General features: G+C 31.9%; 38 protein-coding genes. 19 read left to right on the forward strand and 19 right to left on the reverse strand.

The features are described 5' to 3' along the window. The first annotated feature begins 144 nt into the window (after positions 1-144). From ACEW8E_RS00790 to ACEW8E_RS00805, 4 genes are all read left to right on the forward strand, one after another. Positions 145-1,158, forward strand: coding sequence for a DUF3352 domain-containing protein (locus ACEW8E_RS00790; RefSeq protein ID WP_373478470.1), 1,014 nt, complete (start codon positions 145-147; stop codon positions 1,156-1,158). Positions 1,159-1,475: 317 nt separating this feature from the next. After that, positions 1,476-3,500, forward strand: coding sequence for an NAD-dependent DNA ligase LigA (ligA, locus tag ACEW8E_RS00795; protein WP_373478437.1), 2,025 nt, complete (start codon positions 1,476-1,478; stop codon positions 3,498-3,500). Positions 3,501-3,867: 367 nt separating this feature from the next. Next, positions 3,868-4,728: a phycobilisome rod-core linker polypeptide gene (locus ACEW8E_RS00800; protein ID WP_373478438.1), complete on the forward strand. Its 861-nt coding sequence runs from the start codon at positions 3,868-3,870 to the stop codon at positions 4,726-4,728. Between the two features lie 438 nt (positions 4,729-5,166). After that, a complete protein-coding gene (locus tag ACEW8E_RS00805) occupies positions 5,167-5,496 on the forward strand; it encodes a CpeR family transcriptional regulator (protein WP_373478439.1) in 330 nt (109 codons plus the stop codon). 16 nt (positions 5,497-5,512) lie between these two features. Here ACEW8E_RS00805 and ACEW8E_RS00810 read toward each other — a convergent pair whose 3' ends face one another. Continuing rightward, positions 5,513-5,737 (reverse strand): hypothetical protein, encoded by a 225-nt coding sequence (locus ACEW8E_RS00810; RefSeq protein ID WP_373478440.1) that lies wholly within the window; start codon positions 5,735-5,737, stop codon positions 5,513-5,515. A gap of 259 nt (positions 5,738-5,996) precedes the next feature. On the opposite strand from ACEW8E_RS00810, the gene gyrB reads away from it, so the two are divergent. From gyrB to ACEW8E_RS00825, 3 genes are all read left to right on the forward strand, one after another. After that, entirely contained in the window at positions 5,997-7,934 is a 1,938-nt protein-coding gene (gyrB, locus tag ACEW8E_RS00815) for a DNA topoisomerase (ATP-hydrolyzing) subunit B (protein WP_373478441.1), read from the forward strand. A gap of 258 nt (positions 7,935-8,192) precedes the next feature. After that, complete coding sequence (locus tag ACEW8E_RS00820; protein WP_373478442.1) at positions 8,193-9,026, forward strand: carbohydrate ABC transporter permease; 834 nt, start codon at positions 8,193-8,195, stop codon at positions 9,024-9,026. Positions 9,027-9,150: 124 nt separating this feature from the next. Next, the gene (locus tag ACEW8E_RS00825) at positions 9,151-10,278 is read left to right on the forward strand and encodes a fatty acid desaturase (protein ID WP_373478443.1); all 1,128 of its coding nucleotides are present in this window, start codon (positions 9,151-9,153) and stop codon (positions 10,276-10,278) included. On the opposite strand, the gene ACEW8E_RS00830 is transcribed toward ACEW8E_RS00825, so the two are convergent. Beyond that, positions 10,270-10,599, reverse strand: coding sequence for a DUF3082 domain-containing protein (locus ACEW8E_RS00830; RefSeq protein WP_373478444.1), 330 nt, complete (start codon positions 10,597-10,599; stop codon positions 10,270-10,272). The two genes, ACEW8E_RS00825 and ACEW8E_RS00830, sit on opposite strands and share 9 nt — an antisense overlap. A gap of 131 nt (positions 10,600-10,730) precedes the next feature. On the opposite strand from ACEW8E_RS00830, the gene ACEW8E_RS00835 reads away from it, so the two are divergent. Then, complete coding sequence (locus ACEW8E_RS00835; protein ID WP_373478445.1) at positions 10,731-11,090, forward strand: hypothetical protein; 360 nt, start codon at positions 10,731-10,733, stop codon at positions 11,088-11,090. A gap of 277 nt (positions 11,091-11,367) precedes the next feature. Here the strand turns inward: ACEW8E_RS00835 and chlP are convergent, their stop codons facing one another. After that, on the reverse strand, positions 11,368-12,591 hold the full coding sequence (chlP, locus tag ACEW8E_RS00840; RefSeq protein WP_373478446.1) for a geranylgeranyl reductase: 1,224 nt from the start codon (positions 12,589-12,591) through the stop codon (positions 11,368-11,370). A 353-nt stretch (positions 12,592-12,944) separates the two neighbouring features. Here chlP and ACEW8E_RS00845 point away from each other — a divergent pair, with 353 nt between their 5' ends. Beyond that, the gene (locus ACEW8E_RS00845; protein ID WP_373478447.1) at positions 12,945-14,390 is read left to right on the forward strand and encodes a GAF domain-containing protein; all 1,446 of its coding nucleotides are present in this window, start codon (positions 12,945-12,947) and stop codon (positions 14,388-14,390) included. Here ACEW8E_RS00845 and ACEW8E_RS00850 read toward each other — a convergent pair. After that, positions 14,368-15,864: an alpha-amylase gene (locus ACEW8E_RS00850; RefSeq protein ID WP_373478448.1), complete on the reverse strand. Its 1,497-nt coding sequence runs from the start codon at positions 15,862-15,864 to the stop codon at positions 14,368-14,370. The genes ACEW8E_RS00845 and ACEW8E_RS00850 overlap by 23 nt on opposite strands. A 405-nt stretch (positions 15,865-16,269) precedes the next feature. On the opposite strand from ACEW8E_RS00850, the gene ACEW8E_RS00855 reads away from it, so the two are divergent. Both ACEW8E_RS00855 and ACEW8E_RS00860 read left to right on the forward strand, forming a co-directional pair. Further along, complete coding sequence (locus ACEW8E_RS00855) at positions 16,270-17,736, forward strand: M16 family metallopeptidase (RefSeq protein WP_373478449.1); 1,467 nt, start codon at positions 16,270-16,272, stop codon at positions 17,734-17,736. A 92-nt stretch (positions 17,737-17,828) separates the two neighbouring features. Then, complete coding sequence (locus ACEW8E_RS00860; protein WP_373478450.1) at positions 17,829-18,371, forward strand: DUF2854 domain-containing protein; 543 nt, start codon at positions 17,829-17,831, stop codon at positions 18,369-18,371. A gap of 74 nt (positions 18,372-18,445) precedes the next feature. On the opposite strand, the gene pstB is transcribed toward ACEW8E_RS00860, so the two are convergent. The 3 genes from pstB to lnt all read right to left on the reverse strand — a co-directional run bounded on the left by pstB (position 18,446) and on the right by lnt (position 22,204). Then, the gene (pstB, locus tag ACEW8E_RS00865) at positions 18,446-19,255 is read right to left on the reverse strand and encodes a phosphate ABC transporter ATP-binding protein PstB (RefSeq protein ID WP_373478451.1); all 810 of its coding nucleotides are present in this window, start codon (positions 19,253-19,255) and stop codon (positions 18,446-18,448) included. A 179-nt stretch (positions 19,256-19,434) separates the two neighbouring features. Then, positions 19,435-20,607, reverse strand: a complete 1,173-nt coding sequence (locus ACEW8E_RS00870) for an ATP-dependent 6-phosphofructokinase (RefSeq protein ID WP_373478471.1) — start codon at positions 20,605-20,607, stop codon at positions 19,435-19,437. A gap of 79 nt (positions 20,608-20,686) precedes the next feature. Beyond that, entirely contained in the window at positions 20,687-22,204 is a 1,518-nt protein-coding gene (gene lnt, locus ACEW8E_RS00875) for an apolipoprotein N-acyltransferase (protein ID WP_373478472.1), read from the reverse strand. A 400-nt stretch (positions 22,205-22,604) separates the two neighbouring features. Here lnt and pap point away from each other — a divergent pair, with 400 nt between their 5' ends. Together pap and thiS are read left to right on the forward strand one after the other, a co-directional pair. Further along, positions 22,605-24,089: a polyphosphate:AMP phosphotransferase gene (gene pap / locus ACEW8E_RS00880; protein ID WP_373478452.1), complete on the forward strand. Its 1,485-nt coding sequence runs from the start codon at positions 22,605-22,607 to the stop codon at positions 24,087-24,089. Positions 24,090-24,103: 14 nt separating this feature from the next. Next, positions 24,104-24,319 carry a sulfur carrier protein ThiS gene (gene thiS / locus ACEW8E_RS00885; protein WP_373478453.1) on the forward strand — a complete coding sequence of 72 codons (216 nt, stop codon included), beginning with the start codon at positions 24,104-24,106 and terminating at the stop codon, positions 24,317-24,319. A 17-nt stretch (positions 24,320-24,336) separates the two neighbouring features. On the opposite strand, the gene ACEW8E_RS00890 is transcribed toward thiS, so the two are convergent. The 7 genes from ACEW8E_RS00890 to acs all read right to left on the reverse strand — a co-directional run bounded on the left by ACEW8E_RS00890 (position 24,337) and on the right by acs (position 30,203). After that, the gene (locus ACEW8E_RS00890; protein ID WP_373478454.1) at positions 24,337-24,717 is read right to left on the reverse strand and encodes a hypothetical protein; all 381 of its coding nucleotides are present in this window, start codon (positions 24,715-24,717) and stop codon (positions 24,337-24,339) included. An 862-nt stretch (positions 24,718-25,579) separates the two neighbouring features. Beyond that, positions 25,580-26,857 (reverse strand): protein kinase, encoded by a 1,278-nt coding sequence (locus ACEW8E_RS00895; RefSeq protein ID WP_373478455.1) that lies wholly within the window; start codon positions 26,855-26,857, stop codon positions 25,580-25,582. Between the two features lie 108 nt (positions 26,858-26,965). Continuing rightward, the gene (locus ACEW8E_RS00900) at positions 26,966-27,172 is read right to left on the reverse strand and encodes a type II toxin-antitoxin system HicB family antitoxin (protein ID WP_373478456.1); all 207 of its coding nucleotides are present in this window, start codon (positions 27,170-27,172) and stop codon (positions 26,966-26,968) included. Between the two features lie 73 nt (positions 27,173-27,245). After that, positions 27,246-27,431: a type II toxin-antitoxin system HicA family toxin gene (locus ACEW8E_RS00905; RefSeq protein ID WP_373478457.1), complete on the reverse strand. Its 186-nt coding sequence runs from the start codon at positions 27,429-27,431 to the stop codon at positions 27,246-27,248. A 135-nt stretch (positions 27,432-27,566) separates the two neighbouring features. Next, the gene (locus ACEW8E_RS00910) at positions 27,567-27,707 is read right to left on the reverse strand and encodes a type II toxin-antitoxin system RelE/ParE family toxin (RefSeq protein ID WP_373478473.1); all 141 of its coding nucleotides are present in this window, start codon (positions 27,705-27,707) and stop codon (positions 27,567-27,569) included. Positions 27,708-27,878: 171 nt separating this feature from the next. Next, on the reverse strand, positions 27,879-28,136 hold the full coding sequence (locus tag ACEW8E_RS00915) for a type II toxin-antitoxin system ParD family antitoxin (RefSeq protein ID WP_373478458.1): 258 nt from the start codon (positions 28,134-28,136) through the stop codon (positions 27,879-27,881). Positions 28,137-28,229: 93 nt separating this feature from the next. Continuing rightward, positions 28,230-30,203, reverse strand: coding sequence for an acetate--CoA ligase (gene acs / locus ACEW8E_RS00920; RefSeq protein WP_373478459.1), 1,974 nt, complete (start codon positions 30,201-30,203; stop codon positions 28,230-28,232). A 199-nt stretch (positions 30,204-30,402) separates the two neighbouring features. Here acs and ACEW8E_RS00925 point away from each other — a divergent pair, with 199 nt between their 5' ends. Continuing rightward, a complete protein-coding gene (locus tag ACEW8E_RS00925; protein WP_373478460.1) occupies positions 30,403-31,197 on the forward strand; it encodes a hypothetical protein in 795 nt (264 codons plus the stop codon). A gap of 55 nt (positions 31,198-31,252) precedes the next feature. Here the strand turns inward: ACEW8E_RS00925 and ACEW8E_RS00930 are convergent, their stop codons facing one another. Beyond that, positions 31,253-31,810, reverse strand: coding sequence for a Uma2 family endonuclease (locus ACEW8E_RS00930; RefSeq protein WP_373478461.1), 558 nt, complete (start codon positions 31,808-31,810; stop codon positions 31,253-31,255). Positions 31,811-32,148: 338 nt separating this feature from the next. Between ACEW8E_RS00930 and ACEW8E_RS00935 the strand changes: the two genes are divergently transcribed. From ACEW8E_RS00935 to ACEW8E_RS00945, 3 genes are all read left to right on the forward strand, one after another. Further along, positions 32,149-33,315, forward strand: a complete 1,167-nt coding sequence (locus ACEW8E_RS00935) for a glycosyltransferase family 4 protein (protein WP_373478462.1) — start codon at positions 32,149-32,151, stop codon at positions 33,313-33,315. Between the two features lie 13 nt (positions 33,316-33,328). After that, positions 33,329-33,745: a GtrA family protein gene (locus ACEW8E_RS00940; protein ID WP_373478463.1), complete on the forward strand. Its 417-nt coding sequence runs from the start codon at positions 33,329-33,331 to the stop codon at positions 33,743-33,745. A gap of 245 nt (positions 33,746-33,990) precedes the next feature. Then, a complete protein-coding gene (locus tag ACEW8E_RS00945) occupies positions 33,991-34,755 on the forward strand; it encodes an SDR family oxidoreductase (protein ID WP_373478474.1) in 765 nt (254 codons plus the stop codon). Between the two features lie 361 nt (positions 34,756-35,116). On the opposite strand, the gene ACEW8E_RS00950 is transcribed toward ACEW8E_RS00945, so the two are convergent. Continuing rightward, positions 35,117-36,577, reverse strand: coding sequence for a TolC family protein (locus ACEW8E_RS00950; RefSeq protein ID WP_373478464.1), 1,461 nt, complete (start codon positions 36,575-36,577; stop codon positions 35,117-35,119). A gap of 246 nt (positions 36,578-36,823) precedes the next feature. Between ACEW8E_RS00950 and ACEW8E_RS00955 the strand changes: the two genes are divergently transcribed. Both ACEW8E_RS00955 and ACEW8E_RS00960 read left to right on the forward strand, forming a co-directional pair. Next, complete coding sequence (locus ACEW8E_RS00955) at positions 36,824-38,413, forward strand: glycoside hydrolase family 57 protein (RefSeq protein ID WP_373478465.1); 1,590 nt, start codon at positions 36,824-36,826, stop codon at positions 38,411-38,413. 59 nt (positions 38,414-38,472) lie between these two features. Beyond that, positions 38,473-38,925 carry a DUF2996 domain-containing protein gene (locus ACEW8E_RS00960; RefSeq protein WP_373478466.1) on the forward strand — a complete coding sequence of 151 codons (453 nt, stop codon included), beginning with the start codon at positions 38,473-38,475 and terminating at the stop codon, positions 38,923-38,925. Positions 38,926-39,008: 83 nt separating this feature from the next. Here ACEW8E_RS00960 and ACEW8E_RS00965 read toward each other — a convergent pair whose 3' ends face one another. From ACEW8E_RS00965 to ACEW8E_RS00975, 3 genes are all read right to left on the reverse strand, one after another. Next, positions 39,009-39,653 (reverse strand): PEP-CTERM sorting domain-containing protein, encoded by a 645-nt coding sequence (locus ACEW8E_RS00965; RefSeq protein WP_373478467.1) that lies wholly within the window; start codon positions 39,651-39,653, stop codon positions 39,009-39,011. 181 nt (positions 39,654-39,834) lie between these two features. Then, positions 39,835-40,488: a PEP-CTERM sorting domain-containing protein gene (locus ACEW8E_RS00970; protein ID WP_373478468.1), complete on the reverse strand. Its 654-nt coding sequence runs from the start codon at positions 40,486-40,488 to the stop codon at positions 39,835-39,837. A gap of 250 nt (positions 40,489-40,738) precedes the next feature. Continuing rightward, positions 40,739-41,083 (reverse strand): hypothetical protein, encoded by a 345-nt coding sequence (locus ACEW8E_RS00975; RefSeq protein ID WP_373478469.1) that lies wholly within the window; start codon positions 41,081-41,083, stop codon positions 40,739-40,741. Positions 41,084-41,435 lie beyond the last annotated feature (352 nt).

A 41,435-nucleotide genomic window follows, 5' to 3' on the forward strand; every position in this document is an offset into this window, starting at 1 on the left:
AGATGATTTTGCTTTCCTTTTTTAATTCCATTTTTGTGAATATGTTTAGACCCGCACTCTGGACATTGTATCATTTTTTTATTTTTGATAATTTGACCCCTTTATCTAAAAATCATACCTTAATTCAGCAACGCCAAAAAAGTAATTGATACTTATAAAGGAGGAGAATCTTTAGCTAATATATCATCCCAAGATTTTACTGTTAATGATGCCCTTATTCAAGTTTATTTACCTAATTATGGTAAAGAGTTTTTAAATCTATTCAATGAAGTTGAAATTAATCAACAAACCCAAAAAGAATTAGAAAAAATTACATCTATTGCGATGAATTTAAGTGTCGAAAATCATGGAATAAAAATTAGTAGTTTAGTTAATTATTCTCAACCTTTTAATTTTTATAAAAATAGAAAACCAGTCTCGACAAAATTATTAGAAAGAATACCAGATAACGCTATTTGTATGATAAGTGGTGGTGGAATTAATCAATTATGGCAAGAGTTAAATGAAGAAAAACAAAATATTCCTGAGTTGAATGAATTAATTAATCAAGCAAAAATAGCCACTATGGAATCATTAAAATTAGATTTAGATACCGATGTTTTTAGTTGGCTTGATGGAGAATTTGCTTTAGCCTTACTTCCTCCTAATAATAATTCTCTACAAGGTTTATTATTGTTAGAAAGTAGTAATAAAATTCAAGGAGAAAAAACCTTTACTACCCTAGAAAATACCTTTAAATTTTTACCTTTTCTTCAAGTAAAACAAAATAATATAGAAGGTATTAATATCACTCAATGGAATACTTTACAACAAAATCTTGTTACCTATGGATGGTTAGATAATAATAACTTTTTAATGACTTTTTTGGGTGACTTTCAAACTATCAAAAATACTAATTCTTCTAATGCTTTAGTTAATAACGATACCTTTAAACTTACAACGGAATCTTTGCCTAAAAATAATAATGGTTACGTTTATTGTGATATTGAAAAAGCGACAACTTTGACACAAACAGTTAATCCTAATTTATCTAATTCTTTAACTCCTGAAATAAAAGCCTTTTCTGATTCTGTAAAAGCAATTGCCTTAACTAATTCATCACCTAATCCTAATAGTAATCAATCAGAGTTAAATATTTCTTTAAATAAAATAAAATAAAATAAAATAAGTTTATCTATAACAATAATTATATTTTAATGGTGAAAAATAACATCATATAAAAATATTAATTATCGGTAAATATTCTATATTTTAATACTACTTAACCAACAATAATTATCAGAATTTTTGAATAAAAACTTAAGCATTTAGGGATTGTATAGGATTCCTAAATTATTTGTGAGAATTTTAGCTACTTTTCATAGCTGACTACTGACTACTTAATAGACATTCAACGGGAATTAAAATAAATTTAGGGTAAAATAAGGATTAAATTTAGTAAATAATTATTACTTAGTTATTATTTTTTTAACGAAATGTCAAAAATACCAAATAATATTATAGAAAGAGTTACTCATTTAAAATCTAAATTACAAGAAGCTAGTTATGCTTATTATATTTTAGATAATCCTATTATGGAAGATGCTATTTATGATCAACTTTATCGAGAATTACAAAACTTAGAAAATCAATATCCTAGTTTAATTACATCAGATAGTATCACTCAAAGAGTAGGAGATAAACTTGATAAAAAATTTGATTCTGTCAATCATAATATTCCTCTTTATAGTTTAGAAAATGCTTTCAATTTTGAGGAGTTAAAACAATGGGAAAATCGTTGGCAAAGACAAATAGAAAATATCCCAAAATATAATTATATCTGTGAATTAAAAATAGATGGTGCAGCCATTGCATTAACTTATGAAAATGGTATTTTTACCAGAGGTTTAACTAGAGGAGATGGCATCACAGGAGAAGATATAACTAATAATTTACGCACCATTCACTCAATTCCTTTAAAATTAAATATTGATAATCCTCCCTCTATTTTAGAAGTAAGAGGAGAGGCTTTTTTACCTTTAAAAGAATTTAATCGCATTAATCAAGAAAGAGAAAAAAATAAAGAAAGTTTATTCGCTAATCCTCGTAACGCTACATCTGGAACTTTAAGACAACTAAATCCTAATATTGTTAGTCAAAGAAAGTTACAATTTTTTGCTTATAATCTTTATATATCCCCTGAAAATAAAGATATTAATACTCAAGAAAAAGCCTTACTATTTTTACAACAAAGTGGATTTTTAATCAACTCTAATTATCAAACTTGTCAAGATTTAAACCAAGTAAAAAAATATTTAGATTATTGGGAAATAGAAAGAAAAAATTTACCTTATATGACTGATGGGGTAGTGGTAAAAATTAATCAATTTACCTTACAAAATACCTTAGATTTTACTCAAAAATTTCCCCGTTGGGCTATAGCAGTAAAATATCCTGCGGAAGAAGTAACTACCATAGTCAAAAACATTACCGTCAATGTCGGGCGCACAGGGGCTGTAACTCCTATGGCTATCATGAAACCTGTACAGTTAGCTGGGACAATTGTTCAAAGAGCCACTTTACATAATAGTGATCATGTGCAAGAATTAGACATTAGGATAGGGGATACTGTAATTATTCGCAAAGCTGGAGAAATTATCCCCGAAGTTGTGGAAGTAATCAAAGATTTACGCCCTTCTGATACTAAACCTTACCAGATGCCCAGTAATTGCCCTGAATGTAATTCAGAGTTAATACGTTTCGACAATGAAGCTGTTACTCGCTGCGTTAATGTTTCATGTCCCGCCATTTTACGAGGTAGTTTGATTCATTGGGCATCTAAAGAAGCTATGGATATTAAAGGTTTAGGAGAAAAAGTCGTCATTTTATTGATGAAATCTAAACTGATTAAATCTATCGGGGATATATATAAATTAAAAGTGTTTGAAATTGCTGATTTAGAAAGAATGGGAGAGAAATCTGCACAAAAATTAATCACAACTATTGAAAATAGTAAAAAACAACCTTTTCACCGAGTTTTATATGGTTTAGGTATTCGTTATGTTGGAGCAGTTAATGCTCAATTACTAGCAGAAAATTTTACTAATATTGATAACTTAATTAACGCACAAAAAGAAGATTTATTATCGGTTTACGGTATCGGCATTGAAATCGCTTCTTCTGTTGTTGATTGGTTTAAACTACGAGCAAATATGGTATTAATTGAAGAATTAAAAAGTTTAAATATTAACTTAGCTACTAACAATGAAAATAAAAATACTGGTAAATTAACTAATAAAATATTTGTATTAACTGGCACATTACCTACTTTAAAACGTAATGATGCAAAAAAATTAATTGAGTCTGCTGGAGGAAAAGTAAACGCTAGTATTAGTGCGAAAGTTAATTATTTAGTAGCAGGAGATGATGCTGGTTCAAAGTTAGAAAAAGCACAAAAATTAAACATAAAAATTATCACGGAATCAGAATTATTATCTTTCATAGAAAATGCTATGAGTTAATAAATGTTGCTCAAGTATTCTGTTAAAACATAAAGACTTATTAAACAAACTAGAAAAAATCAATTTTAAATAAATTTGTTACAAATCTTGATAATAAATGCACTCTTCTCATTGTATAAATAGATCTGACTAGGGTTAAATATCCCTACATTTAAAATTAACTTTAAATTAACTCATCAATTACTACTAAATAATCGGTTTAAATCCTTATTTAGTAAAGTTTTGAGAAGTTAATAAGTACAAATACTTAAAAGCTAAAAAATCTTTGATTCAACTTTTTTATCTTAGTTAATCATGGTTAATCTTGTTAAGTTTTGTTAAGAAAATTAAAACCAAAAATAACACATTCATAAAAGGAGACTAACAAATGTCTTTACAACAGGGCGCAAATTTAGGTATTAGCCTATTTGAGGATGCTGACATTCTTGAAAGAAAACCCCATGATTCTGATGAGAGAATTTCACAGATTATCAATGCTGTTTATCGTCAAGTACTTGGTAATTCTTATGTAATGAAAAGCGAAAGACTTGTTAATGCTGAATCTCGTTTCAGAAATGGACAGTTAACTGTACGGGATTTTGTCCGTGCGATCGCCAATTCCGACTTATACCGTCAACGCTTTTTTGAGCCTTCTCCTCGTTATCGGTTTACAGAACTTAATTTTAAACACTTATTAGGTCGTACTCCCGAAAATCAAGATGAAATGAGATACCATAGCGATGTCTTAGATACTCTTGGTTATGAAGCCGATATTAACGTTTATGTTGATAGTGACGAATATACCGAAGCCTATGGAGATAATATTGTACCTTACTATCGTGGTTATAAAACCGATAATAACCGTACCATGGTAGAATTTACCCATCTATTTGCCATGCTCCGAGGTGCAGCCAGTAGCGACTCTAATAGCTCTCCAGTAATTCATAAAAGCATCTTAACTCAAACTCCTTTAGCCATCATACCTCCTTCAGGTGGATCGGCTGGTAGTGGTTGGGCATTCCAAGATACTCCTTTAATGGCGGCTACTCGTCAAGGAGTTGGTGCTGGTGATGATGGTAAAATTTATAAAGTCGAAGTTACTGGCTATCGTGCAAAAGTATATAATGCTTTTCCAAAATATCGTCGTCCTAATAAAGTTTATATGATTCCTTATAACCAATTATCTGAACTTTATCAAACCATCCACAAACAAGGTGCTAGTATCGCTAGTATAACCCCTGTTAACTAAAGAAAAAACCTAAAAGGGATAGTTGAGTTATTAGTAAAAAGAAGGATCAACAAATCATAATTTTTATGACTATTCATTGATTTTAAAAATCTTTAAACTAACTCAAAAATACTCACTATCTCTATTAATAAGCTCAGTTAGATTTGTGTTAAAAAAAATTATTATGTAAAAATTTAAACCTTCATTAATAATTATCGATTAGGTTAGATTTTACCTTAAATATTCAATTTAAACAAAAACAAATATAATAACTTCCAGTAGTTTTAAGTTGAATAAACCACCAAAATTAAATTTTTCAATGTAAGATAATTTAACAATTTTTCGGTGTGTTTTACCAATTTTAAAACCACCTAATTTAGATTCTCAAAATAAATAACTCAACATTGATTTTTATTGTCAATTTACAGTAAAACCAAAGAATTATCATCTTTTATCAACATGAGTAATCGTATCTTAACGGTGAAAATTACCCCTATTTTAGCTACCAAAAAATTACAAATTTGGATTAAAAGTCACCATTTAATTTGTCAAGGGCATTTTTTTATTTTAGAAACCGTAGAATATTCTATGATTGAACGTTTTGAAGAATATATCTCTATCTTAGGAGGTAGTTTAATCTGTGTAGAATCACCTAAAAAAGTTTCTATGGGGAATCATCGTCAAGTTATTCTCTACCAAGCCAAAGCTAGTTTACACACTCCTCATCAACTTAAAGAATATTGGCAAAAATACGGCGCTATTCGTACTAAATTTGATCAAAGATATTAACTTTTTTTCTTTACTATCAATCAGCAGATTCTAATATTTCCCATAATGTTTCTATTCTTTGATAGGCTTGTTGTGTCGATAATTTACCATTATTATGTAAACCTGCAATATAACTCACTTGAGAAGTAAACTGCTGTAACTGGCGATTAGGAATTAAACCTTTAAAATAGTCTTTACCGTGATAAGGATGAATGGGATAGAGAAAATTTTGTTTAACGTCTTGAACAATAACATTGCTCATTGCTTTCTAACCTCCATACTATAGTATATTTAGACCTACTTTTATCTTAACCTAATCTTAACCTAACCTTTAAAACTGTCAAGAATAATTAACAAAAGGAATCAAAGACGACTTTTGCGATACCTTATTGCGAATTAAAAATATTCCTTGAGTCATAGTTAAAATCGTGTTAAACTGTTATAGATCATAAATTTTGACAAAAACATCATTCAAGGGCAAAAAATCTTTTAAAATCCCCTGAATCGGAGAAAAACTTTATATGAGTACAGAAAACCAAACCACGAATTACGGTGTAGATCAAATTCAAGTACTAGAGGGGTTAGAACCTGTTAGAAAGCGCCCTGGTATGTATATTGGTACTACTGGACCAAGAGGATTACATCACTTAGTGTATGAAGTTGTTGATAACTCTATTGATGAGGCTTTAGCTGGTTATTGTAGTCATATAGAAATAGAAATTAATGCAGATGGTTCAGTTTCTGTCACCGATGACGGTAGAGGTATCCCTACAGACATTCACCCTACCACGAAAAAGTCAGCGTTAGAAACGGTTATGACGGTACTTCATGCTGGAGGAAAATTCGGCGGTGGCGGTTATAAGGTTTCTGGAGGTTTACACGGGGTTGGTATTTCTGTGGTTAATGCTCTTTCTGAATGGGTGCAAGTTACCGTCAAGCGACAAAATCAAGTTTTTACTCAACGCTATGAAAAAGGCGTACCTGTTACCGAATTAATCGCAAAACCTGATACTGGAGATTTTACAGGAACTTCTATCACTTTTTTACCTGATGAGGAGATTTTTAGCGAAACCACTGAATTTGATTATAATACCCTCTCAGGCAGACTTAGAGAGTTAGCTTATCTTAATGCTGGAGTTAAAATTACTTTTAGCGATCGCCGTGTTACTCCTGAACATATCGAAACCTATTGTTATGAAGGAGGTATCAGAGAATATGTTACCTACATGACAAGGGAAAAAGAAGTTTTACACCAAGATATTATTTATGTGGAAGGGGAGAAAAATGGTGTACAAGTTGAAGTTGCTTTTCAGTGGTGTATTGATTCCTATAGCGACACAATTCTAGGCTTTGCTAACAATATTCGTACTGTTGATGGTGGTACACATTTAGATGGTTTAAAAGCTGTTTTAACTCGCACCTTAAATAATATTGCCCGAAAACGCAATAAAATTAAAGAAAATGAGCCAAATTTAGGGGGCGAAAACGTCAGAGAAGGCTTAACAGCTGTAATCTCTGTGAAAGTACCAGATCCTGAATTTGAAGGGCAAACTAAAACAAAGTTAGGTAACTCTGAAGTAAGAGGCATTGTTGACTCCTTAGTAGGGGAAGTTTTAAACGATTATTTACAATGCAATCCGAATGTAGCGGATAGCGTCATTGACAAAGCCATTCAAGCCTTTAAAGCCGCCGATGCCGCCAGACGTGCCAGAGAATTAGTACGCCGTAAATCCGTATTAGAATCCTCTCCTTTACCTGGTAAATTAGCAGATTGTAGCTCTCGTGATCCTTCTGAATCAGAGATATTTCTTGTAGAAGGGGATAGTGCAGGAGGTAGTGCCAAACAAGGGCGTGATCGACGTTTTCAAGCTATCTTGCCTTTGCGTGGTAAAATTTTGAACATCGAAAAAACCGATGATGCGAAAATCTATAAAAATAACGAAATTCAATCCTTAATTACCGCCTTGGGATTGGGCATTCGAGGAGATGAATTTGATCCTACTCAACTACGTTATCATCATATCGTAATAATGACTGATGCTGATGTCGATGGTGCACACATTCGTACTCTTTTGTTAACATTCTTCTATCGTTATCAAAGAGCATTAGTAGAAGAAGGCTACATTTATATTGCTTGTCCTCCTCTCTATAAATTGGAAAGAGGTAAAAATCATTTCTATCTTTATAGTGAAAGAGAGTTACAACAAAAAATCGCTGAATTTCCTGCCAATGCTAACTACAATATTCAACGATTTAAGGGTTTAGGGGAGATGATGCCCCAACAACTTTGGGATACCACCATGAATCCTGAAACCCGTATGATGAAACGAGTAGAAATTGAAGATGCAGCCCAAGCTGATCATATTTTCACCGTCTTAATGGGTGATCGAGTTGCACCACGTCGAGAATTTATCGAAACACATGGACCGGGTTTAAATCTAACACAGTTAGACGTATAATTGTGGGGTGGGCAATGCCCACCTTTTTTGTAATCATGGCGTTGCTGAATAAAGGTATGATTTTTAGATAAAGCCGTCAAATTATCAAAAATAAAAAAATGATACCATAGAGATTAGCTTCAGAGGTTATAGTGATGGGGATAGAAATTAATTAAACTCCCTCATATTTGGAGGTGAGAGGCGATTTAAAGCTATTAGGGATTGAAATAAGCTACTTTGAGTTTTATACTTACCACATCAGAGTATAAAAAATAAGATATGCACAATAAAAAAACCTTACCTCAAATTATTTTTATTTACTGTTTATTAACTATCATTGCCCTTTTAATGTTATTTCCATTACTATGGTTAGTAAGCACTTCTTTTAAATCTCCCACAGAGGATATTTTTTCTTTTCCTCCTCAATTTATTCCCGAAAAATTTACTTTTGAAAACTTTACTCTCCTCTGGAATAATTATCCTTTTGGGCGTTATTTAATCAATAGCAGTATCACTGCCGTGTTAACAGTTATTTTAAATTTATTATTTTGCTCTCTAGCAGCTTATCCTTTAGCTAGACTAAATTTTAAAGGAAAAGATCTCATTTTTGCCTTAGTAATTGCTACAATTATGATCCCTTTTCAAATAGTAATGATACCCTTATATATTTTCGCCGTACAATTCGGATTAAGAAACAATTATTTCGGGATAATTTTACCTAATTTAGCCTCAGCATTTGGTATCTTTTTATTAAGACAAGCCTTTCAAGGTGTACCCAAAGAATTAGAAGAAGCCTCTCGTATAGATGGTTGTAGCGAGATTGGTATTTGGTGGCATATTATGTTACCAGCAGTAAAACCAGCTATTATTACCCTAGCAATTTTTGTCTTTATTGGTGCATGGAGTGACTTTCTTTGGCCTTTAATTGTGTTAGATCGTCCAGAATATTATACACTACCTTTAGGAGTAGCAGAGTTAGCTAGTTCTTTAGATTTAAATTGGCGTTTTATTGCTGCTGGATCTATTATTTCCGTCGCTCCTGTTTTATTATTATTCTTATTGCTACAACGATACATTATCCCCAGCGATGCTAGTAGTGGGGTTAAAGGATAAATGCACAATGAACAATGAAGAATGTAGAATAAAATAGAAAAGTACTCAGGATATTTTCAAACTCTTGTTTTAAGTAGTCCACAAGAAACAAATTAATTATTGATTTACAACCTTATTTTATTAAATGAAAAATACGATAAAAAAGTCTGATTTTGTTCTAATTCCCTACATGAAAAGTAACGACTTACGGGCTATTTATCAAATCTTAAATACCGTTATTCCTTATATATTTTTGTGGTTTTTAGCCTTTAAAGTTGCACCTATTTCTTATGGATTACTCCCCCCCATAATGATTTTAATAGTACTATTTTCCCTCCGTTGTTTTTCCTTAATGCACGACTGTGGACATTATTCACTATTTACATCAAAAAAGATTAATCGAATTTTCGGTTTTCTCTTAGGAATTATTAATGCAATGCCTCAGTATTCATGGTCAAGAGATCATGCTTACCATCATAAAACAAATGGTGATTGGGAACGCTATCGAGGTGTAGCTGACTTTCTTTCTACCCAAGAATTTGCTAACCTTACCCCACCTAATCAAAGGCTTTATGAAGTATTAAGACACCCCTTAATGGCTATTCCGGGGGGTTTCTTTTACCTTGCGATTAAGCCAAGACTTGCTTTAATTATTGGTATTTATGATTTCATTATGGATGTAATTACCACTCTGAAAAAAGATGCTACTTTAAAATTATCAAAAATTATTTCACATCACCAGTCCAAACATTGGCAAAGTAAAGAAGAATTTTGGGATTTACTTTTAAATAATATTTTTGTAATTAGTATCTGGATTATTCTTAGTTACGTTATGGGTGCTGGATTTTTCCTTACGGTTTATTCTATTACTTTGACTTTTTCCGCCGCAATTTTTATCAACATCTTTTTTGTGCAACATATTTTTGAAGACTCTTACGCCCATAAAACCGAAGGTTGGGATTACATTAAAGGTGCAATAGAAGGAAGTACTTATTTAGAATTACCGACTATTTTAAGATGGTTTACCGCCGACATCGGCTATCACAACATTCATCATCTTTCTGAAAAAATCCCCAATTATCATCTTGAAGCCTGTCATCATCAAAATATTCATCTTCTCTCGAAAGTAAAGACAATCCGTATTAAAGATATGTTAGATTGTTCTAAATTTATTTTGTGGGATTGTGATTCAAGTAAATTGGTTTCTATTGAGTCATTTCGTCAAAGTGTTTTATCAAACCATCAACCAAAAATGGAGAAGTCTTTAGCTTAATTCCCCTTTCATCTTCTCGATAATTAATTTTATTCCTAAAGCCATTAAACCTACCGTCACCATCAAAAAAACAAAAGTTGCCATGGTGGTGACACCCATAATCAATGTTCTTACAGTTGCCGCAATTCTTATAGCCATTGGGTTATTAAACTTGATGGGCATGGTAGAATAAGTCATTACCACAGATTTTGTTAATAAATAAGAGGCGATGGCCAAACCACCCGAAATTGAACCTCCCGTAAAACAACGCAGGGGAGTTATTTTATCTTTATCTTCTTGAGTAACGGTAGCTGATTTTTCTTTAATCTTATTATCACTCATGGTCAAATATTAAAATTACTTTTCTACTTTATTATGACAGGGAAATAACCATTAACAATTCTTAAATTATCGATGTTTAACCTCTTATTTTTGATTACTATGAGAAGAAGAGTTAGTAAAAAGAAAATATTATGTATAATCGCCAACTTATTATTATATTAATAGCCACCATCAGCCTATTTTCAAATTTTTCTCCAGTAAAAGCACAAAATGAGCTACAAGAAGAAATATCAACTACAGGAGACTCTTTACAAGGAATTGATTCGAGAAGTGTTGATGAAAACTTAGAGCAAGATCAAACCCCTAAATTAAATGTCGTTTTAGAAAGAGATAATAAATCTGAAAGTAAATTTAGTACTGGCAATGAATTTATTGACTCTTTAATGAATAACTCTGCCACACAAAAACCATCAACCATTGAAGGATTAAACACTAATAAAGGGGATGTACCAACTACAGGAAGCGGTACAATTCCCCTAGTGAATTTTTAATAGACCTCTTGCAAAATAAAAAGTAAAATCTATTTTAGGATGGAAAACGTTAATTTCTTAACTCATTACTCATTACCTATTACTCATTACTCCACTTCTGCAAGAAGTCTAATGGATAAAGAGTTAAGAAGAGGAGGAGATTTATTAATTATTAATTCAAATTAATTTCCTGTTTCTTTTCTAATTCCTAATTCCTAATTCCTAATTCCTAATTCCTAATTCCTAATTCCTAATTCCTAATTCCTAATTCCTAATTCCTAATTCCTAATTGTTTTTTTTATGGCGCTAAAGCGTTACCTCTTAAAAGACTACCGATGGTTTTAGCGGTAATTTTCATTTGTACTAAAGGATTAGCGGGTACAACTGTTTTATATAAGTAGCTATCAAAAGTGATTTTTTGGACATCAATATCCGCACACATTTCCACAAAGGCTTCTCTAGTAGCATCACTGCGATAGAAAACTCTTTGTAAAATATCTAATACTAGATAAGTTGTACCGTATTGTTTATCCCAACGTTTGAGGTAGGTTTTTAAATCTGCTTCAGTGGGGACTTTTTGTCCATTATTACTGGTTTCGACAATAACTTCTGCGCACATTCTCGCCGATTTAGCTGCAAAATAAATACCTTCTCCTGAAGACTTAGTAACAGTACCAGCCGCATCACCTACTAACGCAACTCTACCAACTACACGACGAGGGCGAGGATGTTCGGGGATGGGATGAGCTTCTACTTTGATGATTTCGCCACCTTCAAGGCGTTTTGCTGCCCGTTGACGTATCCCAGCTTGTAAATCTTTAATGATGGCTTTATTGACTTTCATTGTACCAGTACCCACGGCAACGTGATCGTATTTAGGGAATACCCAAGCATAAAAATCAGGAGATACATCATTACCTACATACATCTCTGCCAAGTCTTCATAGTATGCCATTTTATCTTCAGGCAATTTAATTCTTTCTTGGAAAGCGATGGCATAATTATAATCCCCAGCATCAATAGCTTTAGCAATACGAGAGTTAGCACCATCAGCACCAATCACTAAATCCACTTTTAAAGTTTTCATTTCCCCTTGAGCAGTACCATTAGAATGATCAGCATAGTGAAGGGTATAAGCCTCTTTATCGGTGTTAGGAATGTCTAATTGATAGACTGTACCGTTAATTAAATTAGCACCTAATTTAGCGGCACGTTCACGCAAAAAGCCGTCTAAAACTTCTCGACGACACATACCAATATATTCACCGTCTTTGAGGGTTTGTCCGATATTGACTTCAATATTTGAGGGTGAAATCATTTTCATTTTACGCACCTGACGATCAATAATTTCGGGAGGTAAATCAAATTCATTCACCATACAAAGAGGAATCGCACCCCCGCAAGGTTTAGCGTTATCTAATTTTCTCTCAAAAATATAAGTTTCAATTCCCGCTTTTGCTAAAACTTCTGCTGCAGAAGAACCAGCTGGACCTCCACCTACTACTGCTACACGAATTGTCACCGTTGTTTCTCCTAAAAAATCTTTTAATCTAGTTATTGATTATAAATTGCATCTACACAAAAATTTAAGCTAAAACCGACATTGATTATTATTTTTTTTCGGTTTTGCAACAGTCCTTAACAAAGTTAGTAATATTTCTTTACAATTACAAAGAGTGCATAAAGAAGCAAAGGGCAAGGAGTAAAGGGATTAAACCTGACACCCGAAACCGAAACCGAAACCGAAAAACTCTTTAACAATAAGTACGTTAAGACAACATCATAAAGGAAAGAAATAATCAGGGAAATGAGAAATAGTGATAAGATGATCGTGTTAATTCTTCATTGTTCATTGTTTTTAACCCCATTGATAGGATGACAAAACCTTTATTTTGCATTTGGAATAACCAGTCCGTTGAATTAAAGAAAAACAACCGACAATTAGCAATTCAAAATCTCGATTTAATCACAGACAAAGTCATTCCTATTTTTGATGAAGCGACTCAAACAGTAACTAATTGTTTAGGTATTCCTGTGTGTTGTTTAGGAATATTAATAAAGGAAGAATATCAGATTAAATCTGCTTCTGGTTTATCCAATTTAGGGTTAATGAATGAATTAGCAAAAACAAAAAAAATTCCTGGGGAAAATAGTTTTGCCATTAATATAATTGATAGTGGTAATTATTTAATTATTGAAAATACTTTAATCGATCCTTTTTTTTCTAAAAGTATTCTTAGTCAACATTATGGCGTTGTTTCCTATTTAGGTGTTCCTTTATTTATTTCTAATGGTTTATGTATCGGATGTTTAGAAGTAATTGATACTAAACTTAGGCAATTTTCCATAGCAGAAATTAATTTTCTGATGATTACTGCTCGTTGGTGTATGGCAGAATATGAACGCAATGAATTAATCAGGAAAAATACTGTCAATACTGTTCAAAAAAATAACCAAAATATTATTAAAAATCATCAGGATAATATTTCTCATAATCAAAGAATAAATCCTCAAAAAAATAGTTTATTAGATTCAGAAGAATACATCAGACAATTAAGTTTTCAATTATTAAATAAGTTGGCACAAAAATTATCAATTCCTTTAACTTCTGTCATCGGAATGTCTAGTGTATTAAAGCAAGAAATCTATGGGAAACTTAATCCGAAACAACTCGAATATTTACAAATTATTCATAATAGCGGACAGGAAATGATTACTTTGGTAGATGAAATTACTAAATTATTTCACCTGAAAACTGAAGTTCATCTCAAATTTACTCCCGTTGATTTAGAAGATTTAGGTAAACAAGTTCTTAAAAGTTTAGAAACCGTTGCGAGTAGTAAAGAACATACTTTAAGATTATCTATCGAACCGGGTGAAAAAGTTTGGAATTTAGATCGAGAAAAAGTCAAGAAAACTTTATATTATCTCCTTATTACCATCATTGAAGGTTCAAGGGCAGGAGGTGAAATACAAGTACATATATCTGGGCGATCGTTAAACGGTGCTGCGCGATCGCAAATGTTAAAAATTAACTGTTGGGTTAGTCATCCTTGGTTAGGAGACGGTATTTCTTTTGAGAAAATCAACTCCTATCAAGAAGCCTTAAAATTAAACAAAGAAGTAACTAATGTAGTTAAAGCCTTAGAAACTTCTAGTTTAGATATTGCCGAGCAAAATAATTATGATTATGATTTAATTAGTTTATTATTTAGTGCTTATTTAGCTAATCTGCAAAAAGGTAATATATCTTTACTAGGTTCAGCAGAATCAGTATATCGTTTTGTGGTTTCTATACCTATTTTTGGTGTGAGGAATTAGGTGTTATATCTGCTATCCATACAGAAACAGAACCGCCTTGACAAGAAAAATTACCCCAACCATTGTCATCGGTAATGACAGGTTCTTTGATATGTTCAGTAATGTCAATATATTTACAGTTGGCTTGTCCAATTTCCATAAATTTAGTACCTTCTTCACTATTACTTAAAATAACAGCCATACCCTCTGGATGTTCTTCATCCCCTAACCTTGTCCAACCAATAGTATTTGGATGATCAAAATAATCATATTGATGGCCATAGCCGTAAGTTTGACGTACAAACAAAAATTTATCCAGTAACCATTGATGACTATCTAACCAAATTTCATATTCTTCACCATTATCCCCTACATCTTTATAATTAGCACCGTAATAATCGGCATAAAAAATGCAAGGATAACCGTCAGTTCTCAATAAAATTAAAGCATAAGCTAGAGGTTTAAACCAACTTTCAACGATAGATTCTAAGGCTTGTAATGGCTGAGAGTCATGATTATCAACTAAAGTAACGGCTAAACTAGGTTGCTCTTTTACTAAAGTATTATCGAATATTTGTCGCAAATCATAGTTATTACCTTGTTTACTAGCAACGGAGAAATTATAGTGTAAAGGAGCATCAAATAAAGCTACATGACCTCCTGTAGCTTCAATAAAATAATGTAAAGCATCAACTTCATAAGACCAATATTCTCCCACAGCAAATAGATCTCGCCCTGCATGATAACGAGCGTGTTTTAACCATTCAGCAAAAAAACCAGCTCGAACGTGTTTCACTGCGTCAAAGCGAAAACCATCAACTCCTGTGGTGTCTAAATACCACTGAGCCCAATATTTTAATTCTTGTTGTACTTCAGAGTTTCTTAAATCAAGGTCACAACCCATGAGATAATCAAAATTGCCCTTTTCTGAATCTACAGCAGGATCAAAAGATTTACCTTCAAATAAATAAATCGCATTTTCATTTTCATCATAAGCATTATAATCCACCGCATCGAAATGCCACCAATGCCACTCCAAACTAGAATATTGCCCTTTACGTTGGGGAAAAGTAAAATGTGTCCATGCTTTAATCTTTTTTTGTTCTCCCATCGCTTGAAGGCGATCGTCAGGATTAAAAGGAGTTGCACTAAATTCTTCTGCTTCATCTCCTCCTAATTTATGGTTAAAAACTACATCCGCATAAACTTCAATGCCCACAGATTGAGCTTTTTTAATGGCTTTGATATATTCTTCTTTCGTACCGTATTTAGTTCTAATTGAACCTTTTTGGTCAAATTCTCCCAAATCAAAAAGATCATAAACACCGTAACCAACATCTAATCCGCCTACGCTACCTTTATAAGCAGGAGGTAGCCAAAGAGCAGTAATACCAACATTTGCTAAATCTTGAGCCTTGTCTTCTAGTTCTTTCCATAAAGTTCCATCCGCAGAATTATACCAGTGAAAAAACTGCATCATTACGCCATTTGTCATACAAGTTACTCCAATAATAGCTAAATTATAGCAATTTTTAGCAAATCCTTAAAAAATCAGGAGTAATCTTAGAAAATCCTTACATTTCAATCCTTAATAAGTATTACTCAGATGTTGCACCTCGTTAAAAATTAACTGGTGAAGTTAGGGCAAAGGGCAAGGGGCAAAAGGATTAAAATTGACTCAAACTATACTAAAATTGATTTTTTGACTTTTGCTTATTAAGTATTTTTGATCTGATGCAAGATCTCAGTATTAATAACTCACTTTTCCCACGTCATTTTGTATTGTAATATCTCATGGGATACTTAACTTAACCAACTGTTAAAATCTGAGTGTAACATAAATCTCAAATAGGACTGTTATATAATTATTAAGGTTAATTACTGAAAATTAATTTTTAAAATGAAGACAAAATTTAATAAAATCTGGCAATGGTTAGGTTTTACTTTTCTGACTATCGCTTTCATTATCACAACTCATAATGTCGCTTTTGCGGATGTTTCTCCCAGTTATCAAGATTTAAAATATTCTCCATTACCTGAAATTCAATTACCTGAATATAACCGTTATGAACTTAGTAATGGTATGGTAGTTTATTTAGTGCAAGATAATCGATTACCTTTAATTAGTGGCACTGCAATAATACGAACAGGATCACGATTTGAACCTTTTTCTCAAGTAGGTTTAGGAGATTTGACAGGAGATTTAATCCGTCTTGGAGGTACTAAAAATCACACTCCCGAACAATTAAATTATATTTTAGAACAAAAAGCTGCCGCCATCGAAACTTCTATTGATAAGACTTCAGGTAGTGCTAGTTTTTCCTCTCTTAGTTATGATTTAGATACGGTTTTTCCTCTGTTTGCCGAAGTTTTACAAAATCCTGTTTTCGAGGAGCAACAATTTAATTTACAACAAAGTAAATATAAAGCTGCCATCGCCAGAAGAAATGATAATCCTTCCCAAATAGCCAGTCGAGAATTTGCTAAACTAATTTATGGTGAAAATAGTCCTTATAGTAGTAACGTTGAGTATAAAACTTTAGATAATATTAGCCGTGAAGACGTAGTTAAATTTTATAATAATTATGTACGTCCTGAAAATATTATTTTAGGTATTGTGGGAGATTTTGAAACGGCAAAAATGAAATCATTTATTGAAAAAACTTTTGGAGATTGGCAAGTAAAAACACCATCGCCTAAGTTAGAAATTGCTACACCTTCACAAGACAAAAATAACGGAATTTTCATCGTCAATCAACCACAATTAACCCAAAGTAACATTTTATTAGGACATTTAGGCGGAAAATTAGATGATCCCAATTATGGCACATTGAGTGTTATTAACGGCATTTTAAACGGCTTTGGAGGAAGATTATATAATGAAATTCGCTCAACTCAAGGATTAGCTTATTCAGTGTATGGTGTCTGGAAAGGAAATTATGATTATGAAGGTATGTTTGTAGCTGGAGGACAGACTAAAAGTGAAACTACCTCGCAGTTTATTCGATCAATGATAACTGAAATTGAGAATTTACGAACTCAACCCGTGACTCAAAAAGAATTAGATTATGCGAAAGACTCTATTTTAAATTCTTTTGTCTTTCAATTTCAAAATCCTTCTCAAATTCTCTCTCGTTTGATGATTTATGAATATTATAATTATCCCCGTAATTTTATTTTTGACTATCAAAAAGCGGTTAAAAATACTACGGTAGAAGATGTTTTAAGAGTGGCAAAACAATATTTACAGCCTGAAAAGATAGTAACTTTAGTAGTAGGAAATGAAGAAGCTATCAAACAAGATTTAGAGAGTCTTCAACAAAAAATTTTTTCTGTGGATATTACTATTCCTGAATCTTCTAGTTAACAACATCGAAAAATAGCAATTATCAACTCCTTTAACGCTATACAATATTAAAATTAATTAATTCTATTCATTCTCAAATTTAACAAAAAATTATGTGGCGCAAAATTCCATTAGCATTAGTTGGTTTAACCATCGGTTCAATTTTAACAGTCATCGGATTTATTGCCTATGGTATTGGTAATTCTACCTTAAACTTAGCTGGTTTTTTCTATGGCATACCTTTATTATTAGGTGGATTAGCTTTAAAAGCAGCAGAATTAAAACCAATTCCTTTTGCACAAGAAACAACTCCCGAAGTGGTGGTTTTAAGAAAAGAAAAAGCTACGGATACTCAAAATCAATTGCGCAATGATGTAACTCGTTATCGCTATGGACAAGAAGCACATTTAGATGAAGCCTTACAACGCCTAGGATTAAGTCCAGCAGATGACCAAAGACCAATTTTAACTAAAATAAAAGAAGATAATATTAACGGTAATTATGCCTTAATTTTATTTTTTGATTCTCCCTTAATTAGTTTTGACATTTGGCAGGAAAAACAGGAAAAAATTACTAAGTTTTTTGGGCCAAATATCACCGCAGAAGTTACTAAAAATAATGATAGTGAAATTCAATTATCTTTAATTACTGTTTAAAAATTAAGATATTTAGGTAATAAGAAAAAAAAATATTCCCAGATTATTACCTAACTTTAAAATATAACTATTAATTAGCCAAAACGTCCGCTAACATATTGTTGAGTTGCTTCTTCCACAGGATTTTGAAATATATTTTCTGTGCGATCATATTCTACCAAATAACCTAGTTTACCGCTTCCTCCTTCGACACTTTTAGCATTAAAAAAAGCTGTATAATCAGATACTCGTGAGGCTTGTTGCATATTATGAGTCACAATAATGATAGTATAGTTACGTTTTAATTCATGGATAGATTCTTCTACTTTTAGAGTGGAAATGGGATCTAGCGCTGAACAAGGTTCATCCATTAAAATAACATCAGGTTGAATGGCAATAGTTCTAGCAATACATAAACGTTGTTGTTGTCCTCCCGATAATGCTAAACCACTTTGACGCAATTTATCTTTAACTTCATCCCACAAAGCAGATTTTCTCAAAGATGATTCTACTAAATCGTCCATATTACCTTTATAACCGTTAATTCTTGCACCCCAAGCAATATTTTCATAGATTGATTTAGGAAAAGGATTTGGTTTTTGAAACACCATACCAATATTAGTTCTTAGTTTAACAGGATCTACTTTCTCGCTATAAATATTTTTTCCTTGAAAAGTAATTCTACCTGAAATTTTTGCACTAGCAACTAAATCATTCATACGATTAAAACATCGCAAAATCGTACTTTTTCCGCATCCAGAAGGGCCAATAAAAGCAACGGCGTTATTTTTTGGTATATCAAGATTAACTCCAGCTACAGCTTTATGTGAACCATAATAAACGTCAACATTTTCTGCTTTTAATACGGCGTTGTCGCTCAATTCTTGAGAAGATAAAGAACTCATAATAGTGATTTATTAGTCAATTTTAATTAATAGTTAAGATATGTTTTTTCCATTAATGAATTAGAAATAAATTTTGATTACTAATCATTAATATAATTTATATAAAAATACTATTTTCAGTATAGTTGCTATTAAACCACTATTAAGTTAAGGAAAGATTAACAAATAATTATCAATGATTAATCATGATTTGATTCTCCTAAATATATTCCTAAAGATGAAGCTGTCCTAACCATGAAACCTTCAGGATCTACAGGAGAAGGACAACTATTCTCTTGATGACACCATTTAATCATGGGCATAATTTGTTCAAGGGATTTACTTTCAACACAACCATTTTGCCAAATTACGAGACGATTATATCTTTCTTCTTCAATGAGATGTAAGGCTTTAATACCGAAAACTGTAGCTAAAATGCGATCAAAAGAACTAGGAACGCCACATCGTTGTAAATGTCCTAAAACTGTCGCACGAGTATCTATTTCGTCTAAACCTTGATACTCATTACTTCCATTACTACAAAGATGATGACTATATTCTCTGATTAAATTCGCTAAAGTTTCTGCAATATAAGTATCTTTTTGATTATTTAATCCGTGTACTCCTTCTGCTATGACTATTAAAGCAAATTTTCGGCGATCGCAACGTAATTTAGCGATATACTTACACATTCCTTCGATGGTTTTGGGTGTCAATTGAGGACATAATTCGGGGATAAGAATACAATCTGCACCTCCTGCGATACCAGAATGTAAGGCTAAGTGTCCAGCATCTCTGCCCATAACTTGGACAACCATAATACGTTCATGACTAGCTGCGGTGAAAGTTAAATCATATAAGGCTTGAGTAACGGTATTACGAGCCGTATCAAAGCCTACAGAACGTTCAGTAAATGCTACATCATTATCAATGGTTTTGGGAATAACCACTAAATTCCAACCGCCTTTTTTGGCTAAATCATAAATAATATCTAAACTACCATCACCACCAATAGCAATTAAAGCATCCAATTCTAAACGCTTATAACCTTCAATAATATCTAAAGTTACATCTTCCTCAGCAGGATTTCCCCTACTAAGAGAACCTAACACACTACCACTCATAAATTGTAGTATATCTAAACCTTGTAAAACCCCCGGCACATCATAACCATGAGGTTGTAATTTAAGAGATTCAGGTTCAACTTTACCTTGAGCAACATCTATAAAACCATCAGTACCACGAGGAATACCAAAAATGTCCCAATCTTTTAGATGTGCATATTTTACTACGGCTCTAATAATAGCGTTTAATCCGGGGCAATCTCCTCCGCTAGTTAAAATACCAATTTTTTTCTTCGTGTTCATAGGTATCATCCATTAAGTTTAAAATAATAATATGTTAATCTCAAAAGGCAAAAACGAATAATTTTCCCTGAAGTTAAATCTTAAATTACTGATTATTTCTATCTCCTCTAAAATAATTAAAGAAAAAATAACTCATCATCAAAAAAGTTAATAATATAATTAACCAATCTCCTTTAGCAACATAAAGAGTTTTTGTGTTTCGTTTATAAATTTTACCCACATGGGTTTGATATTGATGAAGTTGGGAAATCCATTTAGTATTACCATGAGGATCAATTATAGCTGAGTAACCTGTATTTGTGGCTTTTGCCATATATCTATCGGTTTCTATGGCGCGCATAACGTCTTGTGCATGGTGTTGAAAAGGCATGGCATCGCTATAATGAGCATTATTAGAAGCTGTAATAATAAATTCCCCTCCTTTTGAGGCTTGAAAACGAAAATTCTCTGCAAAGGCGGAATCATAACAAATACCAACAATTACTTTCCCTAACGGAGTATTTAAAATTTGATTTTTTTCCCCCGCAATTAAATGTGCATCTAAAGGAGAAAGTCGATCAATAATATTACCTAAAATGTTGCTAAAAGGGATATATTCTCCTAAGGGTACTAACTTAGTTTTATCATATTTAGTAATAACAATACCTTCTTTATCAATGAAGAATAAACTATTAGTATAATTATTTTTTATTTGATCAAATGCCCCTAACCATAAAGGAATTTTTTGTTTAATAATTGCTTGATAAAAACTACTATTATTTTTTATATCATCATAAAATAAAGGTAACGCAGTTTCAGGTGTTAAAATAACGTCAACTTTTTGTTTAGCTAAGTCATTATATCCTTTTGTATAGTTAATAATTGCTGTTTTTAAACCTGTATCATAAAGTTTAATTTCGTTGGGGATATTACCTTGAATAATACCTATGTTAATAACTTCTAAAGGATTATTACTAATTTTTATTTGATAATTTATATAACCTATACCGTGAGTTATGGTTAAAATGATGATGGCATTAGCAATTAAATTATATTTATCTTTATAAAAGTGTTGTTTATTATTAATAATTAAAATAATATTTTCAGCAAATAAGCCATTAATTAAAAGAATTAAAGCCGTAATAGTTGTTGTACCAGATATTTTTAATAGTTGTAAAATTGCTAAATTATAAGGGCTTTGAGTTAAAGATAAAGATGTCCACCATAAAGGGCTAAAACTCCAGATTTTTTCTAATAAACACCAAATTGTTATTCCTAAAAAGATTTTAATAAAAATAGGAGAAATAAATTTTAATTTTAATAAATTATGAGTAATAATATAGTTTAAAATATAACTCCAAATAGTAACTAAAATTGCTCCCCAAAAAGTAATAAATAACCAACAAAAAATTGCAATAATTAAACTATTTAACCATGATACTCCCATCCACGTCATGGGATGAATTCCTGTAATCCAAAACAAAGCAAAACCATGATAACCACAACCCCACAAAAAACCAGTTAATGTTGCCGTTAAAGTTGATTGTGATAAAGCTATCCATAAAGGAATTAAGGCTATCCATGCTAAAAACCATAGATTACTTGGTGCAACGGTTAAACCCATTAATAAACCACCTATTAACCCAAAAAATAAATATCTTATTGCTAATTTTTGAGAAACTTTAAACCATATTAAAGATAATTTTTGCACACAAATTAAAAGATTAAGAGATAATTAAATAAAATTAGTTTCAGTTATATACCAATGGTAAAAACAAATCAATTATGTCAAAAACATCGCAGATGATTAGACCTCTTGCAAAATAAAAAGTAAAATCTATTTTAGGATGGAAAACGTTAATTTCTTAACTCATTACTTATTACTTATTACTTATTACTTATTACTCCACTTCTGCAAGAAGTCTATTACTTTTTGCCTTTTTGATTACGTTTTTTATCATAACGATATAAGACTGCTATATTAATTATATATTGACTTTATAGCCATTACCGATAGATTAATTATGTTAGATAATCTCGATTTAACCATCTCTTTAGATAAAGAAACTTATCGCACAAAAATAGAAGACTTGATGCGAGAATTACGCTCACTACAAAATATTTGCTGGTTAGAGAAACTACCCATTGTCGTAGTATTAGAAGGATGGGCAGCCGCAGGAAAAGGGGGATTAGTTAAACAAATGACTAATTATATGGATCCTAGGGGTTTTGTGGTACATCCGATCTTAGCTCCTTCGGAGGAAGAAAAAAAATATCCTTTTCTATGGCGTTTTTGGCAAAAGTTACCACCAAAAGGCAGTATCGGCATTTTTTATCATAGTTGGTACACTCATTTATTAGAAGATAGATTATTTGGAAGACTAGAGAATACTAAAGTACCAACAATCATGCGAGATATTAACGCTTTTGAAAGTCAGTTAATTGAGGATGGCGCTGTAGTGGCAAAATTTTGGCTTCATTTAAGTAAAAAAGAATTACAAAATCGTCTCAAAGATTATGAAAAAGATGAATTTGAGTCTTGGAGAGTCAGAAAAGAAGATTGGCAACAAGCAAAAAACTATACACAGTATAAAACTTTAGCCGAAGAAATGCTTATTTATACCAGTAGTGGTTTTGCCCCATGGGTATTAGTGGAAGCAGATTGTCAAAGATGGGCAAAATTTAAGGTTTTAACCCAATTAGTTTCAACTATCAGAGAAGCCTTAGCTAAACGAGAAATTATCACTCAAACTCCTTCTTTACCGCCTCAAATCTCTTTATCCCCTACCGAAGCTGATTATCTCTCTCAAGTTGATTTAACCCTAAATTTACCCAAAGAAGAATATAAAGTTAAACTTAAACAATCTCAATTACAGTTAAGAAAGTTACAAAAAGACATTTTTGAAAAAAATATTGGTATTTTAATTTTATTTGAAGGTTGGGATGCCGCAGGAAAAGGTGGCGCTATTAAAAGAATTACTGATATTTTAGATCCTCGTAGCTATGAAGTCCATGCTTTTGCCGCCCCAACTAAAGAAGAGCATTTGTATCATTATTTATGGCGTTTTTGGCGACGGTTAACTCCTACAGGAAAAATAGGTATTTTTGATCGCTCTTGGTATGGTAGAGTTTTAGTGGAAAGAATTGAAAATTTTGCCACAGAAACCGAATGGAGACGTGCATATCGAGAAATTAATGAATTTGAAGCTCAATTAGCTAGTTCTAATTATATCATTCTTAAATATTGGTTACATATCAGTCCTGAAGAACAACTGAAACGTTTTGAACTACGAAAGTTAGATCCCTATAAAAGTTATAAATTAACCGATGAAGATTATCGTAATCGAGAAAAATGGAATTTATATGATGTAGCAATTAATCAAACCATAGCACGAACCAGCACTCCCCAAGCACCATGGACAATTGTACCGGGTAATGATAAATATTATGCAAGGCTAAATGTTTTAGAAACTCTCATTAATGCCATAAAATATAAACTAGGTAACTAATCATTCTCTATTTTATGATTTCCGATATGATCACTCTTACCGTTAACGGTGAATCTCAACATTGCCCTCCTAATCTCTCTTTACCTACTTTTTTGCAGTCTCTGGGTTTTAATCCTCGTTTGATTGCTTTAGAATATAATGGGGAAATTTTACATCGACAATACTGGGATACTACTTTGATCAAAAATGGCGATCGCCTAGAAGTAGTAACCATTGTCGGTGGTGGCTAAAAAAGATGATCAATTAATCAGCATCCTGGTTTACAGACATTATAATCCTCATGGGAGACAACGGCTTCAGGAGCAACAAAACTGCCATAATCTCGACAAATAAGGCGATAATTCCTAGTAACGGGAATACTAATAATAAATCGATCATGTCTAAGTCTTTTTCCCCTAAAATTGGTATAGCTAGTATGATTTTGGATGTTATGAATAATTTGTCTTGCTTTTAATACCACATTTCTAGGTAAACAACTCAAATCTATGGGATCATGAGAAAAAGTATCTTCCCAAGCATTTTTTTCCCTTCTTTTTTGTTCTCTTGTCATCTGGGTTTGTTCACATCTATGACAACTTTTTCCATAACCTGAATGACCACAATCAAATTTCTTCTTTTTTCTTGACATTTTCTTACCTGTATATTTTTTAAATATTGATTAGAGAATCAGTCAATAAAGCAAATAAACGATTCCTAATTTATCCAGAGTCTAAGAGTGAAGAGAAAATTTTGAATAGTGACAATTGATCATAATTTACCACTATAATTAGCTTTTTTCTTCAGGATGACAAAACATAGATTTAAGTTAAAATCTTCTTCCATAGAAAATAAGTTTTGTCTTAACCATAGAATAGTTATTAATATTATTTAAGATTCCATACGAATATTTCTTTTATTATCTTTGGTTTTTGATCTGTAGTTTTTATTGATTTCTTAAAATTGGTTAATTAAAATTAGTATATTAATGGGTAATAAAAAAAATGTATTTAGTCAGTTGAATAATAATAATAATTTCTGTTAGTTAACTTTAGAAGCCTAGATTTAAACTGGTAATTCGTCTTAAAGCCCTAATCTAACATTGATCCCCACAATATAAGGATACAAGATCTCTCTTAAAATCTACAAACTTTGTTGCAATTTATTAAGAAAATATCTTCATAAAACTTTAAAGTACTCATAATTAATTTCAGTAGAGTAAAAAAAATTTTACTGATTTTCAGTTTTATTGTGTATTTTTTATTTGATTTTTGGAAATGTCAATATTGCGAAGAATCTTCCAACTATTTTCCATCATTGTTTCTATAAATAAATTCTTCTTTGCCCATTTCAAAACAATCTTTAACAATGGCAGTTATATTTCCATTGACATCAAAAATTACTCTATTAACGCAATAATAATCATTTTTTAAATTAATTTTTGCACCAATAAAATGAAGAGTAAATTAAAGATATTTGTTTTAAGTTATTTTTTATGGCGATCGCACTTGACCCTAGTAAATATACTTTAAAGGCTCGTTGTTGTTATTATATAAAATTAAAGTACCATTATTTTCTAGTTTGACATGAGAAATTGATCTATTCGCTGTATTGGAAGCCCAAGGATTAAAACCATCAAAATAAATCACAAAATTGCCATCTTCCTGCATAACCGCACTTATAGGTTTCCTCCCATTTGTACCTGAACCCCACATAGCTTTTGAAGACTGACAATTATATAACACCAAGTTTCCATCTGGTTGAAGTACTAAACTATAATTACCCTCAGCAGATATTAAAAATTCATTTACAGATAAAAATTCACCTAATTTAAGAGTGTCTTTATTTGTATTAATAGTATTAATTACTTTATTTTCAGTTGCATCCATTGTCACGTTATTTTCTACAATTTCTTGTTGAGATTGTATAATATTTAAAACTTCATCTACAGATTGAAAACGTTTTTTATAGGCAAATTCTACTAATTTATCTAAAATATTTCCTAAATCATTACTTACAAAGTTATTGTTTAAATAATCACGCCAAACCCAATTTCCTTCCCCTGCATCAAATAAATTTAAAGGCTCAATTCCTGTTAATAAATGTAAGCAAGTTACCCCTAAACTATATAAATCACTGCAATATTGAGGTTTACCAAAAGATTGTTCAGGAGGACAATATTGAGCCGAACCGATAACTGTACCAGTGATAGATAAATGGCTATTTTCGACAAATTTTGATGCCCCAAAATCAACTAAAAATAACTTACTATCTTCTGCCCTTCTAATAATATTTTCAGGTTTAATATCTCGATGAATTATATTATTTTGATGGACAAATTTTAAGACATTTAATCTATCTACTAATAAAGCTCTAATTTTCTGCTCATTAAAATTACCTTGAGAGTTTAATTCTTGCTTTAAATTTTCTCCTTTTATGAATTGTTGAATTAAATATTGACGATTATCTTGAGTAAAATAAGCTAATAATTCAGGTATTTGAGAATGTTTACCTAACTCGTCTAATCTGTGAGCTTCTTGGGCAAATAATTCTGCAGCTTTTTTTAAATTATCTATGCCTTGAGCTTGGGGTAAAAATTGTTTTATGACGCAATAAGACTTAGATGGTTTATCCTCATCAATAGCTAAAAAAGTTCTACCAAAACCACCTTGCCCAATTATTTTTATAGCTCGATAACGTTCTTTTAATAATAATTTATTACCACATTTTTGACATATTTTATCACCTAACTTATTTTCGTGTAAACATTTAGGATTAAGACATTTAGTCATAATAATAATTTAACAAATAATTTGATAGTTTCTGGTAAAAATAACTGGATTTAATAAGATTCAACCTAACGATAAATAATCCTTAATTTCATCATCAAACTTTTATATTTAAGCAACTTGTAAACTTTTCGGTTGAGGAATAATATCCCCAAATTCTTTAGCCATATCAATCCATAATTCGATCGCTTCTTTAATATTAATAATAGCTTCTTCTTGAGTTTTTCCATGAGCCATACACCCTAATAATTCAGGTACTTTAGCGATAAATACTTGATCTTGTTCGCTCCAATTAATAATAATTTCATATTTATACATTGTTATTTATCTCCTAAATTATATTTCAAAATAATTTCTCTAATTTGTTTGACTTGATAGGCTTTTGCTTTATTTACATCACTTTGTATATTTGGTTTTTCTGCAATGCCGTCTTTTCTAAAGATATGATGTGATGTGAGCCTCTAATTCTTTCTTCAAAACCAAGTCTCTTTAAGAGCTGAAATAAATCATTAAATAAAATATTTTCATCTGATTTACTATCAATTATTTTTTGTATTAGTTTTTCATATTTACCCATTTTTTTATACAAATAAACAACATTATAAATGAGGATCAGAGCCTATAATTGCAGACAAATCATTACTTATCGCCTGTTCATCATAAATACTCAACCTCCCATTACGAAGACTGGAATAATATTTTTGTCATAGCATTATAAATCATTTTCATTATCAAACAAAATATCTAAATCCTGACGACCATTAACAATTCTTAAAATTTCTAATGTTTCATCAATAACACGATAAAAAATAATATACCCTTCTAAAGATAAACCTCGTAAAGAAGGCTTAATATGATTATAAGGACGACCTAGATGAGGAAATTAAATTAATTGTTGACACTTATGATTAAATTTGAGAAAAAATTTTTCTCCTGCCCGAACATTTACCTTTAAAAAATATTATGCAATATTATTCAAATCTTGACTGGCAGAAGGGGCAATAATATAGCGATTCATAAATACTTATTCTTGAACTTGTTTAAATTTTGTCAGAATATTTTGAATTACAGTTTCACCATCTAAACCTTGTCCATCTTCTAGTTCAGCTATCGCTATATCAACTTTATTTCTTATTTCTTCTAACCAATGTAAATAGTCATCTCCTATGATTTCTAATAAAGAAAAAGCTAAATCTATTAATTGTTCTGTACTATCAAATTTTCCGCTGTCTAGTTGTTTTTGAATGAATTTTTCTTGATTTAATTTTAGTTCTAAAATCATAGTTTTAAATGGAAGATTAATAATTTAGAAAATACTTAATCTTATTATATTTCATCTAGTTGGGTTTTGTTTCCTCAACCCAACCTACCTTTATTATGCCCCTTCTCTTAATTTATCTAAGACGCTACGATCTTCTAAAGTAGAAGTATCTCCTGTTACCTCTTGCCCAGAAGCAAGGCTACGTAACAATCGGCGCATGATTTTGCCTGATCGAGTTTTGGGCATTCCTTCCGTAAATTTGATCTCGGCTGGACGTGCGATCGCACCGATTTCTTGTACTACATGGGCTTTAAGTTCATTTGCCAACTCATCGCTAGGATTAAAACCATTTTCGAGGGTAACAAAAGCGCAAATATCTTCCCCCTTCACCTCGTCTGGTTTACCCACAACGGCGGCTTCCGCTACCGCAGGATGAGAAACAAGAGCAGATTCTACTTCCATTGTGCCTAAACGGTGTCCAGAAACGTTGATAACATCATCAACACGTCCCATTACCCAGAAATAGCCGTCTTCATCCCGTCTTGCACCATCCCCAGCAAAGTATAAATACTCTCCATCTTTCGGTGCAATATGTTCCCAATAGGTGTTACGGAATCGATCGGGATCACCATATACCGTGCGCATCATACCAGGCCAAGGATGCTTAATCACTAAATAACCCCCTTCATTATCACTAACGGGATTGCCGTCTAAGTCCACAATATCAGCGATAATACCGGGGAAAGGATGAGTAGCCGAACCGGGTTTGGTTGGTGTTGCACCGGGTAAGGGAGTAATCATCACCCCTCCTGTTTCTGTTTGCCACCATGTATCGACGATGGGGCATTTTTCCTTGCCTATCACCTTATGATACCACATCCACGCTTCTGGGTTAATGGGTTCGCCCACTGTGCCTAACAATCGCAAAGACGATAAATCACGGGCGTTAGGATGATGTTCGCCCATTTTGATAAAGGCACGAATAGCAGTAGGGGCAGTATAAAATATATTTACGCCGTATTTCTCGATTACATCCCAAAAACAACCAAGATTAGAAGGGCGAGGTACTCCTTCATACATAACTGTTGTCGCACCATTGGAAAGAGGTCCATAAACGATGTAACTATGACCAGTAATCCACCCTACATCGGCGGTACACCAATAAACATCATCGTCACGGAGATCAAAAATCCATTTTGTCGTCATGTGAGAGTAAAGATTATAGCCCCCCGTAGTGTGAACAACTCCTTTCGGTTTACCTGTACTACCACTGGTATAGAGGATAAATAACATATCTTCACTATCCATTACTTCGGCTTCACAATGGGCGGATACTCCTGCTTGTAAGTCGTGCCACCAATGATCCCTTCCTGCTTCCATATAAGTTTTTTCTTTGGTGCGTTGTACTACTAACACGTTTTCGACACTAGGGGCTTGATTATCGGTGATCGCACTATCCACTTGAGTTTTGAGGGCGACTACTTTATCTTTACGAAAACCACCATCAGCAGTGACAACTAATTTGGCTTCGGCAGCGTTGATTCTATCTCTCAGGGCTTCGGCACTGAAACCCCCGAATACTACACTATGCACAGCTCCAATTCTGGCACAGGCTAACATGGCGATGGCACTTTCGGGAATCATAGGCATATAAATTGCCACAACATCCCCTTTTTTTACTCCTAATTGCTTCATGACGTTAGCAAATTGACACACTTCTCGATGGAGTTGAGCATAGGTTAAAGTACGGCTGTCACCCGGTTCGCCTTCCCAGATGATAGCGGCTTTGTTGCGTCTCCAAGTCGTTAGGTGTCTATCTAAACAGTTATAGGATAGGTTAATTTTACCGTTGACAAACCATTTAGCAAAAGGAGGATTACTCCAATTTAAAACTTGATCCCACTTTTGAAACCAATGTAATTCTTTTTCTGCTAATTCTTCCCAAAATTGAGTCGGATTAGCGATAGATTGTTGATATAATGCTTGATAATCTTCCCAACTCTTGATTTGTGCCTGTTGTGAAAAATCGGAAGAAGGGGCAAAAGTACGTTTTTCTTGTAAAATTGATTCAATTGTTGGTTGTGTCATAATCAAATATATAAATAGAAATTCTACTAGGATAAAAGATTAACCTATTTGTTGAATTTTTATTGTTAATTTTTATTGATCAAGAATAAATAGATTTAAAAATTATTGTCTTTAAGGACTATTTATAAATAATTTAAAATATTTGTTATATAGTTAATTATTAGCATCAAATTTTAAGATATTTTTATTCAGTAAAACTATGAAAATCAAAAAACAAACCTCTCAAGTATTAGAGTTAGGAAATAATAAATTTTATTTAGGAAGACTATCATCATTTCTTTTTGCAACCCCTTTTTTGTGTGGAGGAATCGCTGTTATTTTATTCATAGGAAAATTAAATACTTTAAAATGTGATCGAGTAGAAACGCAACAAATATCTTGTCAATTAACTAGACAAGGTTTAAAGGGAAAAGAAATCATTAATATTAGTAAATTATATAGTACAGAATTAGGAGTTAGTGATAGCGATGATGGAGAAACTTATGGGATTAAATTAAATACATCTGAGGGCATAATTCATTTAGCAGAAGGATATAGTTCAGGTCGTAAAAATAAACTACAAAAAGTAGAACAAATTAATAATTTTATTGCAGATAAAACTCAAAATTCCGCACAAATTAAGCAGGATGATCGTGTTTTTGCCTATTCTTTTGGAGGCATTTTTATTCTTTTTGGTGTTCGTTTAATGATAGGCTCATTAATATTTTTTAGACGAATTAATTTTATATTTGATAAGAGTAAAAAAAAGTTTTTTATTAGAGATGATAATCTATTTCAATCAAAAATTAAAGAATATAATTTAGGAGAAATAAAAAGCATTGCGATGGTAGAAGAAAAAGATAGTGACGGGGATAAAGTATTAAAACCTAAAATTATTTTACATAAAGGCTTAAAAATTTCTCTTGATATTACTGGAGATATATCTGAGCAAGAAATGATGATTAAAAGTATCAATAATTTTTTACAATTAACAGATTTTAACAAAAAAGAATAACAAAATCTATCAACAAGAATAAATAACTTAGTGAATAAAATTATTTGTTTGATAATTATATATCTTCGTATAAACTAGAAACAGCACAAGTAAAATTAATACTATTTAAAACTAAATTTTCTCCTTCATCAAAAGAGGTTAATTGCCATGAATTATTATCTTGTTTAGTAAATAAATCCACTCGTTTTTTTGTCTGAGAAATAAGCACATATTCTTTTAAACTTTCTATCTGTCGATAGTCGGCAAATTTATCACCTCTATCAAAAGATTCCGTACTATCTGATAAAACTTCTACAATAATTTGAGGAGATCTTTTATAATAATTTAAAGCTCGATCTTCTTGGCTACAAGTAACGATAACATCAGGATAATAAAAGATATTTAAACTGTCAATTCTGACTTTCATATCAGCAATATAAACTCGACAATCACCGCCTCTTAAATGATTTTTTAATACGAAAAACATATTTCCCGCAATTGTAACATGATCCGAACTTGCATCAGCCATTTCATACACCTCACCATTAATATATTCACATTTTACTGAGTTTGTTTCTTCTTGGGTTAAATATTCTTCGGGAGATAATTTAACGACTTCTTGAATAGCAACCATTGTTTTTACCTATTAATATTTAATGTTTTTTTATTATATCAATTAATCTATTTTTTGAATTTTATTAAAGATTTTTCTCCTTTAGGCAAAATATTCACCATAATAATTAAACTTAGGTTATTTCATCTTATTTTAAAGTTTATTAAAATATCCTAAAATTATAATTATTATTGTCAGGAAAAACCAGATAATGTTATTCTTTTTTATAGCTAATAAATTATATTAAGATCAACAACCTCTTAAATTTGATTTTTTTTATCCTAGGGTTTAAGTAGTTAATTAACATTTTATTGTTTCAAACCTTAATTTTTATCTAATTTAATAATTTTTATTTACTCATGAGAGAAAAAGACAAAAAGCTGAAAATAATTTTTATTTATGATTGCATTTATCCTGATTCTTTAGGAGGCGTTGAATTTCGTAATTATCAATTAGCAAAATTTTTGCTTGAAAAAGGACATAATATTACTTTAGCTGGTTGGGTAAAAGAAAATAAACATCCTTTAAATGTAACGATAATTCCTTTACTATTTTCTAAAAAAATATATAATAGTTTAGGTCAAAGAACCGCTTTAATTTCTTTAAAATATGCCTTTGCTATCTTAACCTTACCTTTGCAGAAATTTGATCTTATTTTTGTTGATAATATTCCTTATATTCATTTATTTTTACTGATATTATGGGCAAAGATACTTAATAAAAAAGTCATTATTACTTGGCATGAATATTGGGGAAAATACTGGCAAACTTATATTAAAAATTGGACATGGGTGATTTATTATAATATTGAAATTTTAGCGGCACAGTTAGGAAATAAAGTTATTTGTGTTAGTAAATTTACCGCCGAAAAGTTATGCAAAGCAAGAATAAAATCCGATGAAATAGAAATAGTTAGTAACGGTATTAATCTTGATTTTACATCCTCTTTAAATTCTCAAAATATTAATGATAAACCACCGTTAATTTATGCAGGAAGATTAATTAAAGAAAAACGAGTTGATTTATTGTTAAAAGCTGTTGCTATTTTCACAAAAAAAAATAATTATCAAGGAGTTATTTTACAAATTATTGGAGAAGGTAATCAAAGAGAGGAATTAGAAAATTTAGCTCAAAAATTAGATATTTTAGATAAAGTTATATTTAGAGGAAAATTAGAAACCATTGAAGAAGTTTGGCAAGAAATAAGTCAAGCAAAAATAGCTATTCAACCATCTTTGCGGGAAGGTTTTGGTATTTTTCCCTTAGAAGCCATAGCTTTAGGAATACCAGTTATTTACTGTCATAGTCAAGAAAGTGCGGTAAAAGAAATTGTTAGAGATGGTATCGAAGGTATTGCCGTTAATCCTGATGAAAATGATTTGAGTCAAGCGATCGCCCAGTTACTATATAATGAGTCAGAGTACCAAAAATTAAGTAATAACGGTAAAATTAGAGCAAAATCTTTTGATTGGCAAGAAATAACGAATAAATTAGAAAAAATCTGCTTGAATTATCTTGAGGAATAATAGAATTTATGAAATGAAAATTAACCCTTATTTTCAAACATTAAAAGAAACAATTGAGCAGAAAAAAGAAATAATTAAATTTACTTTAGTTGGTGGATTATGTCTAACCTTCAATCTAGGGATTTTATGGATTTTAACAGATAAATTTTTCCTAGAAGAAATGTTGGCAACTATTATCGGTTTTTTCCTCTCTAATTTACTTGGTTTTTTCCTGAATAAATATTTTACATTTAAAGTAATAAATACTAATATATGGAAAGAAATTTATAAATATTATGCAGTAATGACTTCTAGTTTTATCGCTAATTTAGTAGCAATGTTTATTCTTGTCAAACTTTTAAATATTTGGATAGTTTATGCTAGTTTAATGATAGCGATAATTTTCTACGTTTATAACTATTTTATGCACAAAAATTGGAGTTTTAAATAAATTAATAATAATTAGAGTTTAATTATTGCTATATAATAGGCATAATATTTTTTAACTATTACTGATAATTTTAAATAGATTAGTCTTAATTAAACCTAGTTATTTTTCACGACTCCTATAAGATTAATATATGTCCAAAATTTACGATAAAAATGTATAATAGACATTAAGAAAAATATAATCACTATTATGATATAAATTTATATTTTTCAGGATGTTTTGCTATACTTATATTTATCAAATAAATTATGAAAAAAAAAGTTTTAATAACCGGTGCAACTGGTAGAACAGGATTATTAGTAGTCAAAAAGTTACAAACAAAAAACAATGATTGGCAAGTAATACCTTTTGCAAAATCACCAACAAAAGCAGAAGAAATTTTTACATCCACAGAAAATTTTATTTTCGGCAATATTTTATTTTTTGAAGATTTAACTATAGCCACTCAAGGATGCGATACTTTAATAATACTAACAAGTGCAGTGCCTAAAATGATTTCACCTCCCTTTGAAGGAAAACCTCCTGAATTTGACTTTGAAGACAGAGGAAAACCTGAAGAAGTGGATTGGATAGGGCAAAAAAACCAAATAGATGCTGCTAAACAAGCAGGAATTAAACATATAATCTTAGTAGGTTCTATGGGAGGTACAAATGATAATCACCCTCTCAATCGTCTTGGTAACGGTAATATCTTGATTTGGAAACGAAAAGCAGAAGAATATCTCATCAATTCAGGTATTGATTATACAATTATTCATGCTGGGGGATTATTAGATAAACCCGACGGAAAAAGAGAATTATTAGTAGGTAAAAACGATGAATTTTTAACGAATCCTCCTAATAATATTCCCACTTCTATTCCTAGGGGTGATGTTGCGAATGTTGTTATAGAAGCCTTAGATAATCCTTTCGCTAAAAACAAAGTATTTGATTTAATTTCTAAACCCGAATCTGAAAATAACACCTTAATTACTTCCGATTGGAATAACTTTTTTCAACAAATTACTTAGGGGTTAATTTATCATATTTTTATTTTGATGAAGGGTAGGCAACTCCCCTTGTCAGGGGAAAGTCAACCAGTAACAGTCTTAAGTTATCTATTGATTTAACTGATGTTAAGCAAAAATAGAATTACCTGATACCTATTCAATAGATGAAGTTAAAAATGTTTAGTTTTTCAAAAAAAATAGACAAAAGCCACCCTCCCCTAACCGCAACGGGTTAAAAGAAAGTGGCTTTATCATAATTATATAATAACAAAAAAAAGTAGTTTTGTCAAGTCTTATTCTAAAAAAAATTATCAGATTCAAAAAGAGTAAGAATACTGAAAAACTTAATTTATTATTTCTAATATTTAATGAGAAAAAAGTGTTAGCGAATTTGAAAAAGTTTCCCATCAGGTAAATTACTAACAGCCCGTTGTAACTGATTTAAAGATTGATTATAGCCAATAATAGCTTGTAAGAAATTTCCCCTAGCTTCAGTTAAACTTCTTTGAGCATTAATAACATCAGTTTGAGTTCCGACTCCAGCTTGAAAACGTAATCGTGCTAAACGGAGACTTTCAGTAGCAGTTACCACAGCTTTTTCCGTAGTGTTAATATTTTCTTGATTGGCAACAAGGTTGTTATAAGCAGTTTCTATTTCTAAACGAATTTGATTTCTTTGAGTGGCAAATTTAGTTTCTTCAATTTCAATATTACGGGTTTCTTGCTCTCCCCTTGCCTTAGCTATGCCTCCATCAAAAAACTGCCAACGCATTCTCGCACCTAAATTATAACCATTAGCATAGCCCGTATTATTTAAACTATCAGAAAAAGTGTTAGTAAAGTTATAGTTTGCAAATACACTTACTTGAGGGCGAGTTTGCGACAAAGCGATTTCTCTATCTTGGGCGCTAATATCTCCTCTGACTAACAGTTGTTGTAACTCAACCCTATTTTTATAAGCCATAACAATACTTTCATCTAAAGAATATTGCCAAACACCATTTTCTTTAATTTCATCAGCAGCAGTTAGCTCTACATTTTGTCCTACACTTAACACCTCAGCTAGTCTTCTTCTGGCGTTACGTTGTTCGGAAATTGCTCTGGTTAAGGCTTGATTGGCGTTGGCTAAATCAACTTCCGCTTGTAAAACGTCAAATTTAGTGCCTAACCCCGCTTGTTCGAGTAATTGTGCATCTCTCAAGGTTTGAGAAAAATCTTCAATGGCCGCTTGGGCGATCGCCACTTGAGCATCATTATTTTGTAGCTCATAATAACTATTAGTGGTATTTAAACGAGTTTCTTCAGAAATACGCTCAATTTCTAATTTACTTAAATATACTTGTTGACGTGAACGAGTAATCTCAGCATTTCTACGGCCACCATTATATACATCATAGCCTACCTCTAATTGTCCTAATAACAAAGTTCTATCTCTAAGAAAAGTTTCTCCTTGTGCTTGTCCTGTAGGAGTATCATCTCCCCTTTGATTCAATTCTAATTGCCCTTCTACCGTTGGTAATTGACTTGCTAAAGAAGCGTTTAAACCATCTTCGGCTCTTTGTAGTTCAAGACGAACTGTTTGTAACTGTTTATTATTTTTAAGGGCGATTTCAATGGCTTCGTCTAAAGTCACGGATTTTTGTTTTTCAATTTTTACCTCCGAAGGTTTAGTAGGGAAAAGTAAAGGATTAGGACTAGAATTAAATTGAGTTGTTGAATTTTCCGTAGTGAGCGCATTTTTTTCGGGAGTATTCTTTAATTCTTGGGCAAAAACCCCATTAAAAGAACTAAAACTTAAATAAAGAGAAGTGAATAAGAAAGAAAAATTTTTTTGATAAGACATTTGTATAAGATAAAAATTACTTTTTAAATAGAGATTATAGTTGACTGTACTATAATAAATTAAATTATTTTCAGTTTCTGTCAATGGTGAAAAATCATCTCAAAATAGAAATTTTAAATTTAATTAAGAATTAACTCTTTATTTTAATGTGAGTCACGCTCGTTTTATCCTAAAATTCTAATGACAGATAATAATAATATTAAAACTGTTAACCTGTAAAAACTAGCAAATAGTTATTGACATATTATGGCTCTTGGCTATCTCGCCCTCGTGCTACACGCACATTTACCTTTTGTTCGCCATCCTGAAAGTGATTATGTCTTAGAAGAAGAATGGTTGTATGAAGCCATCACCGAAACTTATATACCTTTACTCCACGTTTTTGAAGGTTTAAAACGAGATGGAGTGGATTTTAAAATAACCATGAGTATGACACCTCCTTTAGTGGCTATGCTCAAAGATAAATTATTACAAGAAAGATATAGCGAACATTTAGCAAGTTTACAAGAATTAATTGAAAAAGAAATTGACCATAACGAGCATAATGGGCATATAAAATACTTAGCCGAATATTACGCTCAAGAATTTAGCGAAACTCGTAAAACTTGGGAAAGATATAAAGGTGATTTAGTTAGCGCATTTAAAAAGTTCCAAGATAGTAATAACCTTGAAATCATAACCTGTGGTGCAACTCATGGCTATTTACCCTTGATGAAAATGTATCCCCAAGCAGTATGGGCGCAAATTGAAGTTGCCTGTCAAAGTTATGAAGAAAATTTCGGTATTCGCCCTCGGGGAATTTGGTTGCCTGAATGTGCATATTACGAAGGCTTAGAAAGAATGTTAGCCGACGCTGGTTTAAGATACTTCCTAACGGATGGTCATGGTTTACTCTATGCCCGGCCACGTCCTCGTTTTGGCACTTATGCACCAATTTTTACTGAAACAGGAGTAGCGGTTTTTGGAAGGGATCATGAGTCTTCTCAGCAGGTTTGGTCCTCAGAAGTAGGTTATCCGGGTGATCCTGTATATCGGGAATTTTATAAAGATTTAGGCTGGGAAGCTGACTACGACTATATTAAACCCTATATCATGCCTAACGGTCAACGGAAAAATGTCGGCGTAAAATATCATAAAATCACCAGTCGTCAAGCTGGTTTATCGGATAAAGCCCTTTATGATCCTTATTGGGCAAGGGAAAAAGCGGCAGAACACGCAGGAAACTTCTTGTATAATCGTGTGCAACAAGTTCAACATTTAGCAGGAATGATGCAACGTGAACCATTAGTAGTATCACCCTATGACGCTGAATTATACGGTCATTGGTGGTATGAAGGCCCACAATTTATTGATTTTCTCTTCCGTAAAGCGTGGTTTGACCAAGATTCATTATACATGATTCACCTAGCAGATTATTTAAAAGGGCATCCTAACCAACAAGTAGCAATACCTTCTCAGTCAAGTTGGGGTTATAAAGGTTTTCATGAATATTGGTTAAATCATACTAATGCTTGGATTTATCCTCATCTACATCAAGGCGCAGAAAAAATGATTCATTTAGCTACTAAAGAACCAGCCGATGAGTTACAATTACGGGCATTAAACCAAGCCGCCAGAGAATTATTATTAGCACAGTCTTCCGATTGGGCTTTTATTATGCGCACTGGTACAATGGTGCCTTATGCGGTAAGACGAACTAAGAGTCATTTGCTAAGATTAAACAAACTCTATGATGATATTTGGGCGGAAAAAGTTGATTCTGGTTGGTTAAGTAAAGTAGAGGAAATTGATAATATTTTCCCTGAAATTGATTACCGAGTCTATCGCCCACTTTAGGTAAGTAATGAGTAATGAGTAATGAGTAATGAGTAAACAGTATATTTATAAATAAGTTTATGACTGAAGAAATAAAAACACCAGAAACTACTAATAAAACTGAAGAAGTTAAGGCGAAACCACCTAAAAAAGAGAAACCTCCTGCTTTAGAAGATAAACCCTTTACTGAGTTTATGGAGCTACATTTTAACCCAACTCTTAAAACTGCCCTAGAAAAACAAGGTTTAAAAAATGTTGAGTTAGATTTTAAAAAAGCTAAAATTCCTATTACGGGTTTTGAATCAAATCCTGAATGTTGGCAAGTATTAGGTAATCTCGAAAATCGTCAATTTGCTCTTTATTTTTTAGATGAAAATATTAACGGACAAAAAGCATTTTCTTGTACTATCGATGGGGAAAAACCTAGTACCCTAGAATCTTTTATGATTGATGAGCGCAAAGCTAGTCTTGATTTAATGGTGTTATTCGCTCTGAAGCGCTTAAATGGTCAAAAATGGTTAGCTAGAAATTAAATATAGTCCGCCTTTAAATCCCCAAGTGTGGGGACTTTTTTTGTATCTTTACTCCCCCAGAATTGGGGGCAGGGGGGCAAACCCTATGATTTACTGGACTTAAATTTCTTTTTAAATACCGAACCAAAACCCAAAGCGGTTAAACTACCGAGAATGGTTAAAGGTTCAGGTACAGAAGTAGGTGCAAGAGTTCCTTGAAACTTCACTTCACTAAGTCCAGTGTTAGTAGTATTTCCGTAATTTGAGATAACATTAAAACGGACATATTGAGCCGTTGCGGTAAATGCTACTAATTGAGAAGGAAGTGGATTCCCCGTGCCAATGGACAATGTACCAGATCCTGCACTACTAAAAGTATTGCCATCTAAAGAAGTTAAGATATTAAAGTCTTTAACGCCCCTATTTAGAGAACCACTAGCATTAAAATTCCATATATCGCTTCCCGTTAGATTATAAACAGCACCAAGATTAAATGTCACAGTAGGATTAATATCGTTATTGATACTGACCCACATATTATTCAAAGGGACGATATTATGATTGCCTCCTGATAACCCTGAGTTGTTAATGAGGTTATTTACTTTAGCTAAATTACTGAACTGACTTGAAGCAGTAACGCTTGTGGGTGTTATTTGTATTGCATTAGCAGATCCGCCGTAGGTAAAGAAACTAATAACGGCGATACCTGCAATTTTACCAAAACCCTTATTTGATGAGGATTTTATCAATTTTGAGGGGGGGGAACACATTGATTCATACAATTGAAACTTATCTTTTAAAAAATAATATTGAAATTATAGGTTATAAAAATTCCTAAATAATATAAAGTTGGAATCGCCCCTAAATCCCCAAGTGTGGGGACTTTTTTTGTATCTTTCTTCCCCAAAGTTGGGGGCTGGGGGGCAAACCCTATGATTTACTGGACTTAAATTTCTTTTTAAATACCGAACCAAAACCTAAAGCGGTTAAACTACCAAGAATGGTTAAAGGTTCAGGTACAGATTCAGCCGTTTGAAACTTCACTTCACTAAGTCCTGTAGTAAAAGTATTACCATAATTTGATGTAACTTCAAAACGAACATATTGAGCGGTTGCGGTAAATGCTACTAATTGAGATGGTATTGAAACTGGATTGCCTGTAGCTACGGTTAATGTACCAGATCCTGCACTACTAAAATTAATACCATCTAAGGAAGTTAAAATATTAAAGTTTTGAACTCCTCTGTTAAAAGTACTACGATTATATTGCCATATATCTGTTCCAGCTAGATTATAAACAGCACCTAAATTAAAGGTAAGAGTAGGTGTTGTTTGATTTTGACTTAGCCACATAGTGTTAGTCACAGCACCATGTAATCCATTGCTTAACCCTGAATTATCAATTAGAGCATTCAAACTATATCCATTACTCGTACCATTTGAAGCGGTAACGCTTGAGGGTGTTATTTGTAAACCATGAGCAGATCCAGTATAAGTAAAGAAACTAATAACGGCGATACCTGCAATTTTACCAAAACCCTTATTTGATGAGGATTTTAGCGATTTTGAGGGGGGGGAACACATTGATTCATACAATTGAAACTTATCTTTTAAAAAATAATACTGAAATTATAGGTTATAAAAATTCCTAAATAATATAAAGTTTGTGTAAAGTTGAATATAAAGTTAGAATCGCCCCTAAATCCCCAAGTATGGGGACTTTTTTTATATCTTTCTTTTCTAAAGTTGGAATCGCCTCTAAATCCCCAAGTGTGGGGACTTTTTTTGTATCTTTCTTCCCCAAAGTTGGGAGCACCGGGGGCAAAATCTCTCCTCAATATTTATCCGAAAGCCACTTTAAAAAACGATTCCATGCCCACCATCTATCTGGATCTTTGCTTTGATTTTGACTAAAATAACTACTGATATAACCTACATGACCACCGTTTTTAGTTAAGATTAAATCTAACATTTGATTGTTCTTAACTGTTAGTTGTAAATCCTGAATTATAGTAGGATCAAACATAGGGTCATCTTGAGCATAGAGAATTAAAGTTGGTTTATTAATTTTGCCCATAATGCGAAAAGGACTACTTGCATAATAATAATCCGCTACGGTTTCAAAACCCAAAGAAGGAATAACTAAATATTGGTCAAATTCTCTAATACTATTCGTCAACTGTAGCACTTTGGGATCTATGTTCTTCGGATGATATTCATAAAGACGATAGGCTAAATCTTTTAAACTCTGAGTAATTTTTTTTTCTAAATATCGCCCTAAAGGATGTTTTTCTAAGTAAAGTAAAGAGCGCCACGCATCTAAACTTGGACAAATTACACCACAACCTCCTATATCTTTGTCTTCTAATCCTAAACCTAGAGCTTTTTCACTTAACGGTACTTAAACAAAACGATAAAAGAAATTAGGTTATAATTTTTGTATTATAACGTTTTTAGGTCAAAATGAAAGAAACAACATCTTCATCAATGCCACCATGTTTTAATCGCTGGTGTCAAAAAATAGATCCAGT

The sequence above is a fragment of the Geminocystis sp. genome (genome assembly GCF_041753295.1).
Lineage (GTDB): Bacteria > Cyanobacteriota > Cyanobacteriia > Cyanobacteriales > Cyanobacteriaceae > Geminocystis.

Coding starts and splice junctions, on each gene's coding strand:
- ligA (WP_373478437.1), top strand. CDS start 1,476: ATGTCAAAAATACCAAATAATATTATAGAAAGAGTTACTCATTTAAAA.
- ACEW8E_RS00800 (WP_373478438.1), top strand. CDS start 3,868: ATGTCTTTACAACAGGGCGCAAATTTAGGTATTAGCCTATTTGAGGAT.
- ACEW8E_RS00805 (WP_373478439.1), top strand. CDS start 5,167: ATGAGTAATCGTATCTTAACGGTGAAAATTACCCCTATTTTAGCTACC.
- ACEW8E_RS00810 (WP_373478440.1), bottom strand. CDS start 5,737: ATGAGCAATGTTATTGTTCAAGACGTTAAACAAAATTTTCTCTATCCC.
- gyrB (WP_373478441.1), top strand. CDS start 5,997: ATGAGTACAGAAAACCAAACCACGAATTACGGTGTAGATCAAATTCAA.
- ACEW8E_RS00820 (WP_373478442.1), top strand. CDS start 8,193: ATGCACAATAAAAAAACCTTACCTCAAATTATTTTTATTTACTGTTTA.
- ACEW8E_RS00825 (WP_373478443.1), top strand. CDS start 9,151: ATGAAAAATACGATAAAAAAGTCTGATTTTGTTCTAATTCCCTACATG.
- ACEW8E_RS00830 (WP_373478444.1), bottom strand. CDS start 10,599: ATGAGTGATAATAAGATTAAAGAAAAATCAGCTACCGTTACTCAAGAA.
- ACEW8E_RS00835 (WP_373478445.1), top strand. CDS start 10,731: ATGTATAATCGCCAACTTATTATTATATTAATAGCCACCATCAGCCTA.
- ACEW8E_RS00845 (WP_373478447.1), top strand. CDS start 12,945: ATGACAAAACCTTTATTTTGCATTTGGAATAACCAGTCCGTTGAATTA.
- ACEW8E_RS00850 (WP_373478448.1), bottom strand. CDS start 15,864: ATGACAAATGGCGTAATGATGCAGTTTTTTCACTGGTATAATTCTGCG.
- ACEW8E_RS00855 (WP_373478449.1), top strand. CDS start 16,270: ATGAAGACAAAATTTAATAAAATCTGGCAATGGTTAGGTTTTACTTTT.
- ACEW8E_RS00860 (WP_373478450.1), top strand. CDS start 17,829: ATGTGGCGCAAAATTCCATTAGCATTAGTTGGTTTAACCATCGGTTCA.
- pstB (WP_373478451.1), bottom strand. CDS start 19,255: ATGAGTTCTTTATCTTCTCAAGAATTGAGCGACAACGCCGTATTAAAA.
- lnt (WP_373478472.1), bottom strand. CDS start 22,204: ATGGGTTTAACCGTTGCACCAAGTAATCTATGGTTTTTAGCATGGATA.
- pap (WP_373478452.1), top strand. CDS start 22,605: ATGTTAGATAATCTCGATTTAACCATCTCTTTAGATAAAGAAACTTAT.
- thiS (WP_373478453.1), top strand. CDS start 24,104: ATGATTTCCGATATGATCACTCTTACCGTTAACGGTGAATCTCAACAT.
- ACEW8E_RS00890 (WP_373478454.1), bottom strand. CDS start 24,717: ATGTCAAGAAAAAAGAAGAAATTTGATTGTGGTCATTCAGGTTATGGA.
- ACEW8E_RS00895 (WP_373478455.1), bottom strand. CDS start 26,857: ATGACTAAATGTCTTAATCCTAAATGTTTACACGAAAATAAGTTAGGT.
- ACEW8E_RS00900 (WP_373478456.1), bottom strand. CDS start 27,172: ATGTATAAATATGAAATTATTATTAATTGGAGCGAACAAGATCAAGTA.
- ACEW8E_RS00905 (WP_373478457.1), bottom strand. CDS start 27,431: ATGGGTAAATATGAAAAACTAATACAAAAAATAATTGATAGTAAATCA.
- ACEW8E_RS00915 (WP_373478458.1), bottom strand. CDS start 28,136: ATGATTTTAGAACTAAAATTAAATCAAGAAAAATTCATTCAAAAACAA.
- acs (WP_373478459.1), bottom strand. CDS start 30,203: ATGACACAACCAACAATTGAATCAATTTTACAAGAAAAACGTACTTTT.
- ACEW8E_RS00925 (WP_373478460.1), top strand. CDS start 30,403: ATGAAAATCAAAAAACAAACCTCTCAAGTATTAGAGTTAGGAAATAAT.
- ACEW8E_RS00930 (WP_373478461.1), bottom strand. CDS start 31,810: ATGGTTGCTATTCAAGAAGTCGTTAAATTATCTCCCGAAGAATATTTA.
- ACEW8E_RS00935 (WP_373478462.1), top strand. CDS start 32,149: ATGAGAGAAAAAGACAAAAAGCTGAAAATAATTTTTATTTATGATTGC.
- ACEW8E_RS00940 (WP_373478463.1), top strand. CDS start 33,329: ATGAAAATTAACCCTTATTTTCAAACATTAAAAGAAACAATTGAGCAG.
- ACEW8E_RS00950 (WP_373478464.1), bottom strand. CDS start 36,577: ATGTCTTATCAAAAAAATTTTTCTTTCTTATTCACTTCTCTTTATTTA.
- ACEW8E_RS00955 (WP_373478465.1), top strand. CDS start 36,824: ATGGCTCTTGGCTATCTCGCCCTCGTGCTACACGCACATTTACCTTTT.
- ACEW8E_RS00960 (WP_373478466.1), top strand. CDS start 38,473: ATGACTGAAGAAATAAAAACACCAGAAACTACTAATAAAACTGAAGAA.
- ACEW8E_RS00970 (WP_373478468.1), bottom strand. CDS start 40,488: ATGTGTTCCCCCCCCTCAAAATCGCTAAAATCCTCATCAAATAAGGGT.